Origin of the sequence: Cryobacterium algoritolerans, assembly GCF_004402785.1 — a bacterium.
Taxonomy (GTDB): Bacteria; Actinomycetota; Actinomycetes; order Actinomycetales; family Microbacteriaceae; genus Cryobacterium; species Cryobacterium algoritolerans.
Window position 1 is genome coordinate 1 of sequence record NZ_SOFP01000010.1, and the last position, 57,671, is coordinate 57,671.

Sequence of the window (57,671 nt, forward strand, 5' to 3'; positions counted from 1 at the left end):
CGACCCCACAAACCAGCCATTCTGACCACCTGATCAAATGGCCGGAAACCGCGCCACAATGGCAGGTTAATTAGCGCTCAAATGGCCGGTTAAAAGTTGACAAAACACACCAGTTTCAATCAGTCGGGTGGGAGATCCTGAACCTCGAACTGTTCGAGGACGGCGCCCACGCCCTCATCGTTGAGGGCATCATCAAACACTGGTGGCGGGTTGGTCTGGGGCTACCGATGTGGCTCGGGCCACAGGAGATGCCCCGCACCAGCGGATGGACCGAAACAGTTCACTCCGCAGAAGTGACAGCCAGCGAGTGCATCGCCCGAATCAAATTGGAGGGGTCGATCGTCCGGTCCCTGTGATCGGTCGCGCTCCAGCTGCGTGGTGCATATCCGCGATACGCCTACGCGCCTACTGGCGACGTTGTTTTGGGATGACTTGCCGCTGCGGCGACTGACGCTGGCGCGGATTCGGGCGGGCCGTTACCAACGAACTGCGGAGCGCACAGTTCCTGCGAAACGGGTGAGGAAACGTCTGTGGTCGCATTCCTCAGCCGGGTATGTTGGCGCCATGGACGACGATTTGGCCTATTACGATCGCTTGGGACCTTGGGCCTCCCAGCGCGCTGTCCGAGACACGCTGCACGCTTCCGACGCCGAGCTTGCTTCATTGCGGGCGAGCCGAGATCTCCTCGGAGTCGACTTTGGGGGAGAGTTCTACTACCCCGTACGTCAGTTCAAGGATGGTTCAATCGTCGATGGCCTGAATCTCGTTCTCACTGCCCTAAGCGCGGCTTTCTCTTCCAGCGAGGCTCAGGTTGCCTGGCTCTCAGAGCCGGCATATGAGAACGGCGCTCTGACGCGTTGGGAGGTCCTCCATCGAGACGTGCATAAAGTTCATCAGTGGGCAGCAGAGGATGCCGCGGCCGCTTGCCGATAGACGGAGCGGAGTCTCTCCTCAGCTCCGGGAGAAAGTTCATAGTATGAATTAGGCTCATAAGTTGGCCGTAATTGCATGCGGTAGCGCGGATGCACGGCGCAAGCGTGAAGTTGCGGTGAGTGCTGCGGTCGGTGGTCCTCTCCAAGAGGGCGGTGCCGAACCGGAGCTGCCGCTGGCGGTCTCCCGACTCAGGTCGGAGGTCGCGCCATTCGCATCGGCAAGTTCGATGTCGTCGGTCTCACGACCGCCTCAACGATAGTCAGGCCGGTCAGACGGCGCTCCACAGCTCCAAGTTCTCCCACGAATCGGGGAAGCCCATACTCTGCAGAGACATTTGGTCGCCAGCGGGGAATTTTGCAAGGAAGTCTCGCGTCTCAACTTTCCACAGAGTCTCTCCGGTTCTGACTTCGAGAAGCCATGCGAGCTCGGCGAGGGGCACGTAGACCCTTTTGATTTGCCAGTCGGTGAGGCTGTGTAGATGGTCGAGTACGGGGGCTAACCCTAATTTAGGCCGGCCCGGCGAGACTACGAGGGTTCTATTCCACAGCCGAGAATGATGCGCGGAGATGTTGCGAATAGCGTTGAAAGCAGCGATGGCAGAGCCGAAGACCTTCGCCGTCATGCCAAATTCCTCGGCGATAGCGTTCCGATCTCCGAGTTCGAGGCCACGAAAGAGGCCAGCGAGCTGACCCATCTGTAAGACCTCGACGGCTGCCCATATAGGGAGTTTGCCCTCGTACTTTTGCGCGAACCACTTAACGAATGCCTCGTTTTTCGAGGATTCAAGGCGTCCGCGGTATTCGATGAGCCATTGGTCATACTTGCTGTGGCGCTCAGGGAGTGCGGTATTTGGCTGGGCCACGAAGTCTTTGTCAAGCAGGTCTGGTCTCATGTGGACGAACGCGTTTTTCTTGCCCGCGTTGTATGCGATCGAAGTGCGGAGTGCGACCTCGAACTGCTCAAGACCGTCAAGAAAATGGAGTCTCAGTCCGCGATCGAACTTCCAGAGAGCGTGGACAGATTCAAAAGTTGCCCCTTCAACGAAATCGTCCATTCGCTCATCATGATTCGGATCACCATCCGGCTTCTTGACCCGTAGGACATGCGAATACGCGCTGAGACGGTAGTAGCCCACTGTGCGAAGTGTGTTTATCGCAGCTTCTGGGTTGTCCACTCTCATTCCTCGACTGACGAGGCGACCAAGCTGTTGCTCGAAGTCGAGATGCTGCTTTTCGTAGGGGATGCCCATTGGGTCAGGCTACCGAAAAAGAAAACCAGCCCGTGGCCAGATAGAGAACTACCTGGCCGAGCGGGCTGGTCATGACACATTTAGCGTACCAAGCGCACAGCCGACGGAGGCGAAATGCCATCGATTCTCCACCTACTTATCCACAGAATAAGTCCGTTATCCACAAAGCGAGGGTTGCTATCCACAAGTTATCCACAAAGTTATCCACAAAGTTATCCGCCGTGGCGGAATGGCGAACGGATTGAGGCGTTCTGAACGGTTAGCCCGTGAGGGCATTGGATTGGCTGCGAGGCAAGACCTGACGTATTAGAAGGTTATCGGCGCGGCAGGCGATCGTGCGCTGACGACCGCATCTAAGTCCGGGAGATCTGCCGGTTGGTCGGGGCTTCGCGGGGTTCGCCCACGCCGCAGGCGCGCCGACCGACACTGTCGGGAACCTGAATGCCTGTCGTCCTATGCCAGGACGTGAACTTCGCTACTGAGCATCTCTGGACACGGGATCAGGACCGAGGCAATGTGGCTCCAGTTGACGTCGTCTTGTTCGCCCAGGAACACGATGTTCCACGCTCGCGGCCAGTTCGCCGCCGCTGATGGATAGACGATCCCAGGAATTCCCTCGGCGACGGCGCTCTCGGCTATCAAGCGGCATTCTGCGTACCGCAGACCTTCGTCGGGGTCAGTAGACACCAAGAAATCGGCGCTCGCACCAATGGCGGTTTGATCCGTGAGATCTCGTAAGTCGAGGCAATCCCGTTGGATATTGAGATCTATCTCGTACATCGAGATGACCAACTCCGTTTGAAATGAAAGCAATTCTGGATGGCGTCTGAAGTACTCGGCAAGGGCCCCTTTCGCCGTCTCGGCGAGGTACAGGGTCTTATGCTGACCCGAACCGAACCGACCCAGGCTCGGCCACGGGCATACTGGATCGTACAAGATACCCGCAGGGGTCCACTTGTATAGGCGGACCGGCGCTTTCTTCCAGAAACGACCGGAAGTGAGATCGACCATTCCTAGGTGAACGAGGGGTCTAAGTAGGACTGAGTGAGGGCTAGCACGGGTGTTAACTGTCCCCGCTTGATTAAGTCCATCGGGGTCTTCCCATTTAGATCAGGAACGCTTGTGTTCATCCACCTAGTAGTTGCGCTCGGTTTCAAGACTCCGTGGAGGTTGCGAGTAATTTCGGCTACTGCTTCCCACCTTGGGACGAATCTTTCAGGGACAGGCTCATCCCCGTGCATCATCTTGACAAGCCGCTGCGGTTTCACATCGAGAAGGACCGACACCTGATCGAATGGAACGCTGTCAAACGATGCCAACACAATCCCAAGTAGAGCCGTTCTTTGCACCGATCGCGGCCCCACCTGATCCTTGATGAATCGGTGTCCTCGGGCTATGACTTCGTCACTCGCAGCAGCCTCGCGATCGCTTTCGCGTGGCCCAAAGTGGTTAATGGGTCCAAGTCCGTTCTTTGGATCATCGCGATCAGACACGGTCGACACTGGTGGTGCCGCAATCGTCGAATTCACGTCGCGTCCCTCTTGTCTCTCGGGTGAGGCTTCAGCGTAGCTTTGTAGTCATCGTCAATGGCCCAGTGGAAGAAACTTGTCGCTCCTTCACTGAAGTGGGTCATCAACATCGTAAGGGAGTTGCCGCCGTCGATCTCGTAGGGGCGCTCAGTGAAATAGTCCATATCGATCACAAACACGAGGGCTCCAGAATCGTCCCTGCTAAGTCCCGACCTGACCACCAATGAACTGTCATCGTCCTGAAACTGCAAGTGCGACGCTGCCCCTGAGATGGGCGCCGGGAACTCCGCAACCGCGAGCGGTCCCAACAGCTCCCGCCGGACCATCCCCACAAGGCCGAACGTTTGGTTTGCCGTCTTAGACTTCAGGACGTTTACCTTCCGCAGGCCCACCCGCAAGCTTTCGGCCGGTCGCAAAGTCCGGCGCAGCGCTTTCAATACGTGATCGAAACGCGAAAGGAACTCCTCCATGCTTGTATAGCTGTCGGTCTCTAAAGAGACGAAGTCGATCGCAATCCCGACGGTCCAGTTCTGCTTCTCGTCACGTAGCTTCCATACAGGGGCGTGCGCGTCGACACCGATAGAGCCGGGTGAGAGGTTGATGCTCGCGCTGTGCTCCGGTTCGAGGAAGACCGGGTACACATCTCGCAGAGCTGTTTGGAAGCCAGTGACACCGGCGGCACTCAGTAGGGCCAGGATCGGTGGAAATCGCACTTGGCAGAGGACGAGGGTGAGCGGTGCTTGCTCGAACACGACGTCTGGGTGCTCCCCAAAATTTAGTGCCACACCACTCCCGTTCCCGGCTGGGCCGCTAAGGCCTCGCTGAGCAGCATGGCACAATATCTGGAGTGGACATGGAACTCTGGTACCCGAGTCCTGAATCGGCTCGCGATCGCAGGGAATCCAGATTCCGAAGGGCCTAGACCGGACGGGTCATCCTTTTCCAAGAAAGCTCGTCACCCCAGAGACTGTTCTGATCGAGAAACGGGTGGAGTAACCGGAGATCCTCAGGACTCGCGCTGTTCTCCAGAGCGTTCATGGCTACCTTGGCTCCGAATCCAGCGATTAGGTCGGCAACTTGGATTCGCGGATCTGATTCCGAGATGACTTGGACGATCTCCACAAGTGGAACCGGTGGAGCCAATCGCACGAACTCGCCGGGATTGCGAGGGCTAAAGACAAGGGCGTCGACTGTCTCAGGACGCAGTGCCGGGCTGACGTCGTGGCGGACACGGATCGGCCTATCCGACGACTCGTGCCAGAACCTCGCAATCTGAGCCAGGCTGGTGGGGAGCGGATCGAGGGCCGGCAAAGCGGAGTCGGACAGCTGTTCTTGAAATTCCTCGGCATGGACGCGCGCCGCGAAGACCAAGTCGAGGACGGTGGTGACATTCAGCCGTTTACTGTTCCCACGCGACGTATCGACGACTTTGAAGAACTCCTCGATGGTCGTCTTGTTGCCGTTTTTGTCCGCGTTCACTCTCATCAGCGAATTGAATGCGCGCAGCAGTTCCATCCATCCGACGGTGCCCAGCGCGCGCCCGCCTTCTCGATAGAACCTAAGTGCCATCGCGCGTGCTTTTCCACCGGCGTACAGATTCATGCCGAGCGAGTGCGCCAACTCCTCAACGAGTAAGTCGACAACCTTGCCGACGACCATGTAGGTCTTCTCGGATAGGTTGACGTGAGCGCGATTGGCCAAGCGCTCTTCGAACAGCTCGCTCAAAAGTTCCGGATCACAGTGCCGGGCAAGCTGTTTGAACTTGAATTCGGGAGCTTGAGAACGAGTTTCGGAACGAAGCCAATCCATGATCTCGCTGGCTTCTTCTAGCGAAAGGTCATGACTACCGTGCGAGAAGACCGTTCCGCTGCCGTCGACGAGTCTCTCGCCGTCGTTTCCTGACTCGTCGCAAGAAATATCCAGTACATCCTCGGGCGTAGTCATTGTCTTCCGATGCTATTTCAGTTTGCGCGATCTCAAAGGTCATGCGCGTTCCTCGGCACCGAGTCACTGGCGTGAGTGTGACAGCCTCGCTGAATCGGCGGCACGGGTTGTAGCCGAGAGTTTGTCTGATGTCCGTGCTCGCTGATGGCTTGAACAGCTACTGCGTTCCTTGGCCACGATCTTGAGCATCAACTCTTGACTGTTCGTAGAGGATGTTGGAACATTCGCGAACCGACCCACGAAGGCTAACGTTTCGGCCCTGACGCGGGCGTAAGTGCACGCCGCCTCGAGAGTAGAGCAACGTCCTTAGCGCTCATGCGGCGGTGAAGTTGAGTTAGAACTGCGTGTTGTGTCTCTGGTGTCCAGAAGATTTGGAGGCGCTCGCGTGCTCTCGTCACAGCGGTGTAGAAGATGCTGTGCGAGATATCGTCCTCGTTAGCATCGGTGACGACGACTTTGACCGAGTCATACTCAAGTCCTTGTGCCTTGTGGATGGACACCGAATAGGCGATCTGGAATGGAACGCCGGTGTTGAACGAGTCGTCATCTTCGTCGCTGTTGTCGCGCTCGTAGACGTCGAATCGAACGGTGCTGTCTCCCACCCATCTGAGGTCCCTGCCGTCGACGTCGAACTCGGTGAGTGCGCGTGCAAGCTCCACATCGAACTGCACTCTGCCGGGCAATAGCTCAATGCCTACAATCTTCCCTTTGAGATTGTTGTAGATAACCGGCCGAAAGCGCTCAGTCTCGTTGAATAGAACGGGGTCGCCCACCTTATACGTGGCAATGCCCCAGACGATCGCGTCGCTTGGATTACTGCTCTGGAGGAAGCGGTTGATGTTGTTGATGCCGTAGAGGCCGTCATAGTTGAGGCACAGGATGATTTCGTCCTCGCGTTGCCCTTGGAACAGCGACTCATCGAGAGTGTTCGAGTAACCGTTGTGCGCGATGACTTCAGCAATGTCATCGTCGAGATTCCGAACCTTGTCCCAGAAATTGAGGAGTGCAGGATTCTTGGTCCTGAACGGCGTAATCAGTTCAAACACTGACTCATGCGGGATGAAAGAACGTATGACGCTGAACCAGTTTCCGAACTGAATTGATTCGATCTGGTAGATATCACCGACGAGCACCAGCAGCTTGAATGACGTTCTCTCCAGAACCTTGAGGAGATCGGTGTTGCTCACCGTGCTGCACTCGTCGATGACGAGAACGTCATATGCGTGGTCGGACGCGGCTCGATAGAGGTGGCTGGTGATCGTCCGGAACGTCGAGTCCTGGGCAGTGACGCGACGTTTGAGATTGTCAACGGCCGGATTCGTGTGGGCGAGGAAAAGCTTTCGCTTGTCGTTGAAATAGTTGGCGACGTGGTTGACCATCGTCGACTTCCCTGTTCCGGCGGCCCCATAGACAAGGGCTACGCGAGATTGACAAAACAGTTCTGTGAGTGCGCCTTTCTTAGAATCATCGTCGATCCCGCGGGGTGTCTCATCGAGCCAGCGCTTTACGGCATCGGTGTAACCGTCGATGCCGGACACCGCGAACTCTTGGAGCTTCTCGATGATGGAGACCGTGTCGTCCTCGTACCCACAGATGAAGACGTGCCCCATGTCCTTCTTGAGTTCTCGTCTTGCCCGGTGCCCAATGTAGAGCGCGCCGTTGTACGTCGCGATCAGCTGGTCCACGTCGCCGAGATCGTCCAATTCATTCACCGGCGTGTACAGGACACCGTTATTCTCAACATTGTTCTTGACTCGCCGAGCGAGTAGTTCGTGGTTCCGTCCGGTCACGTCGAGGCTCTCGACCAAGTCCCAGTATCGGGGGTTGTGCGCCGCCAGCGAGGTGCAGAAGGGCATCGTGTCGAAGGGAATGCACCCCCACTGCAGCTTCAGGCCAGAGAGGCGGTCGCATCCGACGGTTCCGTGCTGCGCCTTGAGAAACTGGTTGTGCATCGCCAACATCAGGTAGCGAATGACATTGTGCCCCGGGGCCATGCTCCGCACGACATCACGCGCCCTGTCGAGGGCTGGGAAGATCTGCGGCTTGCTCACATTGGCCGTGCCGGCCCGCCGAACCTTGGCATATTCGTGATCGGGCATGTCGATGAGATCGAGAAGGCTGCCTGAGCTGGAAGTCAGCCCGTGCATGACATATCGGTATTCGGGCGTGCCGGTACGCACGGCCGTGGTGAGTCCAAAGAGTCGTGCGAAGTTGTCGAACTCGCACGGTCGTATGGAAACCTCCCATTCCCGGATGACCGTGATGGGCATTGTTTGGCCGAGCACCTCGATTGAGTCGCTGTGGAGGGTCAGCATCGCTGCGTACTTGTCCGTCACGTCTACGTCCGTGAAAGCGATGATCCGATCGAACTTGCTCACCTTATTGACAGCGCGATAGAAGGTGACCTCGTAATAGATCCGTCCGTCGACGAAGAACGGTCGAGCCTTGTGGATGTAGTACCGGCGCGCTCCGCCTTCATCCGGCGGGTTCAGCCGAACCGCATCGATTCGCTCGGCGATCTTCTCGTGATACTCACGCAGGGACGGATCAAGATCGACTGGAAAGGACTCCAGATTGGCAAGAGACGTGATGTCGTATGAGTCCTGCAGCAGAGTACGTACACGCAAGAGGTACTCGTAGTACTTGAGCATCAGCCGCTCGGACGTGTCGCCGTCCATCGTGTAGTGAGAGGCGCTGATCTGAATGAGCTTGTGAAAGCGTTGAAGGAAGCTGATCTTCTTGCTGCCCGAGCCGACATAGGCAAGGGCAGGCCCAACTGCGTCGAAAACGAAGTCGATGCCACCGTCACCGCTGTGGACGCGAACAACGATCGCCTCCACCAGATTCCGCGCTTGAGACAAGAGATTCTGCGAGAGAAGGGCCCGATTATCCTGCAGCGCCGCGATGTTGTCGCAGATCGCCTGATCGGCGTTGCGGATTTGCGCATCGACGGTAGTCATGACTGTGTCCCGCAACGGAAAATCGCGGCGACGTACATCAACTCATCGACCGACCTGGGGGAGCCCTCGATCTGAATCCGGCGACGCTGAGCCCCTATCAGCTCTTGAAGGCGGTCGCGAAGCAAGGTCGAAGGAGCAGTAGGCATGGGCCTAAACCTATCGTTGCGTAAGCGGCTCAACCTCACGCAAGAGAGGATGCTGCCGGCCCACGATGCGCGCGAATCCTGCGTCCGATCGAAGAGTTATTTGCGGAATCGCATCGGTTTCCAACGGGAAGGCGTGACATCGAGGCTGTGGGATCCCACCTAGACACCCATCCTCGTTCTTAGTTCCTGCGCCTCGCCGTTTTTATCGCTCTCGGGATCTTGAGCTGGTCCGCGGCGCTCATTCGTTGATATGATGCGAAGAGAACCGCCAGCCGTCCCGCTTCGGTGGGGTTGTTCTTCAGCCCGAGGACAAGATCAACAGCTCGGTCAAGGCGTGCATGGGCCTTGAGAAGCGTCGGGTCCATCGCAAGCGGGTTGTACAGGTCGGCTAAAGAGCGATCTGGGCGTAGCGCCCGAGCGTCGAGCACGGCCTCCCCGCCCGTTATTATCCCGCGCCTCTGGGCGTCAGACATCGCGGGAATAGGCAGATTGTTCCAAACGACTGAGGCGGTGAAGGAGTACTGGTTGTTCGGGGTCCGTTGGCCCACTGCTCGTTGCCATGCCATGTAGGCGCTCGAGGAGATGATCCCAAAGAGGAAGCCATCGGAATCGGCGGCGGTGAAGAGCTTGATAGACGCAATAACTTCCGGTCCGAGTCGAGCCGCCGTCGCGTAGTTCCTGATCCGCGCGAATGCCTGAGGAATCCCGAGGTACTCGGACGTTGGTTGGCGCCGCTCACCGAAGAGTTGGGGCGTAGCCGCAAGTTCTCGGCTCGCCAAGCGCTTCACGGACGGCGCGCTTCTCGCCGCCCTAACTGCCTCGACGCGAGTGCGCAATACCCGGCTGTTGACGATGTCGCTCGGTTCGACGTCAACCAACCACAGGCACCAGCGATCGAGTTTGTTGATCAGTTCTTCGCCGCCATAGTAAGGACGCAAGTACTTGAGTGCGATCTTGTCGGCAAAGACGTCAGCGTAATCAGCCTTTTCGACCGTTAGATGTCCCCAGTCGATCGGAGTTGAACCCGCAGATATTTGGGGCAGGCTTGGAGACAGAGGCTTTCGCCGCGGTGTGACGAGGACATTCGGACCTTCAACCAAGTAAGCATTGATCTGCCGAGGGTGCGACTCAAATGCCACTTGGGAGCCATGTTCGTAATCAAAGAGGCGAGGTTTTGACGAGGCAACTCCCTTCTGGAACCCGACGATGACACAATGCACCTGCGCTTTGCCGGATGCTTCCGATGTCCATCGGAATGTTCGGTGAGCGAACTTTATGCTCCAGCCCTCCGCGAATACCGGTGCAAACAGGGCGGGCACGGAGTCACCCAGCGCAATTGAGTTGGTGGATACGAAAGCGAACTGCCCGGCAAAACCGGGGATGCTGAAGAGGGCGATGGCCTTGGCATACCAAGCGGTCACGTAGTCAAGGAGTCCGATGGAATCGGTATTCCACGCGAGTCTGAGATCGGTGGTCTGCTCTTCATTGCGCTCCTTGTGGCCAAGGAACGGAGGATTGCCCATCACGTATAGGTGAGAAGTCTGGCCGACTACGGTCGTCCAGTCTGTGCGGATGGCATTGCCGACCACGATGTGCTGCACCTTGTCTAGTGGTAGAGCCTCAGGGCCGTCACCAAGCGCCTCGACCATCGCGAGATTGGCCTGATGTTCTACTAGATGCATGGCCATGGCAGCGATACGCGCCGGCCACTCTTCAAGTTCGATGCCATGGAACTGGCTCAACTTCACGGGGAGGTCCTCGCCCATGAACCACATCGTCTGGTGATACTTGCTCGGATTCAGTTCCTGCAAACGCAAGAGAATCCTCAGGTCCAATGCTCGGAGTTCACGGTAGCCGACGACGAGGAAGTTCCCGCAACCGCAGGCCGGGTCGAGGAACTGCATGAGTCCCATGTCGGCCCGGATACGTTCCAACTTCCGTGCCTCATTCCACCCTGCCGTGACTCGATCGCCGAGCTCATCGAGGAACATTGGCCCGATCAACTTGAGAATGTTCGTCTCAGTCGTGTAATGCTCACCGAGTTCCCGCCGCGCCTCCTTCGACTTCACGGCTTGAAACAGCGAGCCGAACACCGCGGGTGAGATGGCCGACCAGTTGAAATCGCACGCTTCGAGCAATTTTTCGCGCATGGCTGCGGTGAATGACGGGATGATTAGCGGCTCCTCGAATACACCGCCGTTGACATAAGGGAATCGAGCGATCAGCTCGTCGAGGTTCCTTTGCCGGCCTTCCGGAGAGGTGGCGAGTACTTGGTACAACATTGTGAGTTGTGCACCAAGGTCCGAACCATCTTGGGCCGTCCGGGTGAGGAGGAACTCTGTGAAGGAATCCCGCTCGAACATGCCGGCGTCGTCGGCGAAGAGGGCGAACAATGTGCGGACAAGGAAAACTGACGCCGAGTGGTCGTTGTACCCGGAACCTTCCAGTTCCTCGTAAAGGCTTGCCATGATCTTGGCGGCCTTGATCGAGGCTGCTTCTTGTTCGGCTGAGCCGAACACTCGCGAGCCATAGCCAGCGAAGAACCCAAGGCGATCGGAATTCGATGCCATATCCGAGAGCGCCCATTCGTGGACGACATCCTCGATTCGGTCGAGCAGCCGGAAACGCCGGAAGTCAGAGGTGATGACGTAGCGGGGCAGCTGAACATCGTCGAGGTCATCGAGGTAGTCCAGCGCCTGCGTCTCAGCTTCAACGAGGTTCTTGCCAGCCGACTTCATTTCTACGATTGCGACTCCCGGGATAAGGGCGTCAATGTATCCGCCTCCGCCAGTTGAGAAGCGCTTGGCACGGTACTCGTAGAGCGCTGCCTTTGATGCCGTCACGCCGTATACGGCGAGAAGGTCACGAACGAAGGTCTGCGCGTCCTGCCGCTCATCACCGGGAGAGTCCTCCCAAGAAAGGGCGAATCGCGCAGCGCCGGTACGGATCTCATTTATGGACAGCGACTTCGGCACAGGATGAGGCTACAAGAGAATGCGCGACCCCTCGTCAGCACCACGCAGTTCTCGCGGGGGACGGATAACGGGCACCACTCCGAAATGCGGGACCGTCGACGGCCGCGATTGCATCAGGTGCCCGTAAGACCCGCAGGCTGAATTGCCCGTCCAGCGGGCGTCAACTCCAACAAAAATCTTCCACATGATTTGCGTGGCCGAGATGACCCGCCCGGCGTCCGATCTGGCCCGTCACATGGCCGACGGAATCCTGGGCTACTGCGAGGTGTAACCGTTCGCTCGAATCCCAGTCCAGATTCTCGTGAGACTAATCCAGACTCGCGTGAGAACTGACACGAGTCGCCGCATATGGCGATTGCGGGAGTGGGTCATCTTTCCCGGGTGATCAGCTTGGGACCCTTGAGAGTTGCCATGGAGCTACAGCGGTGTTCACGAATCCGGATCAAGAAGTTGCAACAACCACTCAAGTACACAGCAACGTGTCACAAGTCAGCATGGAACTCGGTGAGGCAGATGAGGGAAGCTGAACACTCGTCAGCAGCTTGGGAAGCCGCAAGACCGCCATGGAGCTACATCGAGAACACTGGTTCCGGGCGCATTGGCGGATGCCCGATTCAATCGCCACTGCAGGACTGGCCCCGGCATTTCAGTGCCGCACTGTTCGAGTGTCGGCCCCACCGGGGACACTGGAACTGCTTAGAGGTGCCGGATCCGGACGGGCCGGACTTCGTGCCCCTCATAAAACTTGCGCAACAGAGTGCCAAACGTGGCTGCATTGGAGGCTGTCCGAGGGTCATGAGGGCCTTTGGCCAGCAGGTTGCTAGCGAAAGTGCGGTCGTTTAGGCCCGGAACGTATACCGTGACAACGCCGGAGTCGGCGAACGTCTCGATCCTGTACGTCTGTACGAGGGTGGGGTCAAGGTCGAAAACTACGGTAACAGGGGAGATCTGGAACTCCTTGGCTCGACATCTTGCGGGGCGATTTTGGCCGCCTGCCCATCGGTCACAGGACAGCCGTGAACGACCCTAGCGTGCAGCCGCGTTATCGGTGGACTCCCCGTCGAATTCCGACCCTTATTGGTCGTCGCTGCGTTCCCTGCACGGGTAGCCCACCGTGGCGGCGCCTCCTGCATCTGGACATATGGCGTGTTATCGGCGCGGCTGCCCCCTCATTCTTCGGAGGGAGTCAGACGCTGCCGCCGTCCGCTGCCGATAGCATGAGCGCTACTACGTTCCTTGGAACGCGAGCGGTGGGGGAGAATTCTAGTGCGGGATGAAATCGAAGAAGCGCCTGTCAGTCAGGCGGCGACCAACCAGCGGACGGTGAATCAGAAGGCCCTCGACGACTTCAAGTCACGATTCGTTTCTTCAACTCGATACGGAGCTGCAGTACTGAGCTTGCTCTCCAGGAGCGATGTCGGTGTCTGGCGAGTGGAGCCAGATCGGGATCGTCGTGACCGATGGTGGATTCACGTCACGCTTCCCCCCTCCGTGGAGGAAATGTTCGACTTTCACCTCGAGCTCCTGGTTCTGTACACCGAGTATGAGCGGCTCGAACCTCGGACGCTATCCCTCCTTCAGCAGCGGCTTCGCGACATGCGGGTTGAGCCGGGGGTCGCTTTCGTCGTGTCCCTCGACGCGAAAGCCTCCCAGCTGGCAAGCCGTCGACGTGGCGAACTGAGCCTCGTGACGATCAACGCGGCCGAGCTTGAATCGGACACCAGAGACGTGCGCTCTCGGATGGCCGCGGTCATCAGCACCGTCGATCACTTCGATGTCACCAATCCTGTGCAGGATCCCGCTGGCTTCTATGGGCGGCAGGTGGAGCTCGATCTTCTTCAGCGATCACTGGATCGCGGCCAGTCGGTGGGCATCTTCGGCCTGAGAAAAGCCGGCAAGACGTCGCTTATGAACGCAATACAGCGACTGCGACTAGACGCGGGCCACCTCGTGGCGAAGGTCGATGTGAGCGAAGTCTCTTCTTCCGCGGAGTTCCGGTTGAAGATTCTCGCGCGCACTTGGGGAGCCATCTCCGAGGACGAAAATCTTACTGCCACGTCATCCAGGAAGATGCCTCGGTTGCGGTTGCTCACCTCTGAGGGAGAAGTTCGAACAGACCTGCCCGACATAGGGCTCCATTGGACTGACGATCTCAAGAAGATGTTGACCTTCACTGACAAGCGACTTGAACTGTTCGTGGACGAGGTCGATCAGGCCTATCCGGCCCGTTCTAACATGCTGACGGATGAAGCGGAGATGCTGTTTCAAACGCTCACCCAGTTGCGCGGCCTGGTCCAGGAGGCATCGAGCACATCGTCCGGCGTCGTGTTGCTTTGCGCCGGAGTGGATCCAGCGCTCTTTGAGGAGCCCCTGCTCGCGCATAAGGACAACCTCCTTTACAAGCTCGTTCGGCTGCTCTGGCTCGCTCCGATGCCCCGCGAGGACATGGCCGAAATGGTCCGTTCTCTCGGGCGCCGAATGGGCGTTCGTGTTCGTGATCATCAAGCCATCGATCTACTCTTCGCCGAATATGGGGGCCACCCACTCCTCACACGGAAGGCATGTTCCCTGGCAGCCAGTAACAGGGCACCTGAGGAATTGCCGTTCGAACTCACCCTGAGTCGCGTGCAGGCGGCGCTCGCAGCGACGGGTCAGGAATCTCCGCATCAGCAAGCAGCGGACGTGTTGCGTTCCTTCGAGGAGTGGTTCCCAGCTGAGGCTGAACTTCTTGACCTCGCAGTTTCTCCAAGTGAAGATGATCACGAGCTTTTGGCCGCGCTCATGGTGGACAACCCTCACGCCTTGGAGCATGCGATCGCGTATGGCCTGTGCGACGTTGAATTGAAACCGCGCATTCGAGCAGCTCTCTACTGAGAGGCCTGGACGCGATGGGGGTATTGCGGAGCGAAGACCGTTGGATCGACGAAGTGTGCGAACGCCTTCTTGAGGGTGAGCGTCTCATCGTGCAAGCGCCACCCCGAATGGGGAAGAGTTATCTCGCCGAGGCCGTGCGGACGCGGCTTGGAGGGACGGCTTTCCTGGTGCAGGGAGGGACATTCACCGAAGAGAATCAACTCACGCTGCGTGAGAATATGCGCGATTCCATACTCAAGGCCGTGGAGACCACGGGGAACGCCCAGCTCGTTTTCGATGACTATCATCGGGCACTGAAACGAACGCAGGGTCAACGGCTGCAGGCCAACTTGGTTGCGCTGCTGATCGACGGGGCCCAGGCCAGAGACATCGGAGCGATCTTGTTTGCTCGATGTTCCACGCCAATTCACCTTCCGGGCCGAGGAAGCCCACTGGTGTCTCGATGTTCGTTTCTTTGGATGCCCCGCTGGGCGACCGATGATCTGAGCGGAACCGACCTAGACCCTGATGCCGTGGATGTTGCCGTCGGTAGCTCAGCCAGTCTGCTTTCCATCGCAGAGGTCCAAGGAAGTCTCGAACTTGGCCCTCTAAAGCAGCGGCTCTCGATAGACGCCGAAAGGGTACTTGACGACCTGCCGGTAAAAGCCGTTCTCACTCTCGCCGGTCGAGGGGTTGGAATTGAACTCGCCGATGTGGAACAACGATCATTGGATGGGCTCTATCGGGTAGGAAAAGGACCAACAACTCTCGCCCTAGATGCAGATTTGGTCCATCTGGCAATGCAGCGGAACACCGGATGGCCTTCAGGGCTCAACGACAGTGCTCGCCACTTCGCTCAGCTGCTGGACGGGCGAGGCTCCGCAATTTGGTGCGATCGATACCTTTTCAAATCGCTATCGGAGCTCGCGGAATTCGTTTCGATTGTTCGGTCTCACACTCCGGCACGGCTGTGTCTTCTCGGAACCGAGCGCCCAGGTGATACGTACGTTTCTCCGGCCGAGATCCGCGCCGAACTCGACTTGTTTACGGACGTTGAGTGTCGGTTTATGTTGCCCGCTGACCGTAGTCCACTCCACGATAGGCACTTGGCTCTCCGTGGTGAGCTAGGTGGGTGGGTCGTTCCGACTGCGGATGTGGTCGTAGGCAAGGTCAGAGGTGGAAGTTCCATCGCAACTCGAGCACCCGCATTTCCGGTGGACTACGACAAGATATGGCAGCGAAGCCGGCCAATCTAAGCGATCCACCAAAGTCGTCGTGAAGCGACGATCAGTGGTTCTGCGACCCCAGGCGAGCCGTGCATGGAGGAATGGACCGGTCGAAGCCCTCGTCCAAGCCCCACGTGCGGATGGGCGGCACAAGTCGAAGAGATAACTTGAGGAATGCGGGGGAGGCTAGTTCCGATTGCGGTGCGCCACGATCGACAAGTTGGATGTCCCCCTTAGGATTGCCTTCTACGCAGGGGGCTCATTGCTTCTTGCCTTTGACCGGAGGGTGCATGGTCGCCAAGCTCGTTTACCCTCTCGCGGTCGCGGTTGTCGGAGGCCTTGCTGCAGCCGGTAAGGGCGTGGCGGACGTCGTTCAGGCCCGGTCGATAGCAAAGAAAGCGAAGAGACGCCATGACGTGGCTGTCTGCGAACTTGAGGAAGTCCAGCGTGTAACGCAGGGGATCGTCGAGGAGTACGGGCGAAGTCAGTTGCGTGCGCAGCGGGATACCATCGGCCGCTTCGCTGATTGGCTCGAGAACCACTCTCACCTCGTGGAGCGTCTCGACCGCCGAATTGTCGACGGTGTCGAGGTCCGCGTGCCGTCGATTCCGGCGATGAAGTTCGACGTTGAACAGGCGAGAGTTGGGCTCGCCGGCGGTTTTGGTGCTCTTGGCGCGGCCGCAAGTGCACAGGGCGCTGCTCTCTGGGGTGTCAGCACCTTCGCGACCGCCAGCACAGGTGCGGCTATTTCCGGGCTTTCCGGAGCAGCTGCAACCAATGCCACTCTGGCTTGGCTTGGGGGCGGGTCGCTAGCTGCTGGCGGGGGCGGCATGGCCGCCGGCGCCATAGTACTGAACATGATCATGATTGCGCCGGGTGTCCTCATCGGCGGTCTCGCGGTAGGAGTTCTGGGAGCCAAGGAAAAGACTAAGGCCGTGAAGTATGCCTCGGAGATCAACGTCTCCATTGAGCACGTGGAGACAGCCAAAGAGCGACTCCGCGCGGTGAGGACGCGCATCGCCGAACTCCGTTCGGTCCTTTCGCGCCTCGTCGCACGTGCCGAGGAGGCGATTGACGAACTCGAGGCTCAAGACTTTGACCCCGACGAACACGGTCACCTGTTCGTAAGCGCATACCAACTCATCACGGCCATTGCCGAAGTAATCGAGACCCCTGTCACCGATCCCGGAACCGGCGATCTGACCGATATTTCCATCGAGATCGTGGAGAAATACTCATGACCAACCCCAAATCCATCCCGAACATCACGACACTTGGCAAGGATGCATCTGGTTTGCTCGGCCAAGTCGACCTTGGACAACTCGCAATTCAACTCATTACCGCAGCCGATACGTGGGTAAAGGTGGTGCAGCGGGAGGCTACAACGCGTGTGGAGATCCGCGCTTGGGAGGCGACTCAGCGAGAGAGCATTATCGCTCAGCGAGATGTCCTGTTGAAAGGACTCGACCTCACGTTCGACGAACGCCGGGAGACTTTCCGACGTCTCTTCGATTCGCTCGACGACGCGATGAAGAGAGAGGACGCCCAGATCGCGTCCGACGTGCTCGAGAAGATCACTGATTTGGCGAAGGCCAGCCCGTTCAAGGACCTGGGAAATGTTCGGTTTGTTGTCGACGAACTCAAAAAGGGCGAAAGAACCTGGACGGTGTAAGGGGCCATACCTGCGGCTCGATCGCGTGCGGGGATCTCAGTGGGCTTCTTCCGCCGCGCCGAAGGTGGCGAAGACGCTGGGGCCGGGATTGATCAACGCCTCCCAGTACTCGTGGGCGAAGGAGCCGGAGCCGTCACAGTTTCTTTGGCCTTCGCACTCAACTTTCAAGCACCTCGGCGGCCGCCAAAGACGCCACATGGGTGGGGGAGAAGAAGTCGGCCCATTGATAGTGTCCAATCATGAACAGGGCAATCGACGTCGGTTTTGATGTGCGATCGGATGCAGGTGGCCAGGATCCGGATAAGCACAGCGTTACCCTGAGGCGCTACCACCAGCAGCTCTGGAGCAAGCCGCTTCCAAACGGCGTCGAGTTCAACCTGGATATTGCGACTCCTTGGGTCTACCTCCACCACAAGTCGGAGCTGGGCGAGTTCGAATTGTCTAGCGACTCAATCGTGCACCCCTACGACTACTGGATCCGGACAGAGCATCTGATCAAGCAGATTCCGCAGGCAGACCTTGACGAGTTCAATGACGTTGCCAGTACGGTCGACGGCTTCCTCGTCTTCCCGAGCAACCAGGTGGACAGCGCTCCGACGATCAGCATGGCGCGTGGGCTAAGCCCAACACCGTTCAGTTAGTCCGATTCGCCGTAGATCAACACCCGAGAATCCACGACAATCACGGACGCGTGGATAGCGAAGTTCGTCCTAACTGGACGGCATTGGGGCTAAGCCGCAAGATCGATGACCGAATTGATCTGATCATCGAGTGCATCCGACGCCACTACCTGGGCGAGAGCAACCCCCTCGCCAGCACACTCACCCTGTACAGCGAGTTCTTCTCGCTCTTTGGGGGCTTCGAAGAGTACGTGAGTTTCTTCCTGCTTCAGGACCTATTATCTGCCGACGGCGAAGTGCGGTACTTCTTGCCGTTCGATAACTTCTCCACTCCCACATTGCCGGGCACAGTTGCGGAGTACCAGAGCTACAGGAAGCTCGTCACTCGTTTCGTCGTCGCCCGAAACAACCGAATCCACGCTCTGTTCGGTACGGGTTCTGCCGAAAGCCCGGACGTCCCCTGATACCTGGGTATCGCCGTCTCGTGACACAAATCCAGCCTTATTGCGACGGCGCCCCGACCTTATCTTCGTGACTACAACGAGGCAACTGGCTGTTCGATCTCATCCGCAATTGGGGCCTGAACGTTGCTTCGGTGTTCCTGCTGGTATTGGTACCAGAGCTTTCCCACCTTTCGACCGTCGGGGAGCACCCACGCTTCCCATCCGTCACAAGCATCGATACCGGCTGCTTCCTTGGCTGCTCGTGAGGGCGTGTCGAAATGGCGCCCATCCTCCAGCCGAAGCTGACCAGTGTCGGTGACCCATGCGCGGTGGACCTCGCCCACTCGCGGTCGCGTCCAAATCAACTCCGTTTCGGAGGCAAGGAGACCAACGCGTACGAGGTCTTCAATCGTTATTCGGCGGTCGGAGCGAACGCGGCGGTCGGAACGATCGGCTCGAGGCAGAGATTCGGTAACCGTTGCGAGTTCAACTTCGGATAGTTGAGAGAGGTTCGTTCCGTCGCTATCGCGGCCAATATCCCACGCGTCTGCAAGTGTCTCAAGCAAATGGAGCTGGCGGGCTCGCAGCTGCTCGGGCGTCCATGCAGTTGTATCAAATACCTCCATTGTCAGGGTGAATGGCGTTACGCCAGATGCCGAACGGAAGTAGCGGCTCTTCTTCTCGTCGAAGTCGTAATTCTGCGCTTCCGAATTCTTCTTCTTGTCGAGCAGCACAAGGTTGGCAAGCCTATGGACCCAGTACTCTCGCTCTTCGTCTGTGAAGTCCTCAGTCCATCGAGAGTCCTTTCGAGGGTTCTGAGGAAGCACATGTTCGACCGTGATGATCTTCGGATTGAACTGGACAGGCGCACTGGCGACAAGCTCGTTGAGGCGAAGGAGCACGTATTTACGCACCGGCGCCATCTCATAGACGGGGCCGCTGATCTGCAAGAGTGTGGCGCGCTTCTCGGAATCGGACACCTCGAACTCGGGGGAATCGACTCCAAGACCGTCGTCGAGACTCTTCATCAGATTGGCGAACCTCGTGCCTCGTGGGGTCGAGTAGACGCGACGGATCAGCATCACTGCTGTCAGGCGCTCAAGTTTTTCGAGAAGTGAAGCGAGCAGTCCGGGGTTATCCCCGTGATGGTGCAGCGCCCACAGGGCAACCGGCTTCCAGTCGTTGTTTTCGAACTGATTGAGACGGCGCAACCATCCGTTCACTGCCTCGGCACCGGTTGGCCAGGCATAGCTTTCGTTCTCGACAATTTCGTAGGCCTCCGCGTACGGGAGGACAACATCATCTACGAACGAAGCCGCTCGGTCCGGAAGGAACTGGTCCAGCACCTGTTCGGGGAACTCTTGCAAGAGCTCTTTCTGCGCGCGGGTCTTGGCATAGATCACACGGATGTGCAGGAACAGATCTTGGAAAGCACTTCGTCCGAGACTGTCTTCCGCATCCTCCCACTTGCTCGAATACAACTCCGAGACGTCGTTCGCCAAGTCTCCGATGATCCGCGACTTGAAAATGTCAGCTGGGGAGAGGTCAAGGCCGCGCGAATTCATGACGTTGAAGATTCGATGGGCGCTAACGAGGTCGGACGTTGAGACAGCAACCAGAAACGTGCGGTTCCCGATGAGCTTTGCAAGATCCGTTCGCCGAGAGTCGGTCCAGGATGCAAGCTCCTTGTGAAGCGCTGCAGCGTTGTCGCGTATGTTCTTTTGCGCGTCGTTTTTGAGAGATCCATCCGGCATTGCCAGCAACTCAGGTACACGCCCTTCCTGCACGAACCTGCGAAAGAAGACTCGATCGCGGCTGCGAAGCTGCAGGCGCGGCTGCTGCTCGAGTTCCTGAAGCTCATCGCCGGGTTCGCTGATCATTCGCTCGAAGGAATCTCGCAGATTCCTTGACTCGGAGAGGTGCCGCAACAGTGCGAGCAGAATGGTCACGGTGGTGAGACGTTGCTGTCCATCGATTACCTGGGCGTCGGCCATCTCGACGTTCTTCACGAGAACGATTGATCCAAGAAAGTAAGGCTCGGATCCTGATTCGCGGTCGAGTGCGTCCTGCAGATCCTCGAGCAACTGGAGCGCTTGCTCAGTCGCCCAGGAGTACGGCCGCTGATAGTCCGGGATGGAGAACTGGTACTCCGAACTGAAGATCTTAGAGATTGGCTCTTCATGTGCGGAGATTCTGGTCATGAGTTCAGTATGGTCACATCTGCCGTCAGCCGCGGGTAAGCGCCCGGCTCTTTGCTGTCCATACCTGACAAGTCTGCCATCCTAGGGCGCGCGAACGGGGACCAGGCCTGTGGGCCCGGAATGGTCGCCCGCGATAGGTCGCAAACGCGCTCTTTGAATCTTTTTTCTGCTCAGTCACATTTCACTTCAAGGGGGTACTTATCCCTGCTATCGGCGGCGAGCCCCATTAACGGGTTCCCGTCAAATAGGTCCACGAAGACCTGTTTGCCGATGAGTGTCACTCTTCCTCAAGGATCAGCGGCGTGAAACCATTCAACGCCTAAGGCGACAGACGTGTCAGACAGTTGGGGGTCTGAAGCCCACACGCTCCAGCAGCAGATCCAGCCGGCCCGGTCAGAGCCCGGAGCGGAGCTTGCTTCGTGAATCAGCGGTGAGTGCCTCCCACTCGGCCTTAACGAACTGGGCCGAGCCGGTAGCAACGACCTCGGGATCGCCCGAACGGCCTTTCTCAATACGAACAACGAGTTGATCGGGCACCAAGCTAGGTATCTTTATGAGCGTGGCGTTCATAGCGGCGTTCGTCAGCCTCCCGACTATCTGATCTACCGATGAGTATTAGTGCTTCTGGGGGCCACCGATATTGGCTTTGGGGGCCACCGGGCCGTGTGGCCAGTAGCGCGCTCGGGAGCCACCGGATATTTGTGTTGGGGGCCATCTGCTCACCTCCTTCCGTCCAGAGCTCGCAGAGGCCTGGCAGCTGGCCCTCGGCAAACCCTCCGGGGCCAGTGTTCTTGAACAAGTACGCCGCGTTTTCGCTGTTGGTGATCGATGAGTGGCTCCTGGACGAGCCCGACGAAAGGACCAGGAGCTTGCTGTTGGAACTCCTCCAGCGGCGTTACGACCGGCCATCAACGACGTGTTGAACCCAATACGCGCGACGGGATTGGCACCAGCGCCTCGGTGCCGGGGTTCACGCCGACGCGATCATCGACCGAATCGTACACAACACCATCTGGGTGGAGACCGGCGGCCACAATATGAGAGAACACACCGCCGACCAGGTCACGGCATAGGCAGTCGTGCGGTCGGGCGCCGCTGGCCCCCGACCGCACGACTGCGTGGCGCCCAAAGGCAATACCGGTGGCCCCCGAAGACAATATTCGCTGGCCCCCAAACCCGCAAATACTCAACCGACTCATCTCTGACGGGATCTGACGCGATGCGTACCGTGTACCAGAGTCGCTGTCCCGCCGTCGGATCAAGTGTAAAGATCCCGGTGTGGCGCTCTGAGCCGGTTCTTCTGCCCAATCTCGTACCGCGAGCCTCCGATCTCCGGGCTTCAAATCTGAAATGCTCAGGGTCATGAGTAGCGCGCCTGCGGGCTGGTACCCCAATCCGAATAACCAAGATGAGGAACTTCTATGGGATGGGGCTGAATGGTCGGGAGTATCTCGCGAAGCACAGGCCAAGGCACCCGTCGCTTCCACTGCTCCGTCCGTCTCAAACCACTTGGCTGCGGCGGCCGCAATCATCGGCGGCATCTCCGTCGTCTTCAATCCGGGTTTCCTGCTCAGCATCCTGGCCTTCATTTTCGGATGGGTCGGCGTTTCTCGAGCGAGTCGCATCGGAGGGTACGGGAGAGCACCCGCTTGGGCCGGGATTGTCCTAGGGGCAGTCGGCCTATTCATGGGCTACACAGTTTTCAGGGAGGCCATGGCGGGCCTTCTGCCCTAGACGTTTAGCGCGGTACTCGGCACGTCTGTCTCGATTGACTGGCGCCAGCCGGCAATATCGTCCTTGATGATCTTGGCATGGTCGATGAATGACCAGGGCACCGGCGTCCTGAGCACCGCCTTGCACTCTTCGGGATCGCTGTTCTACTCGAGACGCGGCACAAGTTACCCTGCCCCTTCAGCGGCGCCGCTGATGTCGCAGCGGTCCAATTTGCCTACCCGATGCGAGCGCAAACCAACTCAGTGTGCTTGTGGCGTCCTCGGCTACCCACCCGAATGGCGCTCTCCCGCTTCACCATGATGAATCAAAGCGCCACAGCCGATATGGCTTTGAAATCGTTTCGAGGGAGAACGAAGTGGGGAGCGGACCGCAGCGGGCAACAATGATGTTTGACGGTGAAGTGGGTGTTGATACTTCGGTTCACCCGAGTCCAATGTCGTCAGGATTCACCGTGCCTCCAGGTCGACGCCTTCGATTCGGATCGCGCTCGCTTGCTGTTCGATCACTTCTCACTCCTATGTTGCCGGGCTAGTTGAGGAATCGCCGGATCGGCACCGAATTGCCTCTGGGTCGAGGACCTGGGTGACGGAATCTCGGTCGAGAGTTGGGATTTCGAGAGTGAGGGCCGCCGCTCGTCGCCCGACCCGCCAGAGTCCTTGCGGGGTACTAGCTACTCCGCGGCGATCGGTCGATTCGCCGCCGAGTGCCGGATCGCGGGAAGCGTTGAGACGATGACCTCGGACGCGTTCAAATCCGCGAGTGCCTGACGTCTAACCTCATCCAAATAGCTGACATGGCGTTGGAAAGCCTCCTGCGCTTTTTGCGGGTCGCTATCGGAAATCGCGAGGTAGATAGCCTCGTGCTGGTCGGTCACGGTTGCTCGGTCGAGGAGCTCAACGAACACCGTATTCGTTGCCGGCCGACTGAGATGGATCGCAGTCATCGCGAGTTCAAGGATCTGGTTCTTGGCTGCTTTTGTGATCGCCGTGTGAAACTCCAGATCCAGATCGAGCCAATCGGCGATGTCCATATTGAAGTCCCGCGATGCTTCCACCGGCGCTTTGATCGCTTCGAGGTCTCTGGGGGTTCGCCGTCGGGCCGCAAGATCGACGCAGTGCATCTCTAAGACCCAGCGAGCTTCATCGACATCGTGAAGGGTCACGTTGCCAGCTCGATACCACAGGCCGATGGAGTCGCTCAGCTGCTCTGCTACGTCTACCGCGTTCGGCACGGAGACGAAGGTCCCTCCGTGGCTGCCTCGTGCCGAAACGACCAGGCCCGTCGCGGAAAGGAGCTTGAGTGCCTCTCTCGCGGTGGCGCGTGAGACGTCGAACGTGTCGGCCAGCTCGAGCTCCGTCGGAAGTCGTTCGCCTGGTTCCCAGACGCCGCTCGAAATGGCCGTCCGAAGTTGACGCGCGATCTGACCCGACGCGTCACGCCTCCCCAGCATCTCCGGCACGAATGCATCGGCCACCGAAACCTCTTTCTAACGGTTTGTAACAGGGTATTTACATTACGGGCACCGGCACGCAATAGTTCTATTGTTCAATGTTGAATGTTAGACCTTTAAACCGAGCGTCCCACATGTCCATTAACTTTAGGAGACCGAAGTGAGAATTAGAGTACTCAGCGCGATGGCCATGATGGCATCGCTGGCCTTGCTCGCCACAGGGTGCAGCTCGCCCAACAGCGCCGCCTCGACGGCGGCACCAGCCAGCTCTGCCTCTGCGGACACCGCGGCCATGAGCGCAACCCTCGACTACATCGCCTCCGGCCTGCCCACACTCACCGGCAAGAAGATCGCCTACCTGACAGAGTGCGCCACGCAGAATACCTTCTGCCAGACACGCTGGCAGGGTGCTCAGGATGCCGCCAAGAAGATCGGAGCGGAGATCACCCTCTTCGATGCCGCCTTCACTCCCGCGACCCAACTTCAGCAGGTACAGGACGCAATACAGAAGGGCTTCGACGGCTATGTCTTGTCCCCGGTTGCGGACTCAACAGGCTGCGCCAACTTCAAACTCCTGAAGGCAACCGACAAGCCCGTCGTGAATATCAACAGCCCCATGTGCGGCAACGCCGACTTCACCGCCGGCACCGCCGGCTTCGTCGCCATGCAGACGGAATCGTTCTTCCTCGAGCACATCGAAAACGCCTTCGCGTCCTGTGAAAAGGCCTGTAAGGCCGTCGCAGTCGGCGGCTTCGTCGGCAGCGACCTGTTCACGAGATGGGAAAACGCTATCAAGACGGCATCCGCGAAATACCCCAACGTCAACGTCGTCGTTGACCAGCCGGGCAGCTTCGACCCGAAGGCGGCCCTGACGGTCGTTCAGGACGCGCTCAGCAGCCACCCTGATGCTGAGCTCGTCATTTCCTCCTGGGATGACATGACCCGAGGCGTCGAGCAGGCCATCGTTGCTGCCGGCAAGGCGCCCGGCACGGATGTGCGCATCTATAGCGTCGGAGGCACGACCTTGGGCCTCGAGCAGGTCAAAGCGGGTAAGTGGACCGAGACTTCCGTGCTGCTTCCCTACGAAGAGTCCTACTACGGAGTCGTCCAGCTTGCCAACGCACTGGACGGCGGCAAGGGCATAACAGGATTCACCTACCTTGCCCAGTCTCCGATCATCGTCGATGGACCCGGGTCGATCTTCCTGACCACGGACAACGCCGACACGTTCACGCCGGAGTACTAAACCGTGTCAACCGGAATCCACGAGACGGCGGTCGCGCTCAGCGTGCGTGCCCTCACCAAGACGTACCCGGGAGTGATCGCCCTATCGGACGTTTCGCTCACGGTACGGGAGGGGGAAGTGTACGGATTGGTCGGCGAGAACGGCGCGGGAAAATCCACGCTCATGAAGACCATCACGGGTGCCATCCAGCAGGATTCCGGTTCCATCGAGTTGTGGGGTGAGGATCTGCCGGGAGGCGATCCTCACCGCGCTGCGGCAGCGGGCGTGGCGATGATCTATCAGGAGCTGACCATCGTTCCGGAGATGTCCGCACTCGCCAATGTCCTCCTGGGGAGGCTCCCCAGCCGACTCGGATTCATCGACCGCCGTGCGGCACGACGAGAGTACGCGAATGCAGCGCGGCTCGTCGGGATGAACGTCCCTGCTTCTGCACAGGCCGGGACGCTGTCGACGGCAACACAGCAACTGCTCGAGATCATGCGGGCCCTGGCGAGCGGCCGACGACTGGTGATCATGGACGAACCGACCGCGTCGCTGGGCCCCGAGGACATCCAGCGCCTGCACGATGTGATTCGCGGACTGAAATCAACGGGCCACGCCATCGTCTACGTGTCGCACGACCTTGAGGCAGTGCTGGAGGTCTGCGACACGGTCACCGTGCTGCGCGAGGGACGGGTCGTCGAGACTCGCTCGGCCGCGGACTGGACTCGTCGAGGCCTGATCGGCGCGATGCTCGGAGGAATAGCGCTGGACGCGGCCGGGACTCCGCCCGCCCAAGCACTCCTCGGGCCACCGCTCCTGCGCATCGAAGGGCTCCGCGCACCCGGAGTCGATGTGTCGCGGCTGGATATCCTGCCCGGCGAAATCGTCGGACTTGCCGGACTCGTCGGGTCAGGGCGCACACGCATGCTGCGGGCGATCGCCGGCGCGGACCCGATCGAAGCGGGCACACTCTGGGTCGGCGACGCTCAACGCTCCTGGCCGCGCACGCCACGCCAGGCCGTTCGGCTTGGCATCGTGCTGGCACCGGAAGACCGCAAGGCCCAAGGTCTCGTTCTGGACCGACCCTCGGCCTGGAATGTCGCGCTCGGTCAATTCGGCGCAACCGGGCGCCGCAAACCGGTGCTTCTGAAGCGCCTCATCGCGTGGGCGCGACGGGCGACCGAGCGTGTCGGGTTCTCGTCGGACCGACTCGGGGCGAACGCTGGAACACTGTCGGGCGGCAATCAGCAGAAACTCATCCTGGCGCGGCTGATCAGCCGGCCGGTGTCCTGCCTCCTCCTGGATGAGCCGACCCGGGGCATCGACATCGGGGCGAAGGAGCAAATCTTCAACGTCACCAGACAAATCGCTGCCGAGGGTCGGGCCATCATCTGGTCCAGCAGTGACCTGGACGAGGTCGTGCGCCACAGCGACCGAATACTGGTCGTCGCCGGCGGGCGCGTCGTCGCCGAGTTGCCCCGCGGAGCATCCGTGCATGACGTGCTCGAACTATCCTTCGCCGCCACCACGGCGGCAGAACACGAAACAGAGGTAGCAGCATGACCATGACAGCCCCTACCTCCATCGAAAGCACTGGCCTCCGAGCCGCCAGGGCCTTCCGCAGCTACGGCATCGTCGGCGCACTCGCCCTCCTGGTCGCGGCGATCACCATCGCCCAGCCGGGGTTCCTCGCCTACGGAAACCTGATGAATATTCTGAGCCAGTGGGCCCCCGTTGCCATCATGGGGATCGGCATGACCTACGTCGTGATTACCGGCGGGTTCGACCTCTCGGTGGGTGCCATCTACTCCCTGTGCGCCGTCACCGCTGCGGCAATCGGCCGAACTGAAGCTCCCGTGGTCGCCTTCACGGTAGCTATTCTCGCGGGGATGATCGCGGGAGCCGCTAACGGCTTCGTTGTCACAGGACTGCGCGTGAACCCTTTCATCGCCACCCTCGGCACCTCGCTCATCATTTCCGGTGTCACCCTCGTGCTCACCGGCAATGCGGCCTTCGTCGTCGACTTCGAGCCGTTTACCGTTCTGGGCAGCGGCCGTCTCCTGGGTGTCCCCTACTCCGGGATGCTGATGGTCGCACTCATGATCGTGGCCGGTTTCGTGCTGTCGTACACGCCCTTCGGTCAGTCGATTTACGCGGTCGGAGGCAACGCGGAAGCAAGTCGCCTGGCGGGCATTCGGACCTCACTGGTGACAGGGAGTAGCTACGCCATCTCTGGGCTTGCCGCCGGCATAGCCGGAGTGATCACCGCCTCCCAACTCAGCTCAGCTCAGCCAAATCTGAATCCCAATCTCGTCTTCGACGTACTGACAGTCGTTATTGTCGGTGGCACCTCCTTGACCGGAGGGCGCGGCGCGATTTGGCGCACCGCGATTGGCGTAGCCATTCTGGCCACCCTGCAAAACGGCTTTAACCTGCTCGACGTAGACGCGTACTACCAAAACATCATCAAGGGCGTCATCATCATCGCCGCCCTCGCGACGGTGGACTGGCACAGATTCGTGCGACCACGTTCTGGGCGACGACCATCCACCACAGACCTCTAATCACCTCAGACCGCTGAATCCCCTGAAGCCCGCACCAGACCACGCTCAATCGACTAAGGAGACACCATGGCACTGACAGAAACTATCCAGGAAATCACCATCGAAGAGGTGCAGGCCGGATACCGCTCCGGTGCCTATACCGCCCGAGAAATCGTGCAGGCCTACCTCGACCGCATCGCCGCAATCGATACTGCCGGGCCAGCACTCAACTCGATCATCACTGTTTCGAGCACAGCCCTGGCCGAAGCCGACGCGCTGGACTCCACATTGGCCAAGACGGGTAACCTCGTCGGTTCCCTGCACGGCGTGCCCATCGTCGTGAAAGACCAGATCGAAACCGCCGGAATTCTCACCACCTTCGGCAGCGAAGCCTCGGGTGACTATGTGCCCAGTGCTGATGCGACCGCGATCGGGCGGCTGCGCGATGCCGGGGCGATCATTCTGGGCAAGACCACCATGCCCGACTTCGCCACGTCTTGGTTCTCCACCTCGTCTCGCAGCGGGATCACCAAGAACCCCTATGACCTCAGCCGTGACCCGGGTGGCTCCAGCAGCGGGTCCGCTGCCGCAGTCGCTGCCAATCTCTCACTCGTCGGGATCGGTGAAGACACCGGCGGCTCGATCCGCCTGCCGTCCTCCTTCTGCAACCTCGTCGGGCTTCGCACGACCCCCGGCCTGATCAGTCGAACCGGAATGTCCTCCCTGGTGAAACCCCAGGACACGGCCGGCCCGATGACCCGCACGGTCACTGACGCCGCACGGGTCCTCGATGTCCTCGTCGGCTTCGACGCGGCCGATCCCTACACGGCTGCCTATGTCGTCGCGGACCACAAGGAGAGCTACACCGCCGGGCTGGCGGACGCCTCCGTGGCGGGCAAACGCATCGGTGTCCTGCGCCAAGCGTTTGGTGACCCTTCCGACGTCGATGGGGCATCAGTAAACGCTGTCATCGAAGAAGCCTTGGTTCAGCTCGCCGACGCCGGGGCCGTCCTGGTCGACATCGAAATCCCCGATCTTGACCACTACGTCGCGTTCACTTCAGTCTATTTCTCGCAGTCCCTGCGGGACATGAATGCGTTTCTGGCCAGTCGTCCCGCGTTGGGGATTGAATCCATCGAAAAGCTTTATGCCGAAAAGCGCTATCACGAGAAGCTGGATCTGCTTGAGGGCATTGCCACCGGGCCGTCCACGCCGAAGGATGACCCGGAGTATCTGGACCGGATTCTCGCCCAGGGCGATTTCCAGCGCAGCGTGATCGGGATCATCGCCCAGAACCAGCTCGATGTCATCGCTTTCCCTGACATCAAGCTCACGGCTCCCACCCACGATGACGTCTTCACGGACCGCTGGACCTGCATCACGTACCCCACCAACACGGTCATCGCCTCCCAGCTGCTGTTCCCGGCGATTTCCGTTCCCGCCGGCTTCACTTCGGGGGGTCTGCCCGTCGGTCTCGAGTTGATGGCAGTTCCGTTTGACGAGTCGAGCCTGCTGCAGGTGGCGCGCGGTGTCGAGGTCGCGACGCACGCACGTCGAGCTCCAGTTCTGGACGCGAGCTATCCGGTTCTGGAAGCGAGCTAATGGCCGCTGCTGGGCCACTGGCAGTGGTTCGCCTCATCAGTATCAACTCCGATATGGGCGAGTCCATCGGCATCCATTCCTTTGGCAATGACGAAGCCCTCTTACGCATCGTGGATACCATCAACGTGGCCTGTGGCATGCATGCGGGCGACCCCACGGCCATGCGTGTTGTCGTTGACCAGGCCCAGGCTGCGGGGGTGACGGTCGGAGCCCATCCCGGGCTTCCGGACATCGCCGGTTTCGGCCGCAGGGCAATGGCCCTCGATGCCGATGAGGCACGAGATCTCGTCAGATACCAGGTGGGATCTCTGGTCGGTTTCCTTGATTCCGCGGGCATGCCGCTGCATCACATCAAGCCCCATGGCGCGCTCTTCGGCATGATGGCGAAGGATGAGGCACTCATGGATGCCCTGTGCGACGTGGCGGTGCAGTACGGGGTACCCGTCCTCGGGCTTGCCGGGACCACTCATGAGACAGTCGCCCTGCGTCGCGGGGTCGACTTCGTCTCCGAGTTCTACGTGGACCTGGACTACAACGACGATGGAACGGTACGGGTGAACCGCACAGGGTCGCGGCACGATCTCGACGATATCGAGGAACGCGTACGTGCGGCGGCAGTGGACGGGACCACGACGAGCGTGACGGGCCGGGAGATTCCGATCCGTGCCGAATCCTTCTGCATCCACTCGGATCTCCCTGATGCGTACCTTGTCGCGGAGCGTGTCAGGGCCGTGATCTCCTCACTGTAGCCCGGGACAGATCGGCCCCTCCGGTGCCGAATCACCGTTCGCCTAGAACGCAGAGCCCTTTGCAACCCAACATCGGTCGGGCGGCAAAGGGCTCTGCGGCATCCGAAGTCACCACGACGAGGTCTCAAGCTCGTCGACGGGCGCGCCCAGAGGATTATTTGGCAGAGCCCAGAGGATGCGCGCGAAAGTGCCGGAAAACTGCCCAGTGATTCAGCGGCCTGTAAGTTATAGGAACAACCCGCACAATATTTCTGCTCAGAAGGCTTTGTCGGGCCCGCCGCCAGCAGCGCGGTTCTCATGGTGCCGGCCTCCGAGCGAGACGATCCGGCTTAGGATCGACTCATGGACCGCACCCGCTGGATCACCGTCGGCCAGCTCGGTTCTGTGTTCGACGACGGCGGACCGATGATGATCATCGAGGCCCGGTCCGTTTTTGGGCGGCACCGGATGCACCGCGCGAAAGCGCACCTCATCCTCTCCGCCATCCGCCATCGCGCCGCTGAGCTCGGGTCGAGAGTCGAGTTTCACCAGGTGCGCGACTACGCCGAGATCGTCGATGGGCGGGACGACCTGGAGGTCGTCGACCCGACCTCCTATGGCGCACGCCGGTTCGTACGCGCCCGGGGTTTGGCGGTGCTGCCGTCCCGCGGGTTCGTCACCACCGAGGCGGACTTCGCCGCTTGGGCGGGGGAGCGGGGGCAGCGTCGGCTGCTGCTGGAAGACTTCTACCGGGCGGTGCGGGTGCGCACGGGCATCCTGATGGAAGGGTCCGACCCGGCCGGCGGCCAGTGGAACTACGACCGAGAGAATCGGGATGCCCCGCCGAAGGGTGCCCGAACCCTGGGGCTGCCGGACCCGTGGTGGCCGGTGGAGGACGACATCGACGCCGGGGTGCGCGAGGACCTCGACCGGTGGCAGGCCGAAGGGTCCGTCGATCTGGTCGGCGACGATGGACCTCGGCGCTTCGCGGTGACCGGCGCGGAAGCCGAAGCCGCGCTCGCCGGGTTCGTCGGCAACCGATTGCAGCGCTTCGGTCCGTTCGAGGATGCGACGCTCGCGGGGGACTGGACGATGGCGCACTCCCTGCTGAGCGCGCCGATGAATCTGGGTGTGCTCGACCCGCGGCATGTCGTCGATACCGTCGTCGCCGAGTACCGGGCCGGCCGCGCACCGATCTCCAGCGTCGAAGGCTTCGTCCGGCAGGTGATCGGGTGGCGCGACTACGTGTGGCACCTGTACTGGCACTTGGGTGAGGGGTACCGCACCGACAACAACCACCTCGGCGCGCACCGTGATCTGCCGCGCGAGTTCGTCGAGCTGGATGACGCAGCGATCGAGGCGAACTGTCTCCGCCACGCGATCGGTGGAGTGCGCGAGCACGGCTGGGCACACCACATCCAAAGGTTGATGGTGATCGGAAACTGGGCGCTGCAGCGCGGCTACGATCCTCGCCAGTTGGAGCGCTGGTTCACCGACATGTTCGTCGACGGCACCCCGTGGGTGATGCCGGTGAACGTGATCGGCATGTCGCAGCACGCCGACGGCGGAACGGTGGCGACCAAACCCTATGCCTCCGGCGGTGCCTACATCAACCGCATGACCGACCTGTGCGGGGCGTGCCGGTTCGATCCGAAGGTGCGTCTCGGCGAGAACGCCTGCCCATACACCGCCGGCTACTGGGCGTTCCGGGACCGCACGGAGCCGGTGCTGCGCGGCAACTTCCGGATGGCCCAACCGTTCGCCGGGCTTGCGCGGCTGGCCGACCGGGAGCAGGTCGTCGACCAGGAGCGGCAGCGCGAGGGGCTGTAGCCGGCCGATCGGGACCGTCCAGCGCCCGTCGACTTGGCTGAGCATCCGGGTCTCCTTCGAGGTGGAGGATGCCGCTCAGCCGATCCGCTCCCTCAAGAACGCAACGACGCGGTCGCGGGCTGCCGAGGCGGAGTTGGCCGGATTCTCCCGCACCTCGCGCGTGAGCACGGAGTGCGCCGACTTCGAGTACCCGTCGGGGTTGCCTGGCGACGAGTCCAGTTGGATGATCTCGAAGGCATCGCCCAGGCGCGCCTTGATGGTGTCAAACCGGGCTCGTGGGACTGAGCTGTCTTCACTGAAGCGCAGGCCGAGTGCACACACCTCGCCCGCACTCGCGCGGGCCGCGATGCGATCGAAGTCTTCCGGGGAGACTCCCGGGTCGAGCTGGCGGGCGCGGCCCAGCGGAAATGGCGCTGCCGGTTGGCTCAACACGGACGCCGCTACCGAATCGTCGATCGCGGCGGCCAGGGCAAAGCCGCCCGTGAAGCACTGGCCGATCACGCCAACGCCTTTCCCGGGGGTGCGAGAGGCGACGTCGGATGCGACTGCCCTCAAGTAATCAGTGATCGGCCGATGTGCATTGGTGGCGAACGCCCTGAACTCCGACGAGACGCACAGTCGAAGCACTGTCCTGATGAGGTAACCGCCCGACGAGGCCCGCCCCGGATCACCGAACGGCGAGGGCACAACCACGGTGAAGCCCGCCGCGACGAGGTGCTCGGCAAGGCCGAGAACCTCAGGGGTGATCCCGGGGATCTCCGGGATGAGTACCACCCCCGGCCCCGAGCCCTTTTCATAGCAGTCGTAGGTCGTCCTGGCTCCTGTGAACGGGGTGCGCACCCATCCGGTGAGGTGGGCTACCGGTGCTGATCGGGTGCCTTCTGCTGCCATGAATGAATCATCCCCCGCCAACTCGGCCCTGAAACCACACGCTCCAGATGAGGCAATCCTATTGATCGAAACCGTGAACAAAGCCGCATGTTTCGCTGAGACGCTAATTTACCTAGAATCTAAATCACTTGTAGTACTGTCGCCTTGGGCAACCCGCCCGCCGCTTGACGTCCCACGAAGGACAACGTGACTCCCAGTATTTTTTCGTTCGGTCGGTACGAAACGGTTGTGAGCGAGGCAGGCAGGAATGGGCCCGATGTCCCGGAGATGATTCCGCTCGGCCGCGGGATCGCCGTCCAGGTCCCGGACTCCCTTGTCATCGACGTCCCCGACACGGAGGTCTACGACGTGGTGATCCTGGGTGCAGGATGCTCGGGGCTCTCCCTCTGCCTGGCGCTTCTGGAGCGCGGGGCCACCGGCCCGATCCTGCTGGTCGATTCGCGCACCGAGTACGCCGACGATCGGACGTGGAGCTACTGGGATGTCGAGCCGACCCGGTTCACGCACCTGGCTCGGGCGCGCTGGACCACGTGGCGGGTGTCGACAGCGACGGAACAGGTTCGCTCGTCGGCTCTCAGCACCCCCTACGTCTCGCTGGCCGCAAACGACTTCTACCGTTACGTCCTCGGCCGCCTCGCGGAGTACCCCAATGTCCGGCTCCTGATGGGTGAGGACGCGATCGGCTACAGCGAGATCGCGAATGGTCTCGCGGTCGCCACGACACGGTTCCGGGTGCGCGGCGCGCAACTCGTCGACAGCCGCGGACTTCGGCCGACACAAGGGGAGCTTGACGATATCGCGCGGCGCTCCACCTGGGTGCCGCAAAAGTTCGTGGGCTTGCACGTGGTGACCTCGCGACCCGTCTTCCACGCCGACGAGTGCGTGCTGATGGACTTCGACGTCGACCAGACGCGGGGACTGCGCTTCGGCTATGTCCTTCCGGTGTCGCCCGTTGAAGCCCTCGTCGAGAACGTCTATCTTGCCGACGTGGCTGTGACGGAAGCGGAGCACCGGGCTGAGCTGGAGTCCTACCTCGCGAGCCGCTTCGGTCTTGAGCCCGGCGATTACGAGATCCTGGGTGACGAGCGCGGGTTTATCCCGATGACCGATCACGTCTTCAACCAGCGGCCGATGCCCAGAGTGTCGAAGATCGGAACCCTGGGCGGTGCTACCCGCCCGAGTACCGGCTACACCTTCCTTCGCATTCAGCGGTCGAGCGACGAGACCGCCCTACGACTTCTCGGCAATTCTTCCGAGCGTGGTCGGACGCAGACCTCTCGATGTTCGATGCTCGACCGAGTGTTTCTGCGCTTTCTCGCGGACCACCCCGAGAGGGCCCCACTGGTGTTCGCTCGGATGTTCGCGCGCGTCCCCGCGGAGAGTCTCGTGCGATTCCTTTCCGACCGTAGCGGGCCGATCGACTCCGTCCGGCTGATCCTGGCGCTCCCCAAGCTATGGTTTCTGGGGTCCGCCCTTCTGGTCCTGCTTCGATCGGTCGCCGACAGGGTGCCCCATGACCGACGCCACTGAGCTCGCCGTCTGGCGGCTGGCCAGGCGACAACTCTTCGTTCCCGTCGACATCATCCTGCTCGTACTGTCCGTGGCCTGCGCTGCCGGACTGCGCATTCCTGAACCGCTCCAATATGTGCCGTTCGCGCTGGGTCTGGTGATTTTCGGTCTGCCCCACGGAGCCCTGGATCATCTCGTGCCGGCCCGGCTCGCCGACCGCCGCCCGACCGTCGCCACCGTGGCGCCGGTGGTCGGCCTCTACCTCGTGCTCGGCGCCGCGGTCGCGGTCCTGTGGGTCGTCAGCCCGATCGTTGCATTCGTATTCTTCATCGCTCTCACGTGGTTCCACTGGGGTCAGGGCGACGCTTTCGCCTCGGCTCAGCGCACCGGCGATCGCCTCGGGTGGCCGCGGGCGGTCGGTTTCCCGCTGCTGCGGGGAGCCCTCCCGATGGTCGTCCCTTTGATCGCGTTCCCCGCGACCTACGCCGTTGTGCTCGGGGCCACCACGCGCGCCTTCGGAGGCTCGTCACCCTCCGGGACCCTCGCTGCGGGCATCCGGCTCGCGCTCGGTGTCGGCATGGTCGTTCTCGTCATCAGTGTCACGCTGCTCGACGTGCGGGGGCGACGCGGCACCCCGGGCGGCTGGAGGGCCTGGCTCGGCGACGTGGCCGAGGTGGCGCTCCTGGCCTTCTTCTTCTCGACCGTGCCGCCCGTGCTCGCAGTCGGACTCTACTTTGCCCTCTGGCACTCGCTCCGTCACATCGTGCGACTCTCGGTTCTGGATCCCGTGCTCGCCCGCCCACTCGCCGAGGGTCGGTGGGGGCTCGTGCTGCTCCGGTTCACTGGCCAGGCGGCCCCGGTCACGGGCGTCGCCCTGCTTATCCTGGCGGGCCTCTTCTTTGCGCTCATACCGCGCGCGGGCGGCAACCCGATGGATCTTCTCGGCATCTACCTCGTGCTCATCTCGGCCCTGACCCTGCCTCATGCGGTCATCGTCGCGATCATGGATCATGCGCAGGGCCGTGGCCACGGCCGGACAGAAGCGCCTTCGCACGTGCAGGCCTCTGCAGAAGCGGGCAGCTGAATAGTCGCTCGGGGCGAGGGGCCTAAGGCGGGGGACCCGTCGCCCCGAGGATGCCCGCCAGGACCTGCCAGGTGAACGCCGCTTTCGTTGCGAGGCTGAGTACCAGGTAGGCCCGCTCCTCGGTCGGGTAGGTCCGCCCCGCGGGAACGCCCCGGAACCCCAGCCACTGGTTGACCCCGAACCCGAAGAACAGCAGAAGAAGGGTGATGGTGAGCAGCCTGATCCAGCCGGGCTGGTCGTAGCCGCTTGTCGCTCCCGGAGCCAATACGTGCAGGGCGATGACCCCCCACGGCACGATCCCGACTGCGCTCGCGACCACGAAGGGCTGCAGGGTGCGGGCGGGGGTGCCGAGCCGCTCCTGCAGCCAGAGCAGGATGACCAGTGCCGACTGGGCCGTGTAGACGAGCACGAGCGTGCCGACATCCGTGATGCCGTTCAGCTGGGCGATGAGGAACAGCATGATCGACGAGCTGAGCGAGTACTCGATCCAGCGGATCGGGTTGCGCTGCCCTTCGATCGCACTCCGGTAGCGTGCGCCGAGCACCGGCGAGGCGATGAGCAGGTGAGTCACAGCCGGCAGCAGGAGCACGATGACCGCGCCGATGCCGACATCGACGCAGGCCAGCGACAAGCGTTCTGGCGGCAGTCTCGCGCCCGGCACCCCGGTCGGGTAATCGACGGTGACGGGCAGGAGCAGGTGCCGGGCCTGCGCCACCATCAGGGCAACCGCAACCGCCTGGGCGAGGTGCAGGATGCCCGCGGTCAGGTTCAGGGTACGGAGGTTCACGGGCACCGCTTTCGGTGGACGGGGGTCCGGCCTGCGAAGGAGCTCCGCATACCTGCAAACCTATCGAGGATCGGGAGGCTCGTTGTCTGCGATCCGTCGCCCCGCCGGAATGGCCATCCCGGCGGGGCGACGCCGTCCGCCGCGACACTTACCGTGGGTGACCCCCTACCGCGGTCTGCGCAGGCGGATCGGACCTTTCGCCGTGGACGGGTCCACGACCGAGCTGCCCTGCGTGACCTGCAACTGCCCGGCCGCTACCATCCGTCGGGCGGCACGTCGGACCGGCTCCATGAGCTCACGCCACGTCTCGCCGCCGACCGCACGCGCGACGTCGGACGGGCAGATCGAGGCATCCGCGGCCCGCATCGACAGAAGACGCGCGATAGTGCTCTCCAGCTCTCGGTCGGTGTCGTCGATGCCGTGCCGCCGGCACGCGTCGGAGCAGTACTTCACGTTCGCCCAGTCGCGTGCCCAGGACACCCGCCAGGTGACGCGGCGGCCGCACGATGCGCAGGTGAGCTCGGCGGCTGCGGCCTGCTCGAGGTCGGATGCGCGCTGCCGGTGGGCCACCCGTCCATTCTGCACCCGTGGGGCTTCGCCGTCGCGCGGGCGCACGCGTCGCGCGCCCGCGTGACGGCGACCCTTGGGGTTGCAAATCCCACCGTCTCCGCACACGAAGCGGGCGACTTCGTCAGAACCCGCCGCCCGAAGGCTGTCATTTCTCGGCGCTGGACCCGTAAATGCTGCGCATCCAGATGCCGAGCATCACGTCGACGACCACTGTCCGGTCGATCGCTGGCCGTTCGCGGCTGAAGGATGCGGAGAGGACTCTCTCGTTCATCAGGTTCAGCGCGACTGCCAGGTCATGCGCGGGGATCCCGTCGAGTGCGGCTCCGCGTTTTCTCTCCGATGTGATGACTTTGGTCGTGTAGTCAACCCAGGACTGCATGGAGCGGGCCCAGAGAGCCTGAATCTCCGGGTTGTGAAGACGCGCGGCGATCGCGGTCTCGGCTACTGCTTCGTGTTTTGTGAAAACGTCGACGAACGCGCTGATTGACTTCCGCCACCGGTCAGCCGGGTCTGAGGAGACTTCACCCGGAAGTCCGGCGAGTGCGCCTTCGACTTCGTCGATGACGCGGGCGAGCAGTTCGATGACGACCTCGTCCTTGGAGGAGAAGTACGAGTAGAAACTCGGTCGTGAGATACCTGCTCCGCGGGCCAGGTCTTCAATTGAAATGTCGCCCAGTGAACGGTGTGCCAGAAGGGATTCCGCGGTTGCGAGAATGGCGTCCTGGCGATCGTCGCCCGACGGTCGCGTGCTGCCGCGTTCTCGCCTCGCCATGACGCCATCATATCGTGACCCGACATAGTGTTGGATTAACCGACAATGTGTTGGTATGGTCTCGACCATGGAAGAACACATGGACGTGTTGATCGTCGGGGCCGGCCTGAGTGGGATCGGTGCCGCAGCACACCTGAAGCGCGATTGCCCGGACAAGACCTTTGTGGTTTTGGAGTCGCGGGCGGCTATCGGGGGAACCTGGGACCTGTTCCGTTACCCGGGCGTGCGCTCCGACTCGGATATGTTCACTCTCGGGTATTCGTTCCGTCCGTGGACTGACGCGAAGGCGATCGCTCCGGGTGCCTCCATCCGTGACTACATCCGCTCGACGGTTGTCGAGGAGGGCCTCGGCGACCATGTCCGGCTGCAGCATCGTGTGATCGCTGCCTCGTGGGCGAGCGAGACTGCGCAGTGGACCGTCACCGTGGCAAGGACCGACGAGGGCGAATACCGTGACGGCCAGAGTGCCCACGAGCTGATCACTTTCACCTGCTCGTTTCTCTTTGTGTGCTCGGGTTACTACCGCTATGACGAAGGATTTACGCCGGTGTTTCCCGGTGCCGAAAGTTTCGACGGCCAACTGGTGCACCCCCAGCATTGGCCGGCGGACCTCGAGTACGCGGGGAAGCGTGTCGTCATTGTCGGCAGCGGAGCGACTGCTGTCACTCTCGTGCCGGCGATGGCCGGCACGGCCGGGCACGTGACGATGCTCCAGCGTTCGCCGAGCTACATTGCGCCGATCCCCTCCGTGGACCGGAAGGCCGATGTCTTCCGCAAGTACCTGCCCCGTCGGCTGGCCTACCGACTCGCGCGCGTGAAAAACATCGGCTACTCGATGTTCGTCTATCGGCTGAGTCGGAGACGTCCCGAGAAAATGAAATCGATCCTGCGAAGCGCCGCGGTCAGACTGCTGCCCGCCGACTTCGACGTCGATACCCACCTCTCGCCGACGTACAACCCGTGGGACGAACGACTGTGCATGACACCGGATGCCGACCTGTACCAAGCGATCAAGCGCGGTACTGCCGACATCGTCACGGACCGCATCGAGCGGATCACCCCGAGCGGCATCCAGCTGGCGTCCGGCAAGACCCTGGATGCGGACGTCATCGTCAGCGCCACCGGCCTCAATATCCTCGCCATTGGAGGTATGTCCCTCGACGTTGACGGCAGCCGAATCACGCTTGCAGACACACTCACCTACAAAGGCATGATGCTCGACGGCGTGCCGAACTTCGCGATGACCATCGGCTACACGAACGCGTCCTGGACATTGAAAGCCGATCTCGTGGCGCGGTATATCGGCCGCGTCCTGAAGTACATGGACCGCCACCACAACGACGTCGTCACTCCGCGGGCGTCACCGTCGGTACGATCCGGTCATCGTGTGTCGCTGATCGACCTGCAATCCGGGTATGTCAGGAGAGGCGTCAACAGCCTTCCCCGGCAGGGCGAAAAGACGCCGTGGCGTCTCCACCAGAATTATCTGAGTGACTTCCGGTTGCTGAGATTCGGCCGAGTCACTGACGAGGTGGTCTTCGGACGCGCGGGGAACCGCACGGCTGGCGGAGCGCCCGCTGCCGGTGAGGCGGCCACCACAACCCATGGCGTCCCGCTTGGCCTGGCGGGAACAGGGGTGCTCGATATCCACGGCACCCGGATTCGTTACCGGGTGACTGGGCAGGGCAGCCCGGTCCTCCTGCTGCACGGTATCGGGCAAAGTCTCGAGGACTGGAACGACCAACACGAACGCCTCTCCGCCGATCACACCGTCTTCAGTCTCGACCTGCCGGGCTTCGGGTACTCTGCCCGCTCCCCGGGGAAAGCGTCACTGGCCAAGCTCGCCGCCATCCTGCCCCGGTTCCTCGACCAGGTCGGAGTGACCGAACCTCTGCCGGTGATCGGTAACTCACTGGGCGGTGCGGTCGCCATGACCTTCGCCGCCGCCAACCCGGGGCGAGTGTCCGCGCTCGTCCTCGTCGACAGCGCAGGGTTCGGCACCGAAGTCACGATCGTGCTTCGCCTGCTGGCCATCAGACCGGTCGGTGCGGTGCTGATGCGACCGAGTCGGAAGAATGCCGCTCGCACGGTCGACGGTATCTTCTACAACAAGGAATTCGCCACCGACGAGCGGATCGAGCACCAGCTGGCCCTGTCCAGCCGCCCGGCCCACGCGCGCACCCTGCTGGATCTTGTGCAGGAGCTCGGCACTTTCCGCGGCATCCGCGAACCATGGCGCAGACACCTGCTCGCCAAGGTCGGCACGCTTGACATCCCCGTCCTGATCATGTGGGGCGACCACGACCTGGTCCTTCCCTCCGCACATCTGGCGGCCGCAGCGCAGGCACTGCCCGCTGCTCGTACTCATCTTTTCCAGAAATCCGGTCACATGCCCCAGATCGAACACCCCGACGAGTTCGCCGCCGTGGTGCGAGACTTCTTGGACCAGGGTGTCGCTTGGGCGGCGCCCACCAGGCACGCGAGCAGATGAGCGGGTCCGGGATCGCGTGAACGTCGATATCCCGCGCGGCACACGGCCGAACATCCGGAGACGACACCCCTCATCAACCGCGCCGGTGAGGCGATTCAGCGCTGAATGAGCCCTCTGGCATCAGGATCGAACGTGATGAACCGCCAGTCATCCCGGAAAGCTGTTTCACCCACGAACCGTGAAGGCCCGTCCGAAGCGCGGACTGTCAGGTCTCTACGCGATCAACGTGTGCAGGTCAACCCCGAAGAGGGCCACGAGAGGCCAGAGCACAATCGCCGCCAGTCCTTCCAGAATATTGCCGGGAACGTTCCAGGCCACGAGATAGCCCTGGGTGGCAGCGACCACTACCCCGATGACCAGATACACGATCCCGATCAGACCTATTCCACGCCCGCCCATTCCACGCCTGCTCATTTTTTGCGCCTGCCAATTCCGAGTATCGTCGCTCATCTGCCGCTGCGGAGTGATTGTCCCAATAGTAGCGCGGGGGAGAAATTCAGGGAGGCCCTGACCCCTTCGATTTCCCGACTCAGGGGTTACAGAAGTCGCACCACCGCGGGGAGGCGTGTTGGGCTGGTCGGGGGATTCGAACGGTGTGGGGGCAGAGTCCGCAGCCCGATATGTCGGCCGCGATCACGTGCGTGGGCTGCCCGCAGTCCGCGCAGCGCAGTCCGCGTTCGATGGTGACCTGTCCGAACCCGGGGGCGTGACACAGCGGGCAGGTCATGGTTAGTCGTCGCGCCATTGTCTGGGCGAGGGTGGCGATGACCTCGGCACGGGAGGGGCAGCGATGCGCGCGGTAGTCGGGCGCGATCGTCACGGGGCCGCCACCGGAGAGCCGGAGCAGTTCGCCCAATGCGTCGGAGAGCACGTCATATGTGTCGAGGTTTTTGCGGACTTCCTCTCCAGCGGCGCCCCCGCGAATCAGCAGGCCCTGTTCGGGATATCCGACAGCGGTCGCGTAGGGGAGTGCCTCATCCATTGAGGTGATGCTGCGTCCGGGGGGCAGGGGTGAGGGCGTGATGCTCCCGACGACCAGGTCCAGGCCCCGGGTTTCGTCGATGAAGGTCAGGACTTCCTGATGTTCGACAAGGAATCCGAGACCGGAGTTGAAGCTGCCTTCTGACGAGAGCCCGTAAGGAGTGCCGGACAACTGCATGCCGAGTCGAGCCTTCGTTCTCGCGGCTGCTCGGGGGCTGAGGGTGCGGGCAATCTCTCCGGAGAAAGTCCCGAACTGATCGGTGTCGAGATCCGGGGGCGCGACCACGTCGGCGCCGAGAATGTCGAGAAAGGGTTGGCGGGCGAGCCGTTCTTTGCCGTGCATGGTGGCGAACGCGACCAGAGCCCCTGAGTACGGCTGGGTGATCATGCGAAGTATTCGGGCCTGCTGACGTAGGTGTCGGCGACGAACATCACGCCGGGGCCGTCCTCGAGTAGCTGGCGCACTGCACCAATCAGGGCAGGTGCCTTCTCGGTCGGCAGGACGGTGATGAGCATCGTGAGGGTGTCGTACTCGTTGAACAGAAGGGCACCAGAGTGCTGCCCGTGATGCCCGAGCCCCGAGACGCCGGAGACGGCCGTATAGCCGGTAGATCCCGCGGAAGTGATGAGTTCCCTGATCGGTGGTGCGTCGCGACCCGGGATCACGATCTCAATGCGCGTCATCTTCGTGAGTGCTTCCATCACTAGTCTCCTTCTGTGGTTTGGCCGAGCTCGGTGTCGGTGTGCCACCCGTAGGTGCCGTACCGGTGCCAGGGGCTGTGCTGGCTGTCGCGCGCGGTAAGGGCGATCCAGTTGTTGTCGAACAGGTCTCGAAGGACCTGGTTGCGAGAGATTATGGTGCCTATTCGGTCGAGCGGTGCCTGGATCAGTACGGTGAGGCGCATCGGTTCGTGCAGGTTGGTGTTGCCCACGGCGACCGATTGGAGAGGAAGGCCCGACTTGAGGTCGCCACCATGACCGGCCAGGACACCGATCGTTCCGATCGCATTGTGGATGGTCTTTGTCCCGGCTCCCCAACGGTTCTGGTCAACGGTGGAGAAGTAATACTGGTGGTTTATCCATTGGGCGACGACAAGTGGGGCTGTCATTATCGTTTCGAGTGCGGAGCCATCGGGGTCAAGTTCCGGCACGTAGGAGTGCAGGAAAACGCGGCGCTCGAGGTTCACGCCCCGGGTCATTGCTCTGGGGCCGATGATCATGGCGGCGTTGCCGGCGAGCCCCAGTTCGGGGTAGACCTCTGCCCAATCGTGGGCGCGTCGGCGCAGGCGTGCCAGCGAGTGCCCCGACGCACCGGGCAGCTCGCTTGATCGCTCTCTCACCAGCAGGTCAGCCGCTATTCGTTGCGTGCCGATGAACTCGTTGAGAACATCGATGTGGCTCTCTGGCAACAGGTGCCGGTCAAGAATGTCGATCCGGTCGGACACGGTATTGTGCTCTGCGGCCACGAATACGGTCGTTTCGGGGATTGCGAGCCCGCGGCCGGCGAGGATCCGGCGCACCTGGGGGTCGTTGAAGATGGCGGTTGCGGCCCGGGCGTTGGCTGCTCCCGGGTTTCCGCCGCAGGCACCGCAGTCCAGCGCCGATTGGTACAGGTTGTTGGCGCTGCTCGACCCATGACCGGCCAGAACGACGAGTGGTGCAAACCGATCCAGGCCCATCATTCGGATGGCCGTTTCGGCCAGCGAGGCCCGTTCCTCGAGCGTGAAGGCATCCGCGATTGTCACTTCGGTGCTCAGCGCCGGTGTCGCCTGGCGGTGCAGCCGTTCCCGGGCTCGGATGGTTCCGGGCCACAGGGTGCGCAGAAGGGCCCCGGCGCCGAAGAACCAGCCGAGCGTTTCGGCAAGCGCGAACGGTGCTGCCGGTGTGGTTTCGCTGGCGTGGACGCCGGCGGCAAGAGCGTCTCGGAATCGAAGCGCGTTCGTACGGCGTCGCGCTCGCGGGAGATCGTTTGTGGTCTCGGTCACAGCATGCCGGGGAGCTATGAGTGCGGGGAGCGAATCGATGGTTCCGCGCGCCTGGTAGCTGGCAAAACGGATCGGGACACCAAAGAATCCGGCGAAACCGTACGTTTCGATTTCGAGATCGGCTTCGAGGTGGCGACGCATTCCCTCCGACCGAGGGTCAATGCACATCACGAGTTGCACAGCCGACTGGAGGTCTCGGGTTGTTGTCGGGGAAAGCGTGGCCACCAGCTGCAGTCGATAGTGCTCTTCGTAGGCGCTTTGCCACGTCGATGCATGCAGGTGTGGGGGATGCAATGTCAGAATCCGCGCCACTCGCGCAAGCGTGTCCGGGGATGCGGAATCCTCGGCCAGCGCAGGGATGATCGTCCCAGCGCGTTCCCAAACGGTGGCTGAGCCGAGTTCAGGCTTTTTCACCGCCAGCGGCAACGGCAGGTCAAGCGCCCACCGCAGAGTCAGGCGGATCGCCAGATAGGAGGTCAAGTTGATATCTCCGACATGCTCGGCACGCCACTTGATGTGGGCCACCCATCCAGGCAACCCCAGCGCCTCTTGACGCAGGATCGCCTCGGTTCTGCTCCCGCTGGGGTCCAGTCGCGCGAGCGCTTGGGCGAGCGCCTCATCAGCTGTGCGCGGTATGTCGCGGAGGCGCTTTCGAGCCATCTTGGGCAAGCGGGGGTCATAGCGGGTCATTGTCGTCCACGCGGCCCACAGCCCTTGATCGCGGTCGGGCATCTCCCACAGCGGGTGCGGGTCGAGGTAGGCCGCAATCCATATCGACACGAGTTCATCCACCGGGTCGGGGGAGGGTGGTGGCGGTGTCGTTCTACCGTGATGGTCGGCGTGAACCAGTTCGCTCGCCACGAGCTCGGCCGCGGTCCACACTCGGCCACCGAGGGTGACGTTGCCCGCGCCGGCCAATTCGGGCACGCGGTGAAGGACCGCCGCCACCAGGTCGGCACCGCTGATCCGCCCTGACGCATAGTCGGCAAGATACGCGTTTCTCGGTCGCGTCACCCCAGAGATGGCGAAGTCTTCCGACTCGTGGGCGCCCAAAGGGTTCACGGCGATGAATGATGACAGCGGCCACATCGGAACCACCGTGCGGGTGGCGCGGGTGACCGCGGCACGTACTCCAAGACTCATGACGGAGCTCCTATCTGACGTGCGATCGATTGCCGCGTTATGCGCGTGGTCGGTGTTCCGGCGGCGAGGCCGAGCGCATAGAGGCGACGAGTGGCACCGTTTCCCGGCCGATTGAGCAGCACCAGTTGAAGGGCGATCAATGCGACCCCCGGGATGAGCAGCCACCAGGCGTTCACCGCTGCGGCGACTGGCCCAAATGCCAGGGCGCGATCGAACAAGGTGATCAGGGCCGTGTATCCGAATGCCAATCCCGTGATCGCGAAACTTCCCACGAGGGCTGTGGTCGCGGAGAAGTGGGTCCACAGAGTGCTTACCAACGCCACTGCGGCGGTCAGCACCACGAACAGTTGCAGAGCCTGGCTTGCGGGCGACAATTCCACACCGAGCAACACTCGGGCAGCAACTATCGACCCGATGGGCACCGAGATGGCGACGGCGATGGCTGCGGTCGCCTGTGGCCAGCGCGTTACCTGTCGGGCCGGCCATGCTCGTTGCCTGGCCTCCCGTGCGACTCCCGACCCGGCGCCCAGGAATAGTGTGGCCTTGAACAGACCGTGGGCGATCAGATGGAACACGGCCGCAGCGAACGCACCCATGCCGCACGCCAGCATCATGAAGCCCATCTGCGCGATGGTCGAGAAGACAAGGCGCCCCTTCACGTCGGGTTTGATCAACCGGATAGCCGACGCGTAGACCAGCGTCAGTGCGCCGGCGAAAAAGATCAGGGACATGGCCGCAGTGGACTCACCTATCACGGGCGAGAACCGCAGCACGAGGATCGCACCAGCGTTGACAACACCGGCGTGCATGAGGGCCGATACCGGTGTCGGGGCCGCCAGTGTCGCTGGAAGCCACCCGTGGAAGGGCACCTGGCTGGATCGCGCGAGCGCAGGGATGACCAACAGGACCGCAACCACTGTGGCAAGAGGGATCGGCAGCCCTGCCATTGCGTTGCGAAGATCGGCGAAGGCGACATCTCCGTCGGCCGAAACCGCCAGCAGAATCAGGGCGGTGATGAGTGGCAGATCACCGAGCACAAAACTGATGGCCGTGCGGCGGGCCCCTCCTCGGGCCTGCGGCAGGTGGGAGTACATCGCCAGCAACGCGACCAGGCTGGCTCCAGCGGCGACCCAAGACAACCCAAATCCTAAGATCGTGTTGGCGCAGACCATCACGGCTGTGGAGGCAGTCACGAGGTTCGCGGTGACGACAAACCACATCTGGCGGGCATCCCCGCGAAGATAGCGCACCGCGAAGAACTGAATCAGCGCGCTCAGACCCAAGACCAGCATCAGCACGACCACTGCCAGCCAGTCGACATTCAGGCCCAGGGACTCGAGGAGGAGGCTGTTTCCCTCGTGCGATGTCATCAGGCGGATGGGGACGAGGCACATCGCCGCAACCGATCCGACCGCGACGACGGTCGCGGCGAATCGTGCGGCCGAATCCGCGGTCCACCGTCGAACGAGGACTGCGCTCAGTGCCGCGCACGGGGCCGCAATGAGTGCACACAGCACGAACACCAGCTCAATCATGACCGTCACCTCCATTACCCGTCAACTGAAACAAGAAAAAGATAGCACGTTAAATGAATCGGGAGAATCGTTTAGGGATACCGCTCGCCGTCAACGGTAGACTGGGGTCATGGCGCACTGGACCTTTCTGACCAATCACGCCCACGTCCTGCTCTGCGTGTCTGAGAACCCCAACGTGCGCCTTCGCGATATCGCCGACATGGTCGGGATCACCGAGCGTGCCGCGCAACGAATTGTCACCGAACTCGAAGACGCCGGGTACCTCGATCGTGTGCGTGAAGGGCGCCGCAACAGATATCTCTTGAACACCGCGATGCCCCTCAGACACCCCCTCGACAGCGACCACCGAATTGGAGAGCTGCTGGCCGCCTTCTCCAAGAGCTCGACCCCCTGAAGCGCGCGACCCGCCAATTCCGGGGCGCTCCGAGCATCCGATGACTCTCGAACTCGCCCGCCGCCAGTCTGCCCCGTTGGTGTCATCGCAGCCAGAGCGGTGACCGGGGGCATTTTCTGTGCCGCGTTTGAGTCTGCACCAGCCGACAACCGCGCTGCGCGCTCCAACAAACGGGGCGGCATCCCGGTTGGATACGTTCAGGGAACTAACGGACTCACAGTGGAGGACCCATGGACACCTACGACGCTCTTCTCGCGACAATCACGCCGAAGTCGGGACCGACGAGGGAGATCCTGGACCCCGCGACGGGAGCCGTGGTCGGCCTGGCCCCCGTGCGCGGTGTCGACGATCTCGATCGCGCCGTTGCCGCGGCCGCCGCAGCGCAGCCTGCCTGGGCGGCACTGGGCCACAAGGAACGCATCGCGACCCTGATCCGGGTGGCCGACGCCATCGACGCTTCCGCGGAGCCGCTCGCACAGCTCCTCTCCCGTGAACAGGGCAAGCCGCTCAACGGCCCGAACGCAAGGTTCGAGGTCGGCGCCTGCTCTGCCTGGTTGCGCGCCACCGCCGCGACCCCGCTGGAGGCCGAGATCGTCATCGACGACGGCCAGACCCACGCCGAACTGCACTACCGCCCGATCGGGGTTGTGGGTGCCATCGGGCCGTGGAATTGGCCGATGATGATCGCGGTTTGGCAGATCGCCCCCGCCCTGCGGATGGGCAACGCGGTCGTCGTCAAGCCGTCCGAGTACACGCCGCTGAGCGTGCTGGCCCTCGTCGCGGTGATGAACCAGGAGCTTCCGGCCGGCTTGGTCACCGTCGTCTGCGGCGACCGCGAGGTCGGTGCGCGGCTCTCCAGCCACCCGGACATCGGCAAGGTGATGTTCACGGGATCGACCGCCACCGGTAAGGCGATCATCAAGAGCTCCGCCGACACGGTCAAGCGCCTCACCCTCGAGCTGGGCGGCAACGACGCCGGCATCGTGCTCTCGGACGCCGACCCGAAGGCCATCGCGGAGGGCCTGTTCTGGGGTGCCTTCATCAACACCGGCCAGACCTGCGCGGCGCTCAAGCGCCTCTATGTGCACGATGATATCTACGATGCGGTCTGCACGGAGCTCACCGCCGTAGCCGCCACCATGCCGATGGGTGTCGGAATCGATGAGCAGAATGTGCTCGGACCGCTGCAGAACAAGGCACAGTTCGATATCGTGTCCCGCCTCGTCGACGCGGCGAAGGGCTCAGGGGCCCGCGTCCTCCTCGGTGGCAACCCGCGCCTGGACCAGCCGGGTTACTTCTACCCGACCACGCTCATCGCCGACATCGACAACTCCAACCCGCTCGTGCTCGAGGAACAGTTCGGTCCGGCGCTGCCGATCATCCGCTTCACAGACCTCGACGACGTGATCGCGCAGGCCAACGGCGTCGACGTCGGGCTCGGCGGCTCGGTCTGGTCGCCCGACCTGGCGAAGGCGCGCGAAGTGGCCGCGCGCCTCGAGGCCGGCACAGTCTGGATCAACGGGCACGGCGGAGTGCACCCGATGATCCCGTTCGGCGGGGCCAAGCAGTCCGGCTACGGGCTCGAATTCGGCGTCGAAGGCCTCAAGGCGCTCGGCGTGCCCCAGGTGATCAACGGCTGAGCCGCGCATCGCCGGAATCGCCGCCCACTCGACCCCGCGCCGTGTGGGCGGCGATTCCCGTTTCAGCTGGCAGGCTCGGTCAGGTCGACCACGTGGGACTTGGCGTGGGACTTCAGGGCTTCGATCCCCTTGAGCGCGGCCACCTTCGTCTTGTAGCTGTCGGAGGTGGCAATGACCTCGCCGTTGTTGGCCTTGAGCCTGAACTGGTAGCCGCCGGACCTGTCGACATACACTTCGTATTTGCCGCTCATGACACGCTCTCTTCTTCGCCACGGAACATCAATCATCGTCGACCGGTCGGCCGGTGACCTCAGACTACGCTGCGGCGGGATGCCGTTGCCCCTAGCCCGGAGTGGGAGCTTTTACTAACATCGGGGTCGGCTCCGTTTCCGTCACAGCGGCGGGATGACTTCCTCGGAGCAGACAGGAGCAGCCATGCAGACGATCAGCCCGTTCCTCTGGTTCGACGGCCAGGCCGAGGAAGCCGCCAGGTTCTATGTGTCGGTCTTCACCAATTCCGAGCTGCGCAGCGTGTCCAGGTACCCCGATGACATGCCCGATGTCGGTGGTACGGTCATGGCCGTGTCGTTCGCGCTCGACGGCCTCGAGTTCCAGGCGCTGAACGGCGGGCCACAGTTCCCCTTCACCGAGGCCATCTCCTTCTTCGTGCGAGCGGATACCCAATCGGTCATCGACGACCTGTGGTTGAGGCTCAGCGAGGGTGGCGAGCCAGGCAGGTGCGGTTGGCTGAAGGACAGGTTCGGGCTGTCCTGGCAGGTCGTGCCGCCCATTCTCGGGGAACTGCTCGGCGACCCAGACCCGGAGCGGACGGGCCGGGTCATGCGGGCGATGCTCGCCATGACGAAGATTGACATCGCCGGGCTCCGCGCAGCCTACGCCGCCCCCTGAGCTCCAGACCCCAATGTCGTTCGGTCCTCGAGTTGCTGAGAATGCACCTTGGTGGGCGTCTCGAGGGTGCCTTTTCCGGAACTCAGCGGGGTGGGGTCGGGGAGGCGGCTAGGCTCGGAGACGTGACACGGGGTGCCGTCGAGAGTCGATGGCTGAGATCAGACCCGTAGAACCTGATCTAGCCAGTACTAGCGAAGGGATGTCGCGAGTGAACTCTCGCTTGTCTAACCAGCACGCCCAGTTTTCCGCCGAACTGCTCCACCGTGTGCAGGACGGCGTCCCGCTCGTGCAGTGCCTGACCAACGCGGTGGTGGCCAACTTCACCGCCAACACCCTGCTCGCCCTCGGCGCCGCCCCGGCGATGGTCGACCTCCCCACCGAGGCCGGACCCTTCGCGCGGGTGGCGTCCGCGGTGCTGATCAACCTCGGCACCCCACAGCGCGACCAGCGGATCGCCATGGTCGAGGCTGCAACCCACTCCAACGCGGCCGGCACCCCCTGGGTGCTCGACCCGGTCGCGGTCGGCGCCCTCCCGGTGCGCACCCACCTCGCTCGGGACCTGCTCGGCCTCCGGCCCACGATCATCCGCGGCAACCCGTCCGAGATCATCGCGCTCGCCGGGGCCGGCCACGGCGGACGCGGCGTCGACTCAACGGACTCCGCCGAGGCCGCGCTCGACGCGGCCCGCCACCTCGCGATCGACTTCGGCTCCATCGTCGCCATCTCCGGCGCGACCGACATCGTCACCGACGGGGCCAGGGATGTGCGGGTCGACAACGGCACCGTGCTGCTGACCCGGATCACCGGCGGCGGCTGCGCCCTCGGCGCGGTGATCGCCGCCTTCGCCGCCCAGGACAACGACCGGCTCGCCACGACCGTCGCCGCCTGCGCGATCTACGCGCTCGCGGCCGAGCAGGCCGCGTTGGAATCGGCCGGTCCGGGCAGCTTCGCCGTCGCCTTCCTCGACCGACTGGCGGGCCTCACCCCTGACGACGTGCTGGCCGGCGTGGTCATCGGATGATAATGCCCGCCCCGATGTCCCTTCCAGCACCGATGTCCCTGCCAGCCCGGAGGACCCGGCCAGCCCACGCGGCACAGCCTCCGCTCTGCCCCCTCGACCTTTCCACCTACCTGGTCACCGACCGGCGGCTCTCCGGACGGCTCGGGGTGCTCGGGGTGATTGCGGCCGCGGTCGCCGGCGGTGTCCGCGTGGTTCAACTTCGTGACAAGACCGCCGCCACCCGGGACTTCTACGACCTCGTGGTCGCCGCGTCCCGGATCACCGCCGGGCGGTGCCTGCTGCTCGTCGACGACAGGGTCGACGTCTTCCTGGCAGCGCGGCACGCCGGCGCGGAGGTGGACGGCGTGCACGTCGGCCAGTCCGATCTTCCAGCTGCCGCGGTGCGCGCCCTGATCGGGCCTTCCGCGGTGCTCGGCCTCACCGCGAATACACCCGCGCATCTGCGCGCGGCGCACGCGCTGCCGTCGGGCGCCGTCGACTATCTCGGGGTGGGGGTGATCCACCCGACCGCAACCAAGCCCGATCACCCCGAGGCGCTCGGCGTGGCCGGGTTCGGGAAGATCGCGCGTTCGACCGGGCTTCCCTGCGTCGCGATCGGCGGCATCCGCCTCGCCGACACAGCCGGCCTCCGCGCTGCAGGAGCCTCAGGTCTCGCCGTCGTCTCGGCCATCTGCGCGGCCGACGACCCGGCCGAGGCCACCCGCGCGTTCGCAGCCGCCTGGGCAGGGGCCGCGGCGTGAACGGGATACCGCGCGTGCTGAGCATCGCCGGGACCGACCCGACCGGGGGCGCGGGCATCCAAGCCGACCTCAAGGCCATCGCGGCCAGCGGCGGTTACGGGATGGCGGTGGTCACCTCCCTGGTCGCGCAGAACACCCAGGGCGTGCGGGCGATCCACCTGCCGCCGACATCGTTCCTGCGCGACCAGCTCGACGCCGTGAGCGACGACGTCACCATCGACGCCGTGAAGATCGGCATGCTCGCCACCGAGGACGTCGTCGCCGAGGTTGCGGCCTGGCTGCGCCGCACCCGACCGCCGATTGTCGTGCTCGACCCCGTCATGGTGGCCACCAGCGGGGATCGCCTACTCGACCAACCCGCCGAGGCCGCCGTGCGCGACTTCCTCGGCGAGGTGGACATCGTCACGCCCAACCTGCCGGAACTCGCCGTGCTCGCCGAGCGCCGGGTCGCGTTGACCTGGCCGGAGGCGATCAGCCAGGCCAGGCTCGTCTCCGTCCGGCACGGCGTGATCGTGCTCGTCAAGGGCGGCCACCTCGGCGGTCACGACTCACCGGATGCCCTCGTCGACAGCGCCGCACGGCTCTCCGGCGGGCGCGACCTGGTCGAGTTCGCCCAGGAACGCGTGCCGACAAGGAACACCCACGGCACCGGCTGTTCCCTCTCGAGCGCCCTCGCCACCCGGCAGGCCCGGCTGGGCGACTGGGTGGCCGCCCTCGACGCTGCCAAGGAGTGGCTGACCGACAGCCTGCGGCACGCCGACGAGCTCGACGTCGGGCAGGGGAACGGGCCGATCAACCACTTCGCGGCGCTCTGGCGCGCGCGGGACGCGTCGGCGTCTGCGGCCGCCACGGTGGCTGCTGCCAGCCCTGCAATCACGCCGGCTACGGTCGCCGCTGCCGTCGACGAGACCGCTGCCGTCGACGAGACCGCTGCCGTCGACGAGACCGCAGCCGTCGACCCCGGCGCACCGGCCGGCCACCCCGTGGGTGATGAGGCCGGCCACCCCGTGGGCGATCGGGCCGCCCACACAGACGGGTGGTGGGCGGGAATCGACCGCCTGCGCAGCGAAATCGACGACCTCCCCTTCATCCGGGGGCTGGCCGACGGCAGTCTTGCCGCCGGCGCCTTCTCGGCTTATCTCGCGCAAGACGCCTTCTACCTGCGCGACTACTCCCGCGCCCTGGCCCGGGCCAGCCAGCTGGCACCGACTGTGGACGAGCAGGCCTTCTGGGCCTCAAGCGCGCACGGCTGCCTGGTCGAGGAACTCGAGCTGCACCGCACCTGGCTCGACGGCCGGGCCTCGGATGCCGCGCCTTCGACGGTGACGATGGCCTACCTGGACCACCTGCTGGCTGCGGCGGTGCACGGCACGTACCCGGTGCTCGTCGCTGCTCTGCTGCCCTGCTTCTGGATCTACCAGGCGGTCGGGGAGCGCCTGGCGGCGGCTAACCACTCGGAGCATCCGTATCGGACCTGGCTCGACTGCTACGCGCAGACGGAGTTCCAGGCGGCGACCCGAGAAGCGATCGGGATCGTCGAGCGGGCCGCCACCGGGGCGGCTGCGCCCGAGCGTGCCGAGATGTGGCGGTCGTTCCGCACCTCGGCCGCGCACGAACTCGCATTCTTCGACCAGACGTCCTGCACGAGACCAGTGGTGGTGGTGCCCGTCGAGACCACCGGGACAGGCTCGACCGCCGGGGCCGGCGGATGGAGGCCTACGCGGTCGTGAGAACCCGCGCGATCACGGAGGTGAAGAAGGTGAGGCCGTCGACGCCGCTGCGCATCGCGTCGGCGGTGTCGGGACCGAAACCCGGTTCGACGGCATGCTCGGGGTGCGGCATCAGTCCGACGACGTTGCCGCGGGCGTTCGTGATCCCCGCGATGTCGTTCAGGGAGCCGTTGGGGTTGACGCCCAGGTAGCGCACGACGACGTGGCCCTCGCCCTCGAGGCGTTCGAGCGTTTCGGCGGCGGCGATGAAGCCGCCCTCGCCGTTCTTGAGCGGGACGGTGATCTCCTGGCCGGACTCGAAGCCGCTCGTCCAGTCGGTGGCCGTGTTCTCAACACGTAGCTGCTGGTCGCGGCAGATGAAGGAACCGTGGTCGTTGCGGATCAGGCCACCCTCGAGCAGGTGTGCCTCGGTGAGCATCTGGAAGCCGTTGCAGATGCCGAGCACCGGCATCCCCTTGTTCGCGGCGTCGATGACCTCGGCCATGATCGGGGAGAGGCTGGCGATGGCCCCGGCGCGAAGGTAGTCACCGTAGCTGAAACCGCCGGGCAGGACCAGTGCGTCGACGCCGTGCAGGTCGTGCTCGCCGTGCCAGAGGGCGACCGGCTCCGCGCCGGCCAGACGGATCGCGCGCTGGGCGTCACGATCGTCGAGCGAGCCGGGGAAGGTGACGACGCCAACGCGCATCAGTGGGTCTCTCCGGCGGGTGCCTCCAGCACGTGGATGCCGACGACGTCTTCGATGACCGAGTTGGAGAGCACAGTGTCGGCGAGCTCCTGGATCTCGGCCAGCATGGCGCCGTCCACGTGCCCGGCGACGGTGATTTCGAACCGCTTACCCAGGCGCACGCTGGTGAACCGGCTCTTGCCGAGGCGGCCGAGAGCGCCGGCGACGGCCTTGCCCTGCGGGTCAAGCAGCTCGGCCTTGGGCATAACTTCTACGACGATTGTTGGCATGGTTCACTCCGGAGACGTCGGGGGGTGGATTCCACGATTCTACAGGCCGGCAGCGGCGTCCCGACCGGCCTCGGCGCCGGCCACCAGTCCGCTCTGTCCGAGCAGCACCCCGCGGAGCACGTCGCGGATCGCGGCGACGCCCTCGAAGGTCTCGACGAAGCTGGTGCTGAGCGGCGAGAGCCCGATCCGGAGCGCGTCCGGGCCCCTGAAGTCGGGGATCACGTCATGCTCCCAGAGCGTTTTCGTGACCTGCCGCATGGCCGGGTGGTTGATCGTCACGTGCCCGCCCCGGTGCGTGTGCTCCCGCGGGGAGGTCACCCGCACGCCAAGCGGCACCAGCCAGGTGTCGACCAGGCTGAGGGCGAATTCGGTCAGCGCCACCGATTTCGCCCTCACCTGGTCGATGCCGGCCTCCTCGATCATCGCGATGGTGTCCTGCATGGCCAGCATTCCGACGATGGCGGGCGTGCCGCTCATGAAACGGCGGATACCGTCGGCCGGCAGATAACCCGGGCCCATCGTGAAGACATCCTTCGTCCCCATCCAGCCCTGGATCGGCTGGCTGAGCACGTCCTGCAGATCGCGCCGCACGTAGCCGAACGCGGGGGCGCCCGGCCCGCCGTTCAGGTACTTGTAGCTGCACCCCACGGCCAGGTCGACGTCGCAGAGGTCGAGTTCGACCGGGACCGACCCGACCGAGTGGCTGAGATCCCAGAGCACGAGCCCACCGACGCCGTGCACCAGATCGGTGATCGTGCGCATGTCGGCGAGGAAACCCGAGCGGTACGCGACGTGGCTGAGCAGCACGAGGGCGGTCTGCGGGCCGACCGCGTGCCGCACCTGTTCGACGGTGACCCCGGAGGCCGGGTCGGAGTGAATCCAGCGCAGGGTGAGCCCGCGTTCGGCGGCGATGCCCTCGAGCAGGTACCGGTCGGTGGGGAAGTTGTCGGTGTCGAGCACGATCTCGGTGCGCACGGGCTCGGTGTCGATCCGGCGGTAGTCGACCGCCGCGCGGGCCAGCTTGTAGAGCAGCACCGTGGTGGAATCGCCCACGAATACCTGCCCTGGCGCCGCGCCGAGCGCGGCGCGGCCGAGGTCATCGCCGATCTTCAACGGCAGGTCCATCCATTCGTCGTCCCAGCCGCGGATCAGACGAGTGCCCCAGTCGTGGGTGAGGAATTCGGTGATCCGGGCCACGCCGGCCAGGCTCGGCCGGCCGAGCGAATTACCGTCAAGGTAGACGAACGGGTTCGGGTTGGCGTCGCCGACGGTGTCGGTGCCGACGAACTGGCGGCGGTAGTGCGCGAGGCCGTCGATGCGGTCCATCCGGCGGGCGAAGGCGAGCTGGGTATCCTGGCCGCCGAGGCCGGCGTGGCTGCTTTCGGTGCTGGGGGTCATCTGGCTTCCTCGGTCTCGAACGGCGGGTTTGGCAGGCTCCCATGATGACCGACTTCCCCGGCGGCCGCAGCCGGGGTCACCCGTGCCGTGCACAGCCAACGGGTGAAATCGTCGGTGTCGCCAGGGCGCTCGCCCGGGATGAACATGGCCGGATGGCCTGCGCCCGTGCGCGGTAGGGCACCGGGGAACCGGCCGATGGAGTTGGCGGTCAGGGTGCGGAGGAGCTCGTCGGGGGAGAGGCCGCAGGCGAGCAGGGCATCGAGCTCGCGCCGGTTCAGCCCGACCGGAAGCGGGCCGTTGCCGAGGTCCGTTCCGTAGAGCACCTGGCCGCGAGCCGCGTGGAACCGGCGCAGGTTGTCGCTCGCCCGGGCGAATGCCCCGGTGGGGCGGCCCCAGCCGTGGATATCGAGGGTGCTGATCCAGGTCATCCGGGCGGCCATCGCGCCGACGAGGTCGTCGTCCAGGCGTTCGTCGAACGGCGTGTGCGCGAGGGCGTCGACTCCCAGGTCGAACGCGACGCGGGCCTGGCCCGCACCCTCCGCGTGGGCGATGACGGGCACGCCGCGCTCGTGCGCCCTGGCGACGATCGCCGCGAGCACGTCGCCGGGCAGCGCCGGACCGGCCACGGTGTTGAGGGTGACCTTGATGACGGATGCGCCGGCCTCGAGCTGCCGGTCCACGGCTGTCGCGGCATCCGTGGCGCGCGCCACCTCGCAGACGCTGCCGGCAGGGGTCCAGTCCTGCCTGGCCGGGTAGCCGCCCGGCGTGGTGAGGAACTGGCCGGCCCTGGTCGCCCGTGGGCCGAGGGGGCCGGCATCCGTCACGGCGCGGGGTGGGTGCGGCCCGCCGAGATCGAGCACCCTGGCGATCCCGCCGGCAGCCAGGGGGGCAGGGTCGATCAGGGCCAGGTGCACGTGCGCGTCGAGGAAGCCGGGGTATACGGTGCCGCTCATGAGGAGGGTCGCAGCCTGCGACTCACGTGCCGAGCTCCGTGCGCACCGCGAACAGCTCAGGAAAAAAGGTGAGTTCCAGTGCCTTCTGCAGGAAAGCGGCGCCGCTCGAGCCACCGGTGCCGTGCTTCATCCCGATGATTCGCTGCACCGTCTTCAAATGGCGGAACCGCCAGAGTTGGAAGTTGTCCTCGAGGTCGACGAGCTCCTCGCAGGCCTCGTAGGCACCCCAGTGCAGGGTGGCGTTCTCGTAGATTTCGCGGAAGACCGCCACCAGCGCCGGATGCAACACCCACGCCTCCGTGACGTCCCGCTCAAGCACCGCGGCGGGAATGGAGAATCCCTGCCGATGCAGGTAGCGCAGGAACTCGTCGTAGATGCTGGGCGCCTCGAGCATCTCGGTGAGCAGGGCGTGTGCGACCTCGTCACTCTCGAAGACGCTGAGCATCCGCCGGTTCTTGTTGCCGAGCGCGAACTCCACGGCCCGGTATTGGTACGACTGGAATCCGGAAGAGTTGGCCAGCACCCCCCGGAACTCGGCGTATTCGCTCGGAGTGAGGGTCGCGAGCACTGACCACTGCTCGGTGAGCGTTCTCTGGATGTGCTTGACCCTGGCGATGCACTTGAGGGCAGGTTGGATGCGGTCCCGGCGGAGGTGCTCCGTGGCGGCCCGCAGCTCGTGCAGCACGAGCTTGAGCCAGAGTTCGGTGGTCTGGTGCTGGATGATGAAGAGCAGTTCATCGTGGTGCTCCGGCGAGCTCACCGGTTTCTGGGCGCCGAGCAGGGTCTCCAGGTCGAGGTAGGAGCCGTAGCTCATCCGCTCCCGGAAGTCGGTCACGATCTCCGGGTCGAACTCCCGGGTGTTCTTCTCGACCGGCATACTGCTCCGTTCCGCACGGCCGGCATCGGGCCGCGGTGCCAGGTTTCGTTGACTGCATTCTCGTGGGACACGCCGGTGCACGCAACATGACGACCCGTAAACGGCGTCCGTGGAGGATTCCCTCCGCGAAGTCGGAGGTTGGGGTCCTAGAATCAAGCCCATGACTTCGCGCGAACCGACCCAGCAGGACGGGGCGCAGCCGAGACGGCGTGACGCCAGGCAGAACCGCGAACGTCTCCTTCTGGAGGCCCGCGCCCTGATCGCCGGGCACGGTGTCGACGCGTCCCTCGAGGAAATCGCCCGCCGCGCCGACGTGGGCGTTGCCACGCTGTACCGCAACTTCCCGACCAGGGACGACCTCATTCGCGCCCTGCACGAGATCGCGCTCGCCGAGCTCGCCACCGTGAAGGACGAGATCACGGCGGCCCCGACCGCATGGGACGGCATCGTCGTCTACACCGAGCGGGTCGCCGAATGGCTGGTCGCTGACCCTGCCCTCCCGCCGATCCTCAAGCGGATGGAGACCATCGATCCGACGCTCGGCCAGGGCAAGGAATTCCAGAGCGTGATCGCGTCATTGGTGGCCCAGGCCAAGCGCGACGGGGTGCTGCGACCGGACGTCGACGCGGTCGACCTCGCCGTGCTGGTCACCATGGTCGGCTCTCTCGGAACGCTCGGCGGCGGCTACACCGGCCAGTGGCGCCGCCAGCTGTCGATCGTGCTCGACGGGCTGCGCTCGAAGGACCTGGACCGGTCGAAGCTGCCGGGGCGCCCGCTCGGAGCCCGCGAGTTCCAGGCCGCGGTGCACGGGCTGTCCCGCCGAGGCAAGCGGGCAGCCATCCGTCCGCCGGGGACGGCGTCGGGAGCCTGATGAAGGCCGCGACCGTCTACGACGTACGCGCATCCCGCCCGGAGCGGGTGCTCGCCTGGGTGAGTGTCTTCGCAATGCGCCCAGCGCCTTCCCGGTCGACATCCCCCGAAACCCCGGGAGCACGAGATCGCCGCCGCTGACTGGCCCGCCGTGCCCCAGTTCGGAACCCTCCCGATTCCGCCGACGGATGCCGTTGCCCACCTGGGCCTCGACCTGCCGGTCGGCCGCCTGACCGCGATCCGCTCCCGGCCGGGCACCCCAGCCCGCGGCGTCGTGCTGCTCGTGCCCGGTTTCACGGGTTCCAAGGAGGACTTCAGCGGGTTCCTTCCGCTGCTCGCCGAGCTGGGCTGGGACGCCTGGAGCTACAGCCAGCGCGGTCAGGCCGATTCGGCTGCGCCGTCCAGCCCGGAGGAATACACCCTCGACCGCTTCGCCGGCGACGTGCTCGCCGTCGTGGAGCTGGTCAGCGACGGCCGGCCGGTGCACCTGCTCGGCCACAGCTTCGGCGGTGTCGTGGCCCGTGCCGCGGCGATCGCGTCCCCCGGCAGCTTCGCCGACCTCACGATGCTG

General features: G+C 63.1%; 48 protein-coding genes, 1 pseudogene and 1 riboswitch (1 of these 50 running past the window's edge). Of the genes and pseudogenes, 25 read left to right on the top strand and 24 right to left on the bottom strand.

Features of this window, described 5'->3' with window-relative positions; genetic code table 11:
- Positions 1 to 1,201: 1,201 nt before the first annotated feature.
- From E3O19_RS01780 to E3O19_RS01810, 6 genes are all read right to left on the bottom strand, one after another.
- The gene (locus tag E3O19_RS01780; RefSeq protein WP_134564911.1) at positions 1,202 to 2,182 is read right to left on the bottom strand and encodes an Abi family protein; all 981 of its coding nucleotides are present in this window, start codon (positions 2,180 to 2,182) and stop codon (positions 1,202 to 1,204) included.
- A gap of 453 nt (positions 2,183 to 2,635) precedes the next feature.
- The gene (locus tag E3O19_RS01785; RefSeq protein ID WP_134564912.1) at positions 2,636 to 3,193 is read right to left on the bottom strand and encodes an RES family NAD+ phosphorylase; all 558 of its coding nucleotides are present in this window, start codon (positions 3,191 to 3,193) and stop codon (positions 2,636 to 2,638) included.
- 514 nt (positions 3,194 to 3,707) lie between these two features.
- On the bottom strand, positions 3,708 to 4,463 hold the full coding sequence (locus tag E3O19_RS01795) for a TIGR04255 family protein (RefSeq protein ID WP_166804420.1): 756 nt from the start codon (positions 4,461 to 4,463) through the stop codon (positions 3,708 to 3,710).
- A 166-nt stretch (positions 4,464 to 4,629) separates the two neighbouring features.
- Positions 4,630 to 5,655 carry a DUF3800 domain-containing protein gene (locus E3O19_RS01800; protein WP_134564915.1) on the bottom strand — a complete coding sequence of 342 codons (1,026 nt, stop codon included), beginning with the start codon at positions 5,653 to 5,655 and terminating at the stop codon, positions 4,630 to 4,632.
- Between the two features lie 245 nt (positions 5,656 to 5,900).
- Positions 5,901 to 8,615, bottom strand: a complete 2,715-nt coding sequence (locus tag E3O19_RS01805; RefSeq protein ID WP_134564916.1) for an ATP-dependent DNA helicase — start codon at positions 8,613 to 8,615, stop codon at positions 5,901 to 5,903.
- Between the two features lie 325 nt (positions 8,616 to 8,940).
- Positions 8,941 to 11,736: a class I SAM-dependent DNA methyltransferase gene (locus E3O19_RS01810; RefSeq protein ID WP_166804421.1), complete on the bottom strand. Its 2,796-nt coding sequence runs from the start codon at positions 11,734 to 11,736 to the stop codon at positions 8,941 to 8,943.
- Between the two features lie 1,266 nt (positions 11,737 to 13,002).
- Between E3O19_RS01810 and E3O19_RS01815 the strand changes: the two genes are divergently transcribed.
- From E3O19_RS01815 to E3O19_RS01840, 6 genes are all read left to right on the top strand, one after another.
- On the top strand, positions 13,003 to 14,610 hold the full coding sequence (locus tag E3O19_RS01815) for an ATP-binding protein (protein WP_134564917.1): 1,608 nt from the start codon (positions 13,003 to 13,005) through the stop codon (positions 14,608 to 14,610).
- Positions 14,611 to 14,717: 107 nt separating this feature from the next.
- On the top strand, positions 14,718 to 15,845 hold the full coding sequence (locus E3O19_RS18750) for a hypothetical protein (RefSeq protein ID WP_420898575.1): 1,128 nt from the start codon (positions 14,718 to 14,720) through the stop codon (positions 15,843 to 15,845).
- A 260-nt stretch (positions 15,846 to 16,105) separates the two neighbouring features.
- Positions 16,106 to 17,056 (top strand): hypothetical protein, encoded by a 951-nt coding sequence (locus E3O19_RS01825; protein ID WP_134564919.1) that lies wholly within the window; start codon positions 16,106 to 16,108, stop codon positions 17,054 to 17,056.
- Positions 17,053 to 17,487, top strand: coding sequence for a hypothetical protein (locus E3O19_RS01830; protein WP_134564920.1), 435 nt, complete (start codon positions 17,053 to 17,055; stop codon positions 17,485 to 17,487). Before E3O19_RS01825 ends, E3O19_RS01830 begins: the two co-directional genes overlap by 4 nt.
- Before the next feature lie 239 nt (positions 17,488 to 17,726).
- On the top strand, positions 17,727 to 18,128 hold the full coding sequence (locus tag E3O19_RS01835) for a DUF6994 family protein (RefSeq protein ID WP_134564921.1): 402 nt from the start codon (positions 17,727 to 17,729) through the stop codon (positions 18,126 to 18,128).
- Between the two features lie 50 nt (positions 18,129 to 18,178).
- Positions 18,179 to 18,571: a DUF6994 family protein gene (locus E3O19_RS01840; protein ID WP_134564922.1), complete on the top strand. Its 393-nt coding sequence runs from the start codon at positions 18,179 to 18,181 to the stop codon at positions 18,569 to 18,571.
- A 71-nt stretch (positions 18,572 to 18,642) separates the two neighbouring features.
- Here E3O19_RS01840 and E3O19_RS01845 read toward each other — a convergent pair whose 3' ends face one another.
- The gene (locus E3O19_RS01845) at positions 18,643 to 20,751 is read right to left on the bottom strand and encodes a GmrSD restriction endonuclease domain-containing protein (protein ID WP_134564923.1); all 2,109 of its coding nucleotides are present in this window, start codon (positions 20,749 to 20,751) and stop codon (positions 18,643 to 18,645) included.
- A gap of 733 nt (positions 20,752 to 21,484) precedes the next feature.
- On the opposite strand from E3O19_RS01845, the pseudogene E3O19_RS18905 reads away from it, so the two are divergent.
- A pseudogene (locus tag E3O19_RS18905) lies at positions 21,485 to 21,824 on the top strand (ATP-binding protein); the annotation flags it as partial.
- 289 nt (positions 21,825 to 22,113) lie between these two features.
- The gene (locus E3O19_RS18755; RefSeq protein ID WP_166804422.1) at positions 22,114 to 22,485 is read left to right on the top strand and encodes a DUF4190 domain-containing protein; all 372 of its coding nucleotides are present in this window, start codon (positions 22,114 to 22,116) and stop codon (positions 22,483 to 22,485) included.
- Positions 22,486 to 23,155: 670 nt separating this feature from the next.
- Here the strand turns inward: E3O19_RS18755 and E3O19_RS01860 are convergent.
- Positions 23,156 to 23,959: a FadR/GntR family transcriptional regulator gene (locus E3O19_RS01860; protein WP_134564925.1), complete on the bottom strand. Its 804-nt coding sequence runs from the start codon at positions 23,957 to 23,959 to the stop codon at positions 23,156 to 23,158.
- Between the two features lie 123 nt (positions 23,960 to 24,082).
- Entirely contained in the window at positions 24,083 to 24,220 is a 138-nt protein-coding gene (locus E3O19_RS17615) for a hypothetical protein (protein WP_166804423.1), read from the bottom strand.
- A gap of 7 nt (positions 24,221 to 24,227) precedes the next feature.
- On the opposite strand from E3O19_RS17615, the gene E3O19_RS01865 reads away from it, so the two are divergent.
- The 6 genes from E3O19_RS01865 (at position 24,228) to E3O19_RS01890 (ending at position 31,866) form a co-directional block, all read left to right on the top strand.
- Positions 24,228 to 25,181, top strand: coding sequence for a sugar ABC transporter substrate-binding protein (locus E3O19_RS01865; protein WP_166804424.1), 954 nt, complete (start codon positions 24,228 to 24,230; stop codon positions 25,179 to 25,181).
- Between the two features lie 3 nt (positions 25,182 to 25,184).
- Positions 25,185 to 26,726, top strand: coding sequence for a sugar ABC transporter ATP-binding protein (locus E3O19_RS01870; protein WP_134564927.1), 1,542 nt, complete (start codon positions 25,185 to 25,187; stop codon positions 26,724 to 26,726).
- Positions 26,723 to 27,727 carry an ABC transporter permease gene (locus E3O19_RS01875; protein ID WP_134564928.1) on the top strand — a complete coding sequence of 335 codons (1,005 nt, stop codon included), beginning with the start codon at positions 26,723 to 26,725 and terminating at the stop codon, positions 27,725 to 27,727. The genes E3O19_RS01870 and E3O19_RS01875 overlap by 4 nt, the downstream gene beginning before the upstream one ends.
- A gap of 66 nt (positions 27,728 to 27,793) precedes the next feature.
- Positions 27,794 to 29,308, top strand: a complete 1,515-nt coding sequence (locus E3O19_RS01880; RefSeq protein WP_134564929.1) for an amidase — start codon at positions 27,794 to 27,796, stop codon at positions 29,306 to 29,308.
- On the top strand, positions 29,308 to 30,057 hold the full coding sequence (pxpA, locus tag E3O19_RS01885; protein ID WP_134564930.1) for a 5-oxoprolinase subunit PxpA: 750 nt from the start codon (positions 29,308 to 29,310) through the stop codon (positions 30,055 to 30,057). The genes E3O19_RS01880 and pxpA overlap by 1 nt, the downstream gene beginning before the upstream one ends.
- Before the next feature lie 405 nt (positions 30,058 to 30,462).
- Complete coding sequence (locus tag E3O19_RS01890; RefSeq protein ID WP_420898576.1) at positions 30,463 to 31,866, top strand: cryptochrome/photolyase family protein; 1,404 nt, start codon at positions 30,463 to 30,465, stop codon at positions 31,864 to 31,866.
- A 75-nt stretch (positions 31,867 to 31,941) separates the two neighbouring features.
- Here the strand turns inward: E3O19_RS01890 and E3O19_RS01895 are convergent, their stop codons facing one another.
- The gene (locus E3O19_RS01895; RefSeq protein WP_134564932.1) at positions 31,942 to 32,757 is read right to left on the bottom strand and encodes a dienelactone hydrolase family protein; all 816 of its coding nucleotides are present in this window, start codon (positions 32,755 to 32,757) and stop codon (positions 31,942 to 31,944) included.
- 228 nt (positions 32,758 to 32,985) lie between these two features.
- Here E3O19_RS01895 and E3O19_RS01900 point away from each other — a divergent pair, with 228 nt between their 5' ends.
- The gene (locus E3O19_RS01900; protein ID WP_134564933.1) at positions 32,986 to 34,287 is read left to right on the top strand and encodes a lycopene cyclase family protein; all 1,302 of its coding nucleotides are present in this window, start codon (positions 32,986 to 32,988) and stop codon (positions 34,285 to 34,287) included.
- The gene (locus E3O19_RS01905; RefSeq protein ID WP_134564934.1) at positions 34,271 to 35,350 is read left to right on the top strand and encodes a Brp/Blh family beta-carotene 15,15'-dioxygenase; all 1,080 of its coding nucleotides are present in this window, start codon (positions 34,271 to 34,273) and stop codon (positions 35,348 to 35,350) included. The genes E3O19_RS01900 and E3O19_RS01905 overlap by 17 nt, the downstream gene beginning before the upstream one ends.
- Positions 35,351 to 35,372: 22 nt before the next feature.
- Here E3O19_RS01905 and heR read toward each other — a convergent pair whose 3' ends face one another.
- The 3 genes from heR to E3O19_RS01920 form a co-directional block, all read right to left on the bottom strand.
- A complete protein-coding gene (gene heR, locus E3O19_RS01910; RefSeq protein WP_134564935.1) occupies positions 35,373 to 36,137 on the bottom strand; it encodes a heliorhodopsin HeR in 765 nt (254 codons plus the stop codon).
- Positions 36,138 to 36,302: 165 nt separating this feature from the next.
- On the bottom strand, positions 36,303 to 36,707 hold the full coding sequence (locus tag E3O19_RS01915) for a DUF2256 and DUF3253 domain-containing protein (RefSeq protein ID WP_134564936.1): 405 nt from the start codon (positions 36,705 to 36,707) through the stop codon (positions 36,303 to 36,305).
- A gap of 145 nt (positions 36,708 to 36,852) precedes the next feature.
- Positions 36,853 to 37,479: a TetR/AcrR family transcriptional regulator gene (locus tag E3O19_RS01920; RefSeq protein ID WP_134564937.1), complete on the bottom strand. Its 627-nt coding sequence runs from the start codon at positions 37,477 to 37,479 to the stop codon at positions 36,853 to 36,855.
- A 67-nt stretch (positions 37,480 to 37,546) separates the two neighbouring features.
- Between E3O19_RS01920 and E3O19_RS18195 the strand changes: the two genes are divergently transcribed.
- Positions 37,547 to 39,970: an alpha/beta fold hydrolase gene (locus tag E3O19_RS18195; protein ID WP_194087907.1), complete on the top strand. Its 2,424-nt coding sequence runs from the start codon at positions 37,547 to 37,549 to the stop codon at positions 39,968 to 39,970.
- A gap of 213 nt (positions 39,971 to 40,183) precedes the next feature.
- Here E3O19_RS18195 and E3O19_RS01930 read toward each other — a convergent pair whose 3' ends face one another.
- The 5 genes from E3O19_RS01930 to E3O19_RS01950 all read right to left on the bottom strand — a co-directional run bounded on the left by E3O19_RS01930 (position 40,184) and on the right by E3O19_RS01950 (position 45,614).
- Positions 40,184 to 40,384 (bottom strand): hypothetical protein, encoded by a 201-nt coding sequence (locus E3O19_RS01930; protein WP_134564938.1) that lies wholly within the window; start codon positions 40,382 to 40,384, stop codon positions 40,184 to 40,186.
- A gap of 115 nt (positions 40,385 to 40,499) precedes the next feature.
- Entirely contained in the window at positions 40,500 to 41,339 is an 840-nt protein-coding gene (locus tag E3O19_RS01935) for a DUF6671 family protein (protein WP_134564939.1), read from the bottom strand.
- Positions 41,336 to 41,653, bottom strand: coding sequence for a P-II family nitrogen regulator (locus E3O19_RS01940; protein WP_134564940.1), 318 nt, complete (start codon positions 41,651 to 41,653; stop codon positions 41,336 to 41,338). The genes E3O19_RS01935 and E3O19_RS01940 overlap by 4 nt, the downstream gene beginning before the upstream one ends.
- Before the next feature lie 2 nt (positions 41,654 to 41,655).
- Positions 41,656 to 44,079: a DUF2309 domain-containing protein gene (locus tag E3O19_RS01945; RefSeq protein WP_166804425.1), complete on the bottom strand. Its 2,424-nt coding sequence runs from the start codon at positions 44,077 to 44,079 to the stop codon at positions 41,656 to 41,658.
- Positions 44,076 to 45,614: a proton-conducting transporter transmembrane domain-containing protein gene (locus E3O19_RS01950; RefSeq protein WP_166804426.1), complete on the bottom strand. Its 1,539-nt coding sequence runs from the start codon at positions 45,612 to 45,614 to the stop codon at positions 44,076 to 44,078. Before E3O19_RS01950 ends, E3O19_RS01945 begins: the two co-directional genes overlap by 4 nt.
- A 109-nt stretch (positions 45,615 to 45,723) precedes the next feature.
- Here E3O19_RS01950 and E3O19_RS01955 point away from each other — a divergent pair, with 109 nt between their 5' ends.
- Together E3O19_RS01955 and E3O19_RS01960 are read left to right on the top strand one after the other, a co-directional pair.
- Complete coding sequence (locus E3O19_RS01955; RefSeq protein WP_134564943.1) at positions 45,724 to 46,008, top strand: helix-turn-helix transcriptional regulator; 285 nt, start codon at positions 45,724 to 45,726, stop codon at positions 46,006 to 46,008.
- 230 nt (positions 46,009 to 46,238) lie between these two features.
- Positions 46,239 to 47,648, top strand: coding sequence for an aldehyde dehydrogenase family protein (locus tag E3O19_RS01960; protein ID WP_134564944.1), 1,410 nt, complete (start codon positions 46,239 to 46,241; stop codon positions 47,646 to 47,648).
- Between the two features lie 62 nt (positions 47,649 to 47,710).
- Here the strand turns inward: E3O19_RS01960 and E3O19_RS01965 are convergent, their stop codons facing one another.
- Positions 47,711 to 47,899, bottom strand: a complete 189-nt coding sequence (locus E3O19_RS01965; RefSeq protein WP_134564945.1) for a YegP family protein — start codon at positions 47,897 to 47,899, stop codon at positions 47,711 to 47,713.
- A gap of 184 nt (positions 47,900 to 48,083) precedes the next feature.
- Here E3O19_RS01965 and E3O19_RS01970 point away from each other — a divergent pair, with 184 nt between their 5' ends.
- The 4 genes from E3O19_RS01970 to E3O19_RS01985 all read left to right on the top strand — a co-directional run bounded on the left by E3O19_RS01970 (position 48,084) and on the right by E3O19_RS01985 (position 52,048).
- Positions 48,084 to 48,557 (top strand): VOC family protein, encoded by a 474-nt coding sequence (locus tag E3O19_RS01970; RefSeq protein ID WP_134564946.1) that lies wholly within the window; start codon positions 48,084 to 48,086, stop codon positions 48,555 to 48,557.
- Positions 48,558 to 48,675: 118 nt separating this feature from the next.
- Positions 48,676 to 48,774: riboswitch (TPP riboswitch) on the top strand.
- The gene (thiM, locus tag E3O19_RS01975) at positions 48,766 to 49,578 is read left to right on the top strand and encodes a hydroxyethylthiazole kinase (RefSeq protein ID WP_241981135.1); all 813 of its coding nucleotides are present in this window, start codon (positions 48,766 to 48,768) and stop codon (positions 49,576 to 49,578) included. (Overlaps the previous riboswitch by 9 nt.)
- Before the next feature lie 14 nt (positions 49,579 to 49,592).
- Positions 49,593 to 50,318 (top strand): thiamine phosphate synthase, encoded by a 726-nt coding sequence (gene thiE / locus E3O19_RS01980; protein ID WP_241981136.1) that lies wholly within the window; start codon positions 49,593 to 49,595, stop codon positions 50,316 to 50,318.
- Positions 50,315 to 52,048 carry a bifunctional hydroxymethylpyrimidine kinase/phosphomethylpyrimidine kinase gene (locus tag E3O19_RS01985; RefSeq protein WP_134564947.1) on the top strand — a complete coding sequence of 578 codons (1,734 nt, stop codon included), beginning with the start codon at positions 50,315 to 50,317 and terminating at the stop codon, positions 52,046 to 52,048. Before thiE ends, E3O19_RS01985 begins: the two co-directional genes overlap by 4 nt.
- On the opposite strand, the gene purQ is transcribed toward E3O19_RS01985, so the two are convergent.
- From purQ to kynA, 5 genes are read right to left on the bottom strand one after another with little or no spacing between them, the layout of a single operon-like run.
- Positions 52,035 to 52,733, bottom strand: coding sequence for a phosphoribosylformylglycinamidine synthase subunit PurQ (gene purQ, locus E3O19_RS01990; RefSeq protein ID WP_134564948.1), 699 nt, complete (start codon positions 52,731 to 52,733; stop codon positions 52,035 to 52,037). The genes E3O19_RS01985 and purQ overlap by 14 nt on opposite strands.
- Entirely contained in the window at positions 52,733 to 53,002 is a 270-nt protein-coding gene (locus tag E3O19_RS01995; RefSeq protein WP_134564949.1) for a phosphoribosylformylglycinamidine synthase subunit PurS, read from the bottom strand. The genes purQ and E3O19_RS01995 overlap by 1 nt, the downstream gene beginning before the upstream one ends.
- A 39-nt stretch (positions 53,003 to 53,041) precedes the next feature.
- The gene (locus tag E3O19_RS02000; protein ID WP_134564950.1) at positions 53,042 to 54,400 is read right to left on the bottom strand and encodes a kynureninase; all 1,359 of its coding nucleotides are present in this window, start codon (positions 54,398 to 54,400) and stop codon (positions 53,042 to 53,044) included.
- Positions 54,397 to 55,353: an amidohydrolase family protein gene (locus E3O19_RS02005; RefSeq protein ID WP_134564951.1), complete on the bottom strand. Its 957-nt coding sequence runs from the start codon at positions 55,351 to 55,353 to the stop codon at positions 54,397 to 54,399. The genes E3O19_RS02000 and E3O19_RS02005 overlap by 4 nt, the downstream gene beginning before the upstream one ends.
- A 22-nt stretch (positions 55,354 to 55,375) precedes the next feature.
- On the bottom strand, positions 55,376 to 56,230 hold the full coding sequence (kynA, locus tag E3O19_RS02010) for a tryptophan 2,3-dioxygenase (protein ID WP_134564952.1): 855 nt from the start codon (positions 56,228 to 56,230) through the stop codon (positions 55,376 to 55,378).
- 160 nt (positions 56,231 to 56,390) lie between these two features.
- Between kynA and E3O19_RS02015 the strand changes: the two genes are divergently transcribed.
- Positions 56,391 to 57,101, top strand: a complete 711-nt coding sequence (locus E3O19_RS02015) for a TetR/AcrR family transcriptional regulator (RefSeq protein ID WP_134564953.1) — start codon at positions 56,391 to 56,393, stop codon at positions 57,099 to 57,101.
- Positions 57,102 to 57,251: 150 nt separating this feature from the next.
- On the top strand, positions 57,252 to 57,671 hold the beginning of the coding sequence (locus E3O19_RS02020) for an alpha/beta fold hydrolase (protein WP_166804428.1). It continues 477 nt past the right edge of the window; only the first 420 of its 897 coding nucleotides appear in the window; it begins with the start codon at positions 57,252 to 57,254; the stop codon falls past the right edge of the window.

Bases quoted from the DNA above. Each gene is read 5' to 3' on its own strand.
- E3O19_RS01780 (WP_134564911.1), bottom strand. From the start codon at position 2,182: ATGGGCATCCCCTACGAAAAGCAGCATCTCGACTTCGAGCAACAGCTT.
- E3O19_RS01785 (WP_134564912.1), bottom strand. From the start codon at position 3,193: ATGGTCGATCTCACTTCCGGTCGTTTCTGGAAGAAAGCGCCGGTCCGC.
- E3O19_RS01800 (WP_134564915.1), bottom strand. From the start codon at position 5,655: ATGACTACGCCCGAGGATGTACTGGATATTTCTTGCGACGAGTCAGGA.
- E3O19_RS01805 (WP_134564916.1), bottom strand. From the start codon at position 8,615: ATGACTACCGTCGATGCGCAAATCCGCAACGCCGATCAGGCGATCTGC.
- E3O19_RS18750 (WP_420898575.1), top strand. From the start codon at position 14,718: ATGGGGAAGAGTTATCTCGCCGAGGCCGTGCGGACGCGGCTTGGAGGG.
- E3O19_RS01825 (WP_134564919.1), top strand. From the start codon at position 16,106: ATGGTCGCCAAGCTCGTTTACCCTCTCGCGGTCGCGGTTGTCGGAGGC.
- E3O19_RS01830 (WP_134564920.1), top strand. From the start codon at position 17,053: ATGACCAACCCCAAATCCATCCCGAACATCACGACACTTGGCAAGGAT.
- E3O19_RS01835 (WP_134564921.1), top strand. From the start codon at position 17,727: ATGAACAGGGCAATCGACGTCGGTTTTGATGTGCGATCGGATGCAGGT.
- E3O19_RS01845 (WP_134564923.1), bottom strand. From the start codon at position 20,751: ATGACCAGAATCTCCGCACATGAAGAGCCAATCTCTAAGATCTTCAGT.
- E3O19_RS18755 (WP_166804422.1), top strand. From the start codon at position 22,114: ATGAGTAGCGCGCCTGCGGGCTGGTACCCCAATCCGAATAACCAAGAT.
- E3O19_RS01865 (WP_166804424.1), top strand. From the start codon at position 24,228: ATGAGCGCAACCCTCGACTACATCGCCTCCGGCCTGCCCACACTCACC.
- E3O19_RS01875 (WP_134564928.1), top strand. From the start codon at position 26,723: ATGACCATGACAGCCCCTACCTCCATCGAAAGCACTGGCCTCCGAGCC.
- E3O19_RS01880 (WP_134564929.1), top strand. From the start codon at position 27,794: ATGGCACTGACAGAAACTATCCAGGAAATCACCATCGAAGAGGTGCAG.
- pxpA (WP_134564930.1), top strand. From the start codon at position 29,308: ATGGCCGCTGCTGGGCCACTGGCAGTGGTTCGCCTCATCAGTATCAAC.
- E3O19_RS01890 (WP_420898576.1), top strand. From the start codon at position 30,463: ATGATGATCATCGAGGCCCGGTCCGTTTTTGGGCGGCACCGGATGCAC.
- E3O19_RS01895 (WP_134564932.1), bottom strand. From the start codon at position 32,757: ATGGCAGCAGAAGGCACCCGATCAGCACCGGTAGCCCACCTCACCGGA.
- E3O19_RS01905 (WP_134564934.1), top strand. From the start codon at position 34,271: ATGACCGACGCCACTGAGCTCGCCGTCTGGCGGCTGGCCAGGCGACAA.
- E3O19_RS01920 (WP_134564937.1), bottom strand. From the start codon at position 37,479: ATGGCGAGGCGAGAACGCGGCAGCACGCGACCGTCGGGCGACGATCGC.
- E3O19_RS18195 (WP_194087907.1), top strand. From the start codon at position 37,547: ATGGAAGAACACATGGACGTGTTGATCGTCGGGGCCGGCCTGAGTGGG.
- E3O19_RS01930 (WP_134564938.1), bottom strand. From the start codon at position 40,384: ATGAGCAGGCGTGGAATGGGCGGGCGTGGAATAGGTCTGATCGGGATC.
- E3O19_RS01935 (WP_134564939.1), bottom strand. From the start codon at position 41,339: ATGATCACCCAGCCGTACTCAGGGGCTCTGGTCGCGTTCGCCACCATG.
- E3O19_RS01940 (WP_134564940.1), bottom strand. From the start codon at position 41,653: ATGGAAGCACTCACGAAGATGACGCGCATTGAGATCGTGATCCCGGGT.
- E3O19_RS01945 (WP_166804425.1), bottom strand. From the start codon at position 44,079: ATGAGTCTTGGAGTACGTGCCGCGGTCACCCGCGCCACCCGCACGGTG.
- E3O19_RS01950 (WP_166804426.1), bottom strand. From the start codon at position 45,614: ATGATTGAGCTGGTGTTCGTGCTGTGTGCACTCATTGCGGCCCCGTGC.
- E3O19_RS01955 (WP_134564943.1), top strand. From the start codon at position 45,724: ATGGCGCACTGGACCTTTCTGACCAATCACGCCCACGTCCTGCTCTGC.
- E3O19_RS01960 (WP_134564944.1), top strand. From the start codon at position 46,239: ATGGACACCTACGACGCTCTTCTCGCGACAATCACGCCGAAGTCGGGA.
- E3O19_RS01965 (WP_134564945.1), bottom strand. From the start codon at position 47,899: ATGAGCGGCAAATACGAAGTGTATGTCGACAGGTCCGGCGGCTACCAG.
- E3O19_RS01970 (WP_134564946.1), top strand. From the start codon at position 48,084: ATGCAGACGATCAGCCCGTTCCTCTGGTTCGACGGCCAGGCCGAGGAA.
- thiE (WP_241981136.1), top strand. From the start codon at position 49,593: ATGTCCCTTCCAGCACCGATGTCCCTGCCAGCCCGGAGGACCCGGCCA.
- purQ (WP_134564948.1), bottom strand. From the start codon at position 52,733: ATGCGCGTTGGCGTCGTCACCTTCCCCGGCTCGCTCGACGATCGTGAC.
- E3O19_RS01995 (WP_134564949.1), bottom strand. From the start codon at position 53,002: ATGCCAACAATCGTCGTAGAAGTTATGCCCAAGGCCGAGCTGCTTGAC.
- E3O19_RS02000 (WP_134564950.1), bottom strand. From the start codon at position 54,400: ATGACCCCCAGCACCGAAAGCAGCCACGCCGGCCTCGGCGGCCAGGAT.
- E3O19_RS02005 (WP_134564951.1), bottom strand. From the start codon at position 55,353: ATGAGCGGCACCGTATACCCCGGCTTCCTCGACGCGCACGTGCACCTG.
- kynA (WP_134564952.1), bottom strand. From the start codon at position 56,230: ATGCCGGTCGAGAAGAACACCCGGGAGTTCGACCCGGAGATCGTGACC.
- E3O19_RS02015 (WP_134564953.1), top strand. From the start codon at position 56,391: ATGACTTCGCGCGAACCGACCCAGCAGGACGGGGCGCAGCCGAGACGG.